Origin of the sequence: Flavobacterium sp. CSZ (assembly GCF_015350725.1) — a bacterium.
Classification (GTDB): Bacteria; Bacteroidota; Bacteroidia; order Flavobacteriales; family Flavobacteriaceae; genus Flavobacterium.
Genome location: NZ_JADKPQ010000003.1, coordinates 57,672 through 115,342 on the forward strand (window position 1 = coordinate 57,672; position 57,671 = coordinate 115,342).

A 57,671-nucleotide genomic window follows, 5' to 3' on the forward strand; every position below is an offset into this window, starting at 1 on the left:
AAACTGCGAGAAAATAACGGATAAACTCTGGTATAAGAAAACCATCCACATTGGGCTTCCTACAATGAGAACGCCCAGGGTAGTAAATATAAAACGAATTATACTTTCTCCCGGATGATGCCTGTTGGCGGTTGTGGTGTCGATCCAGGTATCTGTATGATGAACGATATGAAAACGCCATAGAAATTTTATTTTGTGCTGTACAAGATGGGCCAGATAAGCGCCAATTAAATCTAAGAGTAATAATCCGATGATGGTATAAAGCCAAATAGGAATTTGAGGCAGCCATTGCAGTATTCCAAAATGATTTTCTGTGGTACAGTTTGCCGTTTTGATGAGAATAAAAGCCAATACGAAGTTGACGATAATGGTAGTGAATGTCAAAAAGAAATTGATTCCTGCGTGCTGCCATTTTCGGTATTTCATTTGAAATAGTGGAAAAGTATTTTCGATGAGCCAAAAGATAGTAATTCCTCCCACCAGAATTAAACTTCGATGGGTAGACGGAATGGTGCTGAAATATGCTATAATATCATTCATAAGTAAAATTTAGATTGATAAAAAGTGTAATCTGTTTTCTATGAAGAGATTAATGTGAAATATAGGCGTATAAAAAAAGAGAAAACCGAATATAAATATATCTGATTTTCTCTTTAAAAGTACGTTATAAGGTATTTTTTTTTATGCTTTTTTAATCAGGCTGATTAAAAACAATAATACCCAGGCTCCTGCAACAGCAATTAAAATTTGCCAAAGAATTCCGCCTCCGCCAATGCCAAGATTTCCGGCAATCCAGCCGCCAATAATCCCGCCTATAATTCCGACGATGATATTGCCCAATAATCCAAAACCTGCGCCTTTCCAGATTTGGCCAGCAAGCCATCCGGAAATTGCACCTATAAGTAAAAAATATAAGAATGCCATATGATGTTTTTTTTAGTTTAATTGAATTTGATTAAGCTGCGTCGTGATTTTGTAATAATGTTTTGTATAAAAACCCGGCTACAATTGCGCCTAAAATTGGTGCAACCCAAAATAACCAAACTTGTGATAATGGCTCACCTCCCGTAAAAATTGCCTGAGATAAAGATCTTGCAGGGTTTACAGAAGTATTGGTAATTGGAATACTGATTAAGTGAATTAAAGTTAATGCCAAACCAATTGCTATACCGGCAAATCTTCCGTTTGCAAATTTATCTGTAGCGCCAAGGATTACTAATAAGAAAAATAATGTAAGCACAAATTCAGCGATAAATGCTGATGCTAACGAATATCCGTCAGGTGAGAATGCTCCGTAACCGTTTGAAGCAAAAGCTCCGGCTTGTGTGTTATGGATTGCATTTCCTGCTTTTCCTGACCAGATGATGAATAATGTTCCTGCCGCAGCTAGTGCGCCAACACATTGTGAAATGATGTAAGGCGCAAGGTCTTTTGCCGGAAATCTTCCGCCGGCCCATAAACCAAATGACACTGCCGGATTAAAATGTCCACCAGAAATATGCCCTACAGCATATGCCATTGTTAGTACTGTTAAACCGAAAGCTAATGCAACTCCAGCGAATCCAATTCCTAAATTAGGAATTCCAGCAGCAAAGAGTGCGCTTCCACAACCTCCAAAAACTAGCCAATACGTTCCAAAGAACTCTGCAAATAATTTTTTCATAATAAAAATAATTTTAATTAATAGTTGATTGTTAAAGGGTATATTGGTATGCCCAAAAAATCAAAACAAATTGTAAGGGCAAGCGTATAAATAAAATCCAATTTGGTAAACCAAAACTTGCTTTTTTATTTTGATACATGAAAAGATTTGCAGGAAAGACTGCAATTAGTAATGCAATAATTCCCCAGGCAGCAAAATTTGTTGTGCAATTAACCATTAGGAGTATGCCAAGAACAACTTCGGCACCTCCGCTTAAAATATTTATTAATTTGGGGTTGGAGAAAAAGGGTGGAATGATTCTGATATACATTCCGGGATTTCTAAAATGATTTAATCCGGCAATAATATAGAGCGCAGCCATTAAATATAAATGCCAAGGTAAATTCATGATAATTAAATGTTTGTCACGAATTTATGAAAAAATTAACAATTATTACATTACAAGTCTCTTTTTTTTAGATACTTGTAAAATAAGTTAATTTTTACGCTTAAAATTGACGTTCATAATAATTATGGCAAGGATGATCAGGACAATTCCAATCCATTGAGAAAGAATTACTTGTTCATCTAATAATACATAAGCCATCATTACAGAAACAGGAAGTTCAAGTGCAGAAACAATGCTTCCTAGACCAATTCCGGTTAAAGGAAAACCTGCAGTCATAAGCATAGGAGGAATAATAGTTCCGAAAAGAGCTAAGATAATTCCCCATTTCATGAAGATCTCAAAGTTAAAAGGAGTAACCTGAGTAGCAATTGCGAATGAAAATACAATTACAGCTCCTCCTAAAAGCATATATAAACTACGTTGTGCCGATGAAATTTCGGTAGCAACGCTATTTGCCGTAAACATTGTTGTAGTAAAGGATGCGGCTGCCAAAACTCCCCAGGCAAGACCACGCCAGTCAAGATCTACATCATTGTGAATGATATTGGTAGCCAGAACAGTACCAATAAGTACAATAATCACAGCAATTACTTTTTGTTTTGATGGTAATTTTTTTTCTAAAAACATTTCCAGTAAAACTCCCATCCAAACGGTTTGCATTAATAAAACAATACCAATAGAAACCGGAATGTATTTTACTGCCAGATAGTAGAATAAACTTGTCATACCTAATGATGTACCGGCAAGCATTAAACTGAATATATTTTTTTTGGTCGCTTTTACAACCTTATCTTTGTGTTTTGCTTTTTGAAAAGCGTTTATCAATAAAATACCAATGATTCCTAATATAAATTGAGATGTGGTTACCTCGGCAGTTGTATATCCTTCTGAATAGGCCATTTTTACGAAAGTAGCTAACATTCCGTAAGTTGTAGCACCTATTGCTACTAAAAATACTCCCTTTAATACGTTGTTTTGTGACATCTTAATTGATATTGATTAAAAAAATAAAGCCGGCAAAGGTAAGCTATTTTGTTTAGGATTTAATAGAAAACAGGGAGAAACATTATAATGAGTTTGGTTTACGGCCTAATTCACACTCTAATATTGTGAATTTGACAGAATTGGATAAAATAAAAAACCCATCAAAATTTTATATTTTGATGGGTTTAAATTATATTCTGATACAATAAATCTTATTTTGCTGCAGGCTGATTTTGGTAGGTTTCAATTTCGAAAACCAAAGTTGAGTTGGGTGGAATAACTCCTCCGGCACCTTTTTCTCCGTAAGCTAAATTTGAAGGAAGAAAGAAGATTGCTTTTTCTCCATCAGTCATCATATCTAATGCTTCGATGAAACCAGGGATCATTCCGTCTTTTTTACCCACTGTAAAAGGAAACGCCTGATATCCTTTTTGGGCATCGCGGTTTGCATCGTATTTGCCATAAGCTTTTGCTACGCTTGCAATGCTACTGTCAAAAAGATTTCCATTTTCAAAATACCCTGCATAGTGGAAATAAATATTAGAACCTTCGGCTCCTTTTACGCCAGTTCCTTTTTTTGTAACTACATATTTTAAACCTGATGCAGTTGTAGTCGCTTTTGCTTTAGTAGCGGCAAAATAAGCTGCTTTTTCAGTTACGACTTTTTGAGATTCGGCGTTTTTAGCTTCTTGTTTTTTTGCATCATCAGCTAAAACTTTTACAGCATTAAACTTTTTAGCAGCATCACCTTTGCGGGTAATGGTAATTTTTGTCATGATATCATCCTGAACAATTTTGTTCACATTATCCATTCCTGAAACTACATGACCAAAAATCGTATGTTTTCCGTTTAACCACGGAGTTTCTTTGTGCGTGATAAAAAACTGGCTTCCGTTTGTAGCAGGGCCAGAATTTGCCATAGCAAGAACACCGCCTTTTTCAAATTTTAGATCTTCAACAAATTCATCTTTAAAAGAATATCCAGGGCCTCCAGAACCGTTTCCGTCCGGATCTCCACCCTGAATCATAAAGTCATTGATTACTCTGTGAAATTTTAATCCGTCGTAAAAAGGTTTTCCTTTCAGTCTTTCCACTTTTACATTAGGATTGGTTCCTTCTGCCAGCGAAATAAAATTAGCTACCGTTACCGGTGCCTTTACATATTCTAATGAAAGTACAATATCTCCTTTTGTAGTTGATATTGTAGCAAAAATTCCATCGTTTGGATTGGTTGGCGGAGCCACTTTTGTCGCTGCTTTTGTCGCTGCTTTTGTTGCAGGCGCTTTTGGTTTTGCTACGGGTTTCTTTGTCTGAGCCTGAATATTTAATACTGCCAGGCAAAATAAAAATAGAAATTTAAACTTCATGTGTTCCAAATTTAAGTCTACGTTAATCTTTTATATATAATTATTGTGGCTTTTCTAATAATTGAATTTCAAAAATAATGTTAGCGTTTGGCGGAATAACTCCTCCTGCACCAGTTGCTCCGTAAGCTAAGTGAGACGGAATAAAAAGTATCGCTTTATCTCCAAATGAAAGTTGCTCGATTCCTTCAATAAACCCAGGAATCATACCATCTTTACGTCCTGCCTGAAACGGGATTGGCTGATAGCCGTGTTGTTCTGCTCTTGCTGCATCAAATTTCCCAAAAGCTTTATTAACTTCTTCTACGCTTGAATCAAACAAAGTTCCGTCTTCTAAGAAACCTGAATAGTTAATGTACAATTGAGTTCCTGCAGTTGGTTTTTTTCCTGTTCCTTTTTCAGTAATTAAATATTCTAAACCTGAACTTGTTTTAGTAGTTTTTGGTTTAACAGAAGCAAAATAAGCTACTTTTTCTTTTTGAACTCCGGCGTATTTGCCTTTTTCTTTAGCAATTTCAGAGAAATAATCGTGAAATACTTTTACAGCATCAAACTTTTTAGCCGCTTCACCATTTCTGATAATAGTTACGGCAACAATAGTATCGCCTTGTTTTACCTGATTTACTACTTCCTGACCTTTGTCTACAACATGTCCAAAAATAGTATGTTTTCCGTCTAACCATGGAGTTTCAACGTGCGTGATAAAAAACTGACTGCTGTTTGTTCCGGGGCCGTTATTGGCCATTGCCAAAACTCCTGCTTTGTCAAATTTTAAATCCGTGATTTCATCTTTAAATTTATATCCAGTATCTCCTGAACCAGTTCCTTCAGGATCTCCAGTCTGAATCATGAAATTTTCAATAACTCTATGAAATTTTAATCCATTAAAAAAAGGTTTATTTTTTAGATAGTCTTTTGTTACAAACTCGTTTTTACCTTCGGCTAAAGTGACAAAGTTAGCGACAGTAACAGGTGCTTTTGTATAATCTAATTCAACAATAATATGCCCTTTATTGGTTTCAATATCTGCATATAGACCATCAGGTAGGTTGCTGTGCTCGTCTTTACAAGAATATAATGAGCTAACGGTAACAGCAAGTAATAATAGAATACTCTTTTTCATTTTTAAAATGTTGTTTTATGGGTTTATTGTATCTTTTTTAGTTGGAGCTGCAGGTTTTGGCGCTACAGTTTTTGGAGCAGCTGGAGTTGGAGTCTGACCCGCTGCAGGCGTTGGTTTAGCTGCTGGATCCGGTACAAAATTACGAAGTGTAACAGTACAAATTAAGGATTGATTGGTTCCTATTTTTTTGTTGTCTCCATGATATCCATAGGCAATGTGCGAAGGAAACAGGAAAGTTACGGTTTCATTTTTATGCATCATTTTGATACCATCGCGCAATCCCATCATGATTTCCTGTTTGTCTACATAATAAGTTTGTGGACCAAGATCAGCTTCAGAATAAATAATTTTGCCTTCTATGTCTTTTACTTCCAGATTAAAATAGGCAATATCTCCTTTTTTAGGTGTCGAAAGATCTGTTGTGTTTTTTTCATCGTAATACAGCCAATATCCTTTTCTGGTAGCGTAATATTTTATTTTTGGATTACTCTTGATTATTTTTTTTATAACATCTTCTTCGTTGGCCACTAACTTCTTGTTTCTGTCCACCGATTTTTTCATGAAAGTACCGGAAGCCTGAGATATAGGTCTTCTGGCTTCTTCGTGTTGTTTACAACTTACCCATAAAACAGCAAAAAGTAGGGTGTAAATGCTTAGTTTTAAGTAGTTCATATAAGGTTATATTTTTAGTTTATTTACTAAATCTTCAAATTTTTTCAAGGTTTCTGCCATCGAAACGTCAGATCTTCCGCCGGCCGCATTGCTATGTCCCCCACCATTAAAGTGATCTCTGGCAAATTGGTTCACGTCGAATCCTCCTTGTGAACGAAACGAAATCTTGATGATTTTCTCGTCTTTATTTTCGATAAAAATAGCAGTAAAAACAATACCTTTTATACTTAATCCGTAATTAACGATTCCTTCAGTATCACCTTTTACATAATCAAAGGAATCCAGTTCTGCCTGAGTAAGTGAAGTATAAGAAGTTTTATGTTCTGTAAGCACTTTCATATTTTGTAAAGCGCGACCTAATAATTGCAAACGGCTGTATGAACTATTATCAAATAATAAAACAGGAATCTGAGTGTTTTCGACTCCCAGATCAATTAACTCGGCAATGATTCTGTGCGTGTTTCCTGTTGTTCCCGGAAAACGGAAAGAACCGGAGTCGGTTAATATTCCGGTATAGATGCAAGTAGCAATGGTTTTGTCTAAATCTTCTTTTTTTCCTAAGAAAGAAATGAAGTTATAGATCATTTCACAAGTTGATCCAAAAGAAGTATCAGAATAGGTATAAGCGGCATAATCATCCGGTTTTTGGTGGTGGTCGATCATGATAAACGGAGCCGTTAGTTTTGCTAAAGTATGTTCCATTTCGCCTGTACGGTGAAAAGCATTAAAGTCTAATGTAAAAATCAGCTCAGCTTCTTCTAATATTTTGGTGCAGTTTTCAGTATCTTTTTCAAAGATTTTTACGGTTTCAGAACCTGGTAACCAGGCTAAAAAATCAGGAAAATCATTGGGAGCAATCACAGTTGGCTGGTGATTGTTTTTTAATAAAAAATGGTATAAACCTAAGGTTGAACCCATAGCATCACCGTCAGGACCTCTATGCGGAATTATGGCGATTTTCTTTGGGGTGGCGAGTAACAATTGTATCGCTTGAATATCTTGTATTTTCATAGTGTGCGAATTTACATTTTTTTAATGTAATGTTGAAATCATTTTACAGATTAACACACTTTTATTAGTTGACAGTTTTCGGTCGCTTCCGATAGCTATCGGGATCAGTCTCAGTTTTTCAGTTTTCTGAAATAGAGTTGATTGTACAAATGCGATAATTGTGCGCAGATGAAACGGATTCGCTAAAGCAAAAACGCGGATTTTAAACGGATTTTTTCTTTTTGGAATTTAAATTTATACGCAGATAAAACGGATTCGCTAAAGCGAAAACGCAGATTCAAACGGATTTTTTCTTTTTGAAAATTGAAATTCTTGCTAGTACTTGAATTTAGAATTTTAATTTGAAATTTAAAAATTAGAATTTAATCTCTGATACAGCTTATATTTTGCTCCTTTGACAATTTGCGATTTATAAATCCCCACAGAACCTGATGAAAAGTACGCTATTGTACATGCAATGGCGATAAATATTCCGGGTTGAATGCCAAAAAGTTCCATACCCATAATGGTACAGGCGATAGGAGTGTGGGTTGCGCCTGAAAATACAGCTACAAACCCCAAACCTGCCAGAAGCGCTATTGGTAGCGGAATTATTAGCGATAAAGCACTTCCTAAAGTGGCGCCTACAAAAAATAATGGAGTTACTTCGCCGCCTTTAAAACCTGCCCCTAAGGTAAATCCTGTGAATAGAATTTTAAGTAAAAAATCATACCACGCATTGGCATTCGAAAAGGAATCTACAATTACCGGAACACCTAATCCTGCAAATTTTGTAAACCCAAAACCTGCAATGGCGATCGCCAGAACTACTCCTCCTGTAAAAGGGCGTAGTGGCGGATATTTTATTTTAGCAAAAAGAGATCCCCAAAAATGAGTGCTTCTGGAAAATAATAAAGCTGCAAGACCGGATAAAATGCCAATAAAAATTGCATAAAATAAATTCGTAAGAGTAATTTCTGGAACAACAGGAATGTTGTAATGTGTATGTTTTACCTGCCAGAATTCTACCGTAAAATAAGCAGCGTAAGCCACTAAAAAGGATAGAATAATACTTTTAAAATTGATTTTACTGAAATATAAAACCTCCAAAGCAAAAATTGCCCCAGCCAACGGAGTTCCAAAAACCGATGCGAACCCGGCACTGATTCCGAGGATAATTAGAATCTTTCTTTGGGAATGATCTAAATTAAAAATCTTGGTGAATTGATCTGCAATGGCGCCTCCCATTTGAACGGCTGTACCTTCGCGACCCGCAGAACCTCCAAATAAATGGGTTAGTAAAGTTCCTAAAAGTACCAAAGGAGCCATCTTAAACGGAATAACCTTCTTGGGATTTTCGTATTCTTCCAGTAATAAATTATTGCCCTTTATGACAGATTCTCCCCAATAATAGTAACTCAGTCCGACTAATAATCCTCCAAAAGGCAATAGCCAAATAATACAGTGGTGGTGAATTCTAAATTGTGTAACCCACTCTAAAGCAACCAAGAAAAAAGCCGAAGCAGATCCGGACAAAATACCTATCAAAACACAAATGAGAATCCATTTGAAAATCGTAAAAAGTATTTGTTTTGGGTTTTGAAAGCTCATTAAATTTAGTTTTTTGCCACGAATTTCACGAATTATCACGAATTTTAAATTTTAAAATTTGTGATCAAAAATAATCTTTTAAATCTTTCTAATCTGTGGCAAAAAAATAATTTGCGAAAATTAGTGAAATTCGTGGCTAAAAAAATATTACTGCACAACAGCTGTAAATTCAATTTCAACTAAATATTCTGGTGCAACGAGTTTACTGATTTCATAAAAACCTGTTGTAGGTTTTACATCTTTAAAAAATGAAGCGTGAGCTCTTGCTACTTCTTCAAAAGTAGAAATGTCAGTAGTGAAAATACGCGTTCTAATTACATCTTTCATTCCAACATTCAAATCTTTCAAAACTTTTTCAACACGTTCCAGGATGTTATAGGTTTGAGCATAAGCATCATCGGCTTTTACTTTTTCACCATCAACAATAGCCACAGTTCCTGAAACTTCAATAATATTACCAATTCGTACTGCACGGCAATATCCCATTTTGTCCTCCCAAGGTGATCCTGTTAAGATGTTTTCTCTTTTCATTTCTTCTAATTTTATTGAATTTGTTTTTTCGATTTAAAATCAAATTCCGGTTAGTTAATTTCGTTGCAATTTATAAAATATGCAGATGAAAAAGAGTATTATGGAGTTGAAATCATTTCTTATATCTTTCTTTTTTTGTGATATTTTGAGGAGTAGATCTTCTTTTTCTTTTGCCACAGATTTCACGGATTAAAATGATTAATGCTGTAGATATTTTTTTGTCATGAATTTTATAAATTAAGTGAATTAAAATTAGTGAGAATTAGTGTAATTCGTGGCAGTAATTAAATAATCATTACAATCATTTTAATCTGTGGCAAAAAAAAACTTACTCAATTTGATGCTGTTCGTAAAGGCGAAGTTTATTTTGAGTTACAGTAAGATTTTGCTGCAATACTTCGATTTTGTCCAAAAGATTTGCAATGACATCAATACCCTCTAAATTGATTTTTAGATCATAATGCAGACGAATCATTTTTTCTACGGCGGGTAATTGTTCCGGTTGTAAATATTCGTCTTCTTCCAGAAAAATAATTTTCACCAAACCATAATTATGAAGCTCCGTTATAAAAGTGTTTTCAATTTCGTGATACATACAAAATTGTTTTATTTGAATTAAGTTTTTACTATTCATGATTTCTTAATTTAGCTAATTCTTCGAATAATTCTTTTTCTTTTGCCGATAATTTGGTCGGAAGTTTTAAAGTATAGGTAATGTATAAATCACCAAACTGATTGTCTTTTTTATACACCGGAAAGCCTTTTCCTTTTAGTTTTACTTTTGTTCCGGGTTGTGTTTCCGGAGCTACTTTTATTTTTACTTTTCCGTCAAAAGTGTTTACATAGATTTCTCCACCTAAAATGGCTGTGTATAAATCAAGGTCAACATCGGCATATAAGTTATTGCCTTCGCGTTTAAAATCTGAATTATTATCAATTAAAAAAGTAATATACAAATCACCATTTGGTCCATCATTTGCTCCGGGAGCGCCATGATTAGGGATTTTTATAATTTGTCCGTTTTCGACTCCGGCCGGAATTGTAATTCGGATATTTTTGCCATTTACCGTCAGATTTTGTTTGTGCGTGGTATAAGCAGAAGCTAAGTCAAGCTGTAATTCGGCATTAAAATCCTGTCCTCTGTATTTGGCTTGCCCTCTGGAGCTTCTTCCACCTGAACCGTACATAGAATTGAAGAAATCAGAAAAATCACTTCCCGAGAAATCTCCTCCGCCAAAATCAGAATAGCTTTGATTGCCGCTTTGCTGTTGTCTGGAATATTGTTGTTGGTTAGGATCGTAACCGGCTTTTTCAAATTCATCAGCATGTTTCCAGTCTTTCCCGTACTTGTCGTATTTTTTACGGTTTTCAGAATTGCTTAAAACTTCGTTTGCCTCATTGATTTCCTTGAATTTTTTTTCAGCCTCTTTATCATTCGGATTCAAATCAGGATGATATTTTCGGGCTAATTTTCGATAAGCCTTCTTAATTTCGGCTTCAGTGGCCGATTTTGTGATATCTAATACTTTATAATAGTCAATGTAGTCCATTTGCTTGTATTTTTATAAAGGTAAATTAAAATCTTGAAGTTAGTCATAACTTATTAATTGTCCAAAGTAAAAAGATCAATTTTATCTTAATAATAGTATTTTAAGAAATGTGAAAGAAAATTTAATTTATTTAATTTAAATCTTACTATTAAATAGGGTTTTTGTAAATACTTTCTATATAATTGAAAAAATAAACTCACAAATATGTATAAGAACTAACCTTTTAATCTTTGAATTATGAAGAAATTATCTTTTTTAAAATCAACCTTTAGCTTTGCGCTTTTGATCTTTATGTCAATTTCAGTAATAAGTTGTATTTCAGGTAGTTATAATGATAATGCATCATCAGGTACTGCATTTAATCCAGTAAATTTTTCACTAACCATTACAAAGAAAGAAGTGGCTGCAACTGTTGGTTTAATGATTACATACGACTTAAAAAATATTTCAAAAGATGCATATAATGATTATACGCAAGGTTCTTTTTCTGTAAAGTTTACTGTTAAAGGTACCGATGGAGAGACATTTCAGGATATTGTGAGTATGGATTATATTGACGCAGGAATTACTTTCTGTGGATTAACTTTTCTTGATTATAGTGAAGTAAAAACTTTAGATCTTTCAACATTGACTGCTGTTATTATTAAAAATAAATAGCATTAAAATGAAAATAATTTATTCTAACAGTGTTTTGACCGATTTTTTTTTAAACAAATCGGTTTTTTACAGTTTTGGCAGGTTTTTTGCTTTCCAAAAATTAGCCTAATATATTGTTATAATAGTCTTAAAGTTGTAGTGCCTAACTAAATTATACTATTTTTGTGATGCTATGCTTTGATCTTATAAAATTTTTAAAAGCCGATTCGATAATACTTTCTCAATGAAGCACATCTTATTTTTCATATTATTTTTTACCGCTGTCACTGTTTCAGCCCAGACTGAATTTGGTACAAAATACAGACCTATTGCAGCACCTAAATTTGGTGCAAAGCCAAAGAAGACTCCATTGCCAGAGGTTAAAGATCCTCAGGCTAATCCTATGGATATACCAAGTATTAAAACGCCAAACGTTTTTGATAATACCAGTATTACACCAAAATCGCAATTGCAGGTAGGTGCAGAAAAAAGTAAATTTACGATGTCTACCGAAACTGATTTTGCCAATCCGGGAGATCGTTATGTGCCTAAAATGGAAAAAGATCTGGATAAAGCTTTAAGAGATGCCGGACTAAAAGAAGGCCGCGGGCAACTAGTGAGAAAGAATATTTCGCTGGGAGATTTTAGGACAAAATCGAAATATTTTATTGTAAAACTGAGAGATTTTGGTGCGATCGATGGCGACCTGGTAAAAGTATCTTCTAATGATCAGGTGATTAAAGATCAGATATTTTTAGAGGGTAATTTTAAAGATGTAAAAATTGATCTTGTCAATGGTTTTAATAAGCTTGATTTTGAAGCGTTAAACATTGGTAGTTTAGGAGGAAATACAGCTGAAATTCGTGTTTATGATGATAAAGGTCAATTGGTTACGAATGACTACTGGGATAATCTTGCAGCAGGCTTTAAAGCTTCGATAGTAGTTACAAAGGAAGAATAAGACACAACGATAGTTTTGCAGCATCTTATTCTGTTTTCTTTATTTTTATATTTGATTCTTTTGTAGTTCGGCATTATTAAAGGTTTTTCCCTCACCAGTTTCTTTTAATAGAAAGCTAACCAGAATTGCTATAGAAATTCCAACTATCCAGAATAAACCTGCTTGTTGAAAATGTATCATTTTATCATTAGCGTCATTTAGCGTTTGCCCAAATAAACGACTGAATAATGGACTTAAAAGCGTTGTTACTCCAAAAGTTATAAAATTAATGGCTCCTGTAGCACTTCCTTTTACATTGTCAGGATTCGCTTCTTTAATTATAGAATACGGAATCATGGCAGCACCAGAACCAACGCCCAGCAAAAACATACTGATTTTCGCAGGAAGTAAATCGGGGAAATACAATAACTGAATCAGGCTCAAAATCATAAATAACGCTCCAAATATTAAAACGGGTTTGCGCTTATTTATTTTATCTGTAATAAATCCTAATAACGGACAGCCAAATACCCAGCCAAAAGCAACCATCGCACTCGAAATTGTTGCACTATGAAAGTCGAAAGCACGATCTTTCTGAAAAAAATCAACTGCCCAAGTCATAGCAAATATCGTAGTAGGAGCAAATAATAATCCTGAAACGATTCCGCATAACCAAGATTGAGGATTGCTAAAAACAATTTTATAAGGATCAAGTAAGCTTTGTTTTTTTACGATAGTTTCGGCCTTTTTCTCAACTATGTGTGCCGGAGTTATAAACCAAAGTCCAAAAGCAACGATTATAGTAAAAATTCCGATAGAAAGCCAAAGTGTATTAATGTCCATTCCTTTTTCTATTAGCGGACCTACAACAAATTGTCCTGCCGAACCGCCAAGCATTCCTAAACATTGAGTAAAACCAATGGCAGTTGCCAATGATTTTGCTGAGAATCCTTTACTGGCCAAATACACACAACCCGGAAAAGCGAAGGCACATCCGGCACCCTGAAACAATCGGCCAACCACTCCGCTAAACTGACTCGAGATCATAAATAACAAACAGCCAATTCCTAAAATAAGAGCTCCGGTAAAGAGCGAATATTTTGCTCCAAATCGATCCAGGGCAATTCCTGCGATTAAACTGCAGGTAGAATAAGTATAGTAATAAGTTCCTATAATTGTCACCAATCGAATCTCTTTTACAGAAAAACTCTGTGCAAGTTCCGGAAGCATTACAGCCGGAGAGGAGCGTATAACATAATCTAAAAAATAGAAAAGCAAACCAAATACCCATGCAATAATGTAATATTTAGTATATGATTTATTTGTATTGATGTCCATAAAATGTATTTCTTTTATTCGAGCTTAAGCTGTATGAACACGAATTGCACGAATTGGCACAAATTTTTAATGAGTAATTTAATTTGCGAAATTAATTTTACAAAGTGCATTAGTGCAAATAAGTGCAATTGGTGTTTTATTATGTTTAAAATCAGTTTAGATGCCTTCTTTTAGGTGTTTGTAATTGGATTTTATAGTATCTAAAACTTCATCCATTTTACCGCCCAGCATTAATCGGGTCATCGATTTTGCCATACCTACAACTTGTTCCCATTCTACTTTTGGGGGCATTGCCAAAGCATTTGGGTTGGTGAAGATGTTCAGTAAAACAGGGCCATTGTGTCGGAATGCGTTTTCAATTGCTCCCTCAACTTCTTCGGGTTTATGTACATTTACACCCTGAAAACCCATTGCCTGAGCAATTAGTCCAAAGTCCGGATTGACCATATCGGTTTCATTATCGGGTAAGCCGGTCACTTCCATTTCGAGTTTTACCATTCCCAAAGCACGATTATTGAAAACTATAATTTTTATAGGAATATCATATTGTTTAATGGTTGCCAAATCGCCCAACAGCATTGAGATACCACCATCGCCACACATGGCAATAACTTGTCTTTCAGGATGCGCCAGAGCTGCTCCAATTGCCATTGGCATGGCATTGGCCATTGATCCATGATTGAAAGAACCCAGCATTTTTCGTTCTCCGGTTCCTTTTATAAAACGGGCTCCCCAAACACAGGTCATACCGGTATCTACGGTAAAAATAGCATCTTTAGTAGCCAGTTTATCAATGATATGTGCTACATATTCCGGCTGAATTGTATCTTCTCCGCCATTATCATTAATATAGGTATTCATGTTTTCTTTTACGCTGGCATATAATTTAAGCTGCGCTTGTAAAAAACTATCGTCCGTTTTGGTTTCTAATAAAGGTAATAAGGCTTCTATAGTATCAGCAACATCACCGCACAATCCCATATACAGATTGGCTCTTCGTCCTAAACGTTCCGTGCTGGTATCGATTTGGATGATTTTATTATCACCCGGCATGAATTTATCATATGGAAAATCAGTTCCTAGCAGCAATACCAAATGCGATTCGTGCATGCTATGATAAGCAGAAGGCTGGCCAAGTAAACCCGTCATTCCTATTTCATTAGGATTATTAGGCTGAATACTCATTTTTCCGCGGAAAGAATATCCTACGGGAGCTTTAATATGTTGCGATAATTGCACCACCTGATCGTGTGCTTTTTCAGCACCAATTCCGCAGAATAAGGTGATTTTGGTACTCTCATTGATCGCTTGTGCTAAATGCTGTAATTCAGTATCAGAAGGTCTGATGACAGGATTGCAATGAAAAAACTGAGTAGATATATTGCTTTCAACTGCTTTTAATTCCGAAACATCTCCGGGTAAACCAATAACGGCAACACCTTTTTTGCCCAAAGCATGTTGTATGGCAGTTTGTATGATTCGGGGAGCTTGTTCAGCTGTCATAATCATCTGATTGTAATAACTGCAATCGTCGAAAAGTTTGATGGTGTTGGTTTCCTGGAAATAATCCATTCCCATTTCGCTCGTATTTATTGTCGATGCAATGGCTAATAAAGGAACATGCGATCGGTGCGCATCATACAAACCGTTGATTAAATGAACGTGTCCGGGTCCGCAACTTCCGGCGCACACGGCAAAACCATCCAATTCGGCTTCGGCTGCTGCTGCATAGGCGCCAACTTCTTCATGACGAACATGAATCCATTTTATTTTTCCGTTTCTGCGTATCGCATCATTAAAATGATTTAAACTATCGCCGGTAACTGCGTAAACGCGTTTTACTCCAGCCTCTACCAACATGTCAACTAATTGTTCTGCAACTATTTTACTCATGGATTATATTTTTAAAATTAATATTCAGACAGTACAAACATTGGTTATGGTTTACTTTCTTAATGATTAGATTTTAAGATACACTTGGTTATGATGTAAAAGTGATTTGGTATGTTTTTATAAATTTAGGGAAATTTTTTAAAGAAACTAAGTTACTAAGGTTCTAAGTTGCTAAGTTTTTTTTGAAGGTACAAAGCGACAAAGGTTCAAAGGAACAAGTTTTTGATCTCGTTTACCTTTGAACCTTTTTTTAAATCTAAGATTCTATTTTTTTTTAACTTAGCAACTTTTAGAAAGGATCCGCCGTCACTCTAAACTTCATATCAGCTTTAACGGTTACATCTTTCGTAAGGGTTTCTTTTAAGGTAACTTTTGTTCTGATTTTATATTTATCGGCTTTAATGTATTGGTCCAGCCTGGCATCGGTACAAATTAAATCGATAGTATTGCTGGTGGAGTTGATATTGTCCTGATACGCCAATTCTATTTCATCAGAATCAGTTGTTGAGATGTACAAATGAATTGACTTTAAAAATGTAAAAGTTTTATCTGAAGGATCAGAAATCGTCAGTTTAAGGGATCTAATTTTTACATCCTTAACTAAATCGGCTTTGGTTTTGTTGTTTTTAAATTCGGCTGAAGAATTTGTAGTAACATCAGGCGTGATGATTTCTGATGGCAAATTAATAGGCAAATTGCTTTGAATTTTTATCGAAGCAGAATTCGAGATATTAAAACTCAACAAATCATCTACAGTATCGCATGAACTTAAAAATACAGCTAAAAAAAGAGAAAGGGCAACTAGTTTTGATTTCATAAATATGGTTTTATCTAAATACGATGTTTTTTGAAGGTTGGATTTTTTTGGAAAGCTTCTAAGATGCTAAGTTTCTGAGTAACTAAGTTTTTCTATTTCAAATGCTTTAAAAAAAACTCAGAAACTTTTTTAGAAAAAAATCAAAATTCCATTTTTCAAATTCGAATATAAAAAGTATTTTTGCGCATGCAACACAACGTACTTATTTTAGATTTCGGATCGCAATATACACAGCTTATTGCGCGTAGAGTTCGCGAATTAAATATATTCTGCGAAATTTTCCCTTACAATCACTTTCCTAGTGATTTATCACCTTATAAAGCCGTAATTTTAGGAGGAAGCCCATTTTCTGTTCGTGCAGAAGACGCTCCGCATCCTGATTTATCTCAAATTCGAGGCAAACTACCTATGTTGGCAGTTTGTTACGGAGCACAGTATTTAGCCCACTTTAGTGGAGGTGAAGTTGCTGCTTCGAACACTAGAGAATACGGTAGAGCAAATTTATCTTATATTAAAGAAGGGGAAACTTTCTTTAACGGAGTTTCAGAAAACAGCCAGGTTTGGATGAGTCATAGTGATAGTATCAAGGCTTTACCAACAAATGCTGTAAAGCTTGCAAGTACACACGACGTAGAATATGCGGCTTACAAAATTGAAGGAGAAACTACTTATGCTATTCAGTATCACCCGGAAGTTTTCCATTCTACTGATGGATCAAAGATGCTAAAAAACTTTTTAGTAGATATTGCTGATGTTCCTCAAAACTTTACACCAAATGCTTTCGTAGAAGAAATGGTGGGAGAATTGAAAGAGAAATTAGGAAATGATAAAGTTGTTTTAGGATTGTCAGGCGGAGTAGATTCTACTGTAGCAGCAGTTTTATTGCACCAGGCTATTGGTAAAAACTTATATTGTATTTTCGTAAATAACGGTTTACTTCGTAAAAACGAATTCCAAAATGTATTAGATCAATACAAAGGAATGGGATTGAATGTAAAAGGAGTAGATGCCGGAGATCGTTTCTTAAGCGAATTGGCCGGAATTAGTGATCCTGAAACCAAACGTAAAACTATTGGTCGTGTATTTATCGAAGTTTTTGATGATGAATCACACTTAATCGAAGACGTAAAATGGCTGGCACAAGGAACTATTTATCCTGACGTAATCGAATCGGTATCTGTAAAAGGGCCATCGGCAACGATTAAATCACACCATAATGTAGGTGGATTGCCGGATTATATGAAATTAAAAATTGTAGAGCCACTTAGAATGTTGTTTAAAGACGAAGTTCGTAGAGTTGGAGCTACTTTAGGAATAGATCCTGAATTGTTAGGAAGACACCCTTTCCCTGGACCAGGATTATCAATCAGAATTTTAGGAGATATTACTCCGGAGAAAGTTCAAATTCTTCAAGATGTTGATGCGGTTTTTATCGACGGATTAAAATCTTGGGGACTATATGACAAAGTTTGGCAGGCTGGAGCAATTTTGCTTCCGGTAAACAGTGTTGGTGTGATGGGCGATGAGCGTACGTACGAAAAAGTAGTAGCGCTTAGAGCTGTAGAATCAACAGATGGTATGACGGCTGACTGGGTTCATTTACCTTACGAATTCCTAATGAAAGTGTCGAATGACATTATAAATAAAGTAAAAGGTGTGAACCGCGTGGTTTACGATATTAGCTCAAAACCACCAGCAACAATTGAGTGGGAATAGTATTGTTTTTCAAATTAAGGCGTTACATTTGTAATGCCTTAATTTTTTAAACCTACTATTTATGAGAGAATTTTTAACGATTTCTCTTGTCTTTATTTTGTCTTTTAACAAAATAACTGCGCAAGATTCAATTATTGAACACAAAATTCAAAAAGGAGAAACTGCCTATTTTATTGCCCAAAAATACAAGGTTTCTGTAGATGAAATTTACAAACTCAACCCCGAGTCGCAGAGTGGAATCAAAGACAATCAAATTATTAAGATTCCGGTTCACTCGGCAGAAAAAGAAAATTCAAACCAGCAAATTACTCATATTGTTGATGCCAAAGAAACCCTTTTTGGCTTATCAAAACAATACAATATTACTGTAGAAGCTATCCAAAATGCAAATCCCATTCTTGCCAACGGATTACAGATTGGTCAGGAATTAATTATTCCCAATCCTTCAAGTCTCCCTAAAACTGAAAGTACAACTTCTTCAAAAGTTACACATCAGGTTGTTGCCAAAGAATCCCTGTTTAGTATTGCAAGAGCATATAATGTATCGGTTAATGATTTAGAAAATCTGAACAAAGATATTCTTATCAACGGATTGCAAATTGGACAAATGATTTCAATTCCAAACAAAAGAAAAACTTTAGACGGAAGAGTTCGTGTGATCAATCAGGAAACGGTTTTTCATGTTGTTGAACCAAAGGAAACTAAATTTTCGATTGCGAAAAAATACAATATTTCGATCGATCAGTTAGAATCTCAAAACCCTGAGATCGTAAACGGGTTAGTTGTTGGGAATAAATTAGCTATAAATACTAAGGAAGTAAAACCAACCAACGAAAGCGAAGAATTGATGCTAGCTCTTGCCGAAAAGCAAGTGGTGGTCGAAAAAGGAAAAGCCAAAACGGTTGAACTGGAAGATTTAAAAGACAGATTGGTGGTTCAGAAAGAAATGAATCAGAAGATTATAAAGATTAATGATCTTAAAGTCAATCTGAATGATATGAACGGTTCTAAAGAAAATTCGGTCGAAAAATTGCGTTTGGTTTTGGAAGCGAATAAAAATGTGCAGGATATTTTAATGGCAAAATTAGATTCGTTGGTAAACACGATGAATAATGATTTGGTCGATTTAAAAAGAATGGATATTTTGAATATGGATGAATCAAAAAGATTAGAAAAACGATCGTATGAAAGCATCGGGAAAACCAGTGAATTATCTTCTCAACTTAAAAAAGAATTAGCCGAAAACCGAAAAGCTTATGCCGGTTTAATGAATAAAGTAGAAAAAATTGCTGTTGAAGAAAATCAGGAATACAAGAAGAAAATCCGCGAAAGCGAAAAAAATACAAATGTTACTTCTTTACAGCAGCGACTTTCGTTAGAAGAAATAAAACGATATAAAATAGAACAGGAGCAGGGCGATGCACAAAATCAGCTTTTGATTGCTAAGATTGATTCGCTCGATACGCAGAAAAAAATCGAAGTAAAACGACATATCAGCAAAGCGACTTATTATAGTATGGAAGCCCGAAAGTTTGATGATAAACTGGCTTTGATCAAACTGAAAAAGTATCAGGATGAAGCGATTAAGAAACAGGATAAATCGAGTACGGCTCAAACTTCAAAAACAATTTCGCTGGAAGAAATGAAACGTGAACTTAAGGAAAATCCGCTTAGAACAGACAAAACAGTAAAAGTTGAAGTTTATGATAATCTTAAAGAAGTTTCAAACGGCTATTACTTAGTTTTAGGTATATTTACAGACGCAACGCTAAGAGATAAGCTCATTATGAAACTCATTGATTCTGGCGATTTTAACGCTAGTTTCTTCTTTAATATCAACAGTCTTTCGTACTATGTTTACTCAGATAAGTATCAAAATATGGAAGAAGTGCTGTATAAATGCAAGAAAAACGAAGAAGATGAGTTATATAAAGAGGTTGTTATTGCTAAGATAGAAATTGATCTTAGACAATAATTAGCGGCAAAATAACAAGTGGCAAGAATCTTGCTTTAAAGAGAACTTAGTTACTTGTTCTGAATTAAAAATTAAATTGTTTTAAGTCTATTATGAAATATTATTCAACATTATTGTTCCTTGTTTTTTTTGTAACGTTTTCTGCTTTTTCACAAGAAAAGGTCATTAAATATACGGTTGCGAATGGGGAAACTATTAACCAGATTGCCGTAAAATTTAAGGTTACTCCTTATGATATTTATGCATTAAACCCGGATGCTAGAAGTGGTATAAAACCCAATACAGTTTTACTGATCCCAACCAATACTGCAAAATCGGCAGCGGTTAAAACAGAAACAGCTGCGGCAAAAACGGGCGGTAATACAAAAGAAATAATTCATGAGGTACAGCCTAAAGAGACTTTTTATAGTATCGAAAAAAAATACGGTATCTCTGATGAAGCTTTGAAAGCTGCAAATCCTACTTTGGCAAAAACTGGAGTTCAGATTGGACAAAAACTGGTGATTCCTGCAAAAGGATCAGCGGTAAAATCGGCTGTAAAATCTTCGGTAACCGCTGAAAAACCAGCGAAAGAAAAAACTCAGGAAAAATATGTATATCACGATGTTATGGCAAAAGAAACTAAGTTTTCGATCGCTAAGCAATACGGAATTACCATTGAAGAATTAGAAAAACGCAATCCTGAAATTGTATCGAATTTGCCTGTTGGATACCGATTAACCATAAAAGGAAAAGCGCCTAAAACAGATGCTGTAAGTTCTGCTGTTACAACTACTACCAAACCAGTTGAAACTGCTAAAAAAGTGACCACCTATATGGAGTATCAGGTAAAACCAAAAGAAACTTTTTATAGTTTAGGAAGAACTTTTCATATTTCTCAGGAAGAATTAACGGCGTTGAATCCGTCACTTTCTGAAGGTGTAAAAGAAGGAATGGTTTTAAAAGTTCCTGCAGGATATTTAGCTCCGGCTCCAATTATTCCGCAACAGCAACCTGTTGAAAAAGCAATAGAAAATCCAAATAGCGGAGGTTCTATACAAATTGTAGATAAGGTAAAATCTGAAACCGTTACTGTTAATCCTGAAGTTGTAGAACTAACAAAGAAAAGAGGACAAAACGATCGTAAAAAACTAGTTTTATTGTTGCCATTTAATTTGAATAAAATGCAGAATGATACAACAAGCACAGCTAACCGTATCAAAAATGATAAATTCTTAAACATGACTCTTGATTTTTATGCAGGAGCAATGATGGCAATCGACTCGGCTAAAACCTTGAAACTGCCAATTGATGTGGCAATTTATGATTCGCAGGAAACAAAAACAACATCAAATGTTTCGACTTTGATCGCTCAGAATAAATTGCAGGATGCCCATGCAGTAATTGGACCATTTTATCAAAATAATGCTGAGGCTACAGCCAACACTTTACGTATGTATAATGTTCCTGTGATTTCTCCTTTATCAAAAGATAAGGCAAACCCAATTGATAATTTATATCAGACAATTCCCTCTAATGATGTGGTGAGAAATGCTATGTTTGATTTTATGCGTGCGAAAAACGGAAACATTGTTGCCGTTGTCGATAAAAAGAAAGAATCAGTTATTAGTTATATCAAACAAAACCAAAAAGCTGTTGTTTTCGCAGCTTTAACAGAGACAGGAGGTTTGGATGTAGCCAATTTAAAAAGTTTGTTATTGCCAAACAGAATGAATTATGTGGTGATGGAAACCGGAAATACGGCTATGGTAAAAACTACCATAAAAGCCTTGCTTGATGCGCAAAAAACATGTCAGGTACAATTGGTTATTTTAGAACCAAACAGCACTTTGGATACTGACGAAATTAGTTTTGATAATTTAGTAAAATTGAAATTAATGTATCCCTCTGTAACTCGTGAAAGCGATGAACCGGGAGTTTTAATCTTCGATAAAGAATACAGATTGAAGAATAAGATAAATCCAAATACCTATGCAACACGAGGATTTGATGTCACTTTTGATACCATGATGCGTTTGGTACAAGGAAAAACATATCAGGAAACAGCCGATTTAATGACAACAGAACAAGTTGACAATAAATTTCAATTTTATAAAAAAGAAGATGGTGGACACGCCAATAAAGGAGTGTACATCTTATATTACGATTCAGACTTAACTTTAAAAGTAGCCAATTAATGACATCAAAAGTAACCTATTTAGGAGATTTAAGAACAAAATCAATTCATGTGCAATCAGGAAGCGAAATCATCTCTGATGCACCACTAGACAATAACGGAAAAGGAGAAGCATTTTCTCCAACAGATACAGTTGCCAATGCTTTAGCAAGTTGCATGATGACCATTATGGGAATCAAAGCGCGTGATTTAGGCGTAGATTTCGTAGGTTCAACTGCGGAAGTAACTAAGATAATGAACGCTGAACCAAGAAGAATTGGGGCAATTGAAATTGTTTTTGATATGCAGGGTGTTGAAGAGGAAAAAAGCAGAACAATTTTGGAACGTGCCGGAATGACTTGTCCGGTATTTTTGAGTTTAAGCAGTGAAATCGAAAAGAACATTACTTTTAACTGGAAGTAATTTTAGAAATATTAAAGTAAAAAAGAAGCCATTCAATCACGAATGGCTTTTTTTTATAAACCTTTTTCAGGTTTTAAATCTTCCAGAATTGGAGTTAGAATAGTCTTTACCTCTTTTTGAATAGTTTCATTTTTTTGTTCGAAAATGATAATGCTGTTTTTGCCTTTTTTAAGCCAGCATCCGGGTAAGTATAGGGTTTGCTGCGGGCCAACACTCCAATAACGTCCAATATTGATTCCGTTTACAAATACAATTCCTTTGCCCCAATCGCGCATGTCCAGAAAGGTATCTCCGGTTTTAGTGAGATTAAAAGTTCCCTGATATAAAGTAGGGCGGTTTATTTTGCCTGAGTTTTTATACGCTGTTACATCAGGTACAGAGGTCATTGGTAATTTGTACATTTCCCAATCGCCGGTAATGGTTTCGCCGTTAATAATTACGGGGCTTATAATACCTTTATTGTTGGCATTAATTTGAGAACCATAATTAATACGTCCCATGTTTTCGACCAGTATATCTAAAGTGGCATTAAAAGGAACTTCGATTTCGCAATCGTATTTTTTATAATATCGGTTCAGTTCAGCCACTTTTTTGCCGTTAACATAAACGATGGCATAATCACGTAATCCTTCTAGTTCTAATTTTCCACTAATGGGCTGAGTAAATTTTTTACTGTACCAAACATAACCATTACCTTGATTTAATTGCTCAAAAGTCAACGGATTATCCTCTATAACTGGAGATATTTTGGATTTTAAATCGGCAAGATCAACCACTTTATTTAATGTAATATTCGGGATTGCGATGACAGGCATTTTTTCCGGAACTGCAGGAGTTTCGCTTGTTTTTAGTAATTCTCTTAGTACATTGTATTTTGGAGTTGCCCAGCCTGCTTCACTAATAGGAGCGTCATAATCATAAGAAGTCATATCAGGCTGAATATCGTGTTCTTTATCGTAATTGGCGCCTGAGGTAAATCCGAAATTGGTTCCGCCATGCACCATATAATAATTGAAAGAAACCTGATTGTCCAGATATTTTTTTGTCTGACGAACGGTTTGTTCTGGTTTTTGTGTCGGGAAAGGTTCTGCCCAATGATCCAGCCAGCCCGGATAAAATTCGGCTACCATATAAGGCCCTTGGTTATTATTAAACTGATTGACAACTGCTTTTAGCTTTGCAATATCGCTTTCGCCATTGGCAGTTGGTAAAGCACCCGGTAAAGCTCCGCCTTCAAACAGCCAGCTTCCGTCTGATGTAAAAAACGGAACATCAAAACCAACATCTTTTAATTGCTGAAAAACTGCTGCGCTGTATTTTTTGTGCTCTTCTAAAGAGATGTCTTTACGTTGAGCAACATAAGAACCAAATTCATTTTCGCCCTGAACCATAATAATTGGTCCGCCTTTGGTAATTTGTAAATTTTTAACCTGACCGTATAATTCGGTAAAATAAGCTTTGGTTGCAGCTAAATATGAGGTGTTATTGCCACGAATTACCATATTGGGAACATTTTGTAAAAACCATGGATAACCGCCAAATTCCCATTCGGCACATACATACGGACCTGGTCTAAGAATGACAAATAAACCTTCTTCCTGCGCCGTTTTAATGTATTCTGCTAAGTTTTTATTACCGGTTTTAAAGTCCCAAACTCCGGGAGTAATTTCATGATAGTTCCAGAAAACGTAGGTTGCCACAGCATTTAAACCCATTGCTTTCATCATTTTTAAGCGATGACGCCAGTACGGTTGCGGAATTCTGGAATAATGCATTTCGCCTGAATGAATCTGAATTGGTTTTCCATTCAACAAAAAATTCCCGTCACTTATGGTAAAAGTTTGTTTTTCTTGTGCTGTTAATGCTGAAAGGATAAAGAAATTAAATAGGAGGATAAAATAAACTTTTTTCATTTTTATTTGAAATTGATGATGTTTATAAAAAGCAAGAGAGCACCATGAATTGCGCTCTCTTGCCTGACCTAACTAACCAATGAATATATTACTCTGAAAATTCTAATTTTTGTAATTTTTTCCATCCTCCACGAGTGAAATCAGGAATTTCTACAGGAGCAGAACCGTTATCAAGTGAGATTTCTGTTAACGGACCTAAACAAGACCATTCTGCCAAATCATATACATCCATGTCTAACGGAAGACCTTTTTGCAGACAGTGAATCAATCTGTAATCCATTACGAAATCCATTCCGCCGTGACCACCCACTTTTTTAGCTTTCTCTTCGATATCTTTTACAATTGGATGTTTGTATTTTGCCATCAATGCTTTTTTAACATCTTCAGGAACAAATGAATGGGCACTTAATTTTTCGTGATTTGGTTTTACATCATCCCCTAATGCTGCACCATCTAAAGCATAACCTTCTAACGGATATTTGTTGGCAAAACCTTTAGTTCCGCTCAATTGGTACATTCTGCTGTACGGACGAGGAGAAGTAACGTCGTGCTGAATCTGGATTGTTTTTCCGTTTTCAGTACGAATCATAGTCATGGTATGATCTCCGTTTCTAAAATCTTTAATCTCCTGACCTGATTTTTCTTTGATGTAAGCAGGATTTCCTACTGCTTTTGTATCCATAGAAACTAAGAAATTCATTTTATCCCCACGGTGAATATTCAAAGCCTGACAAGCTGGTCCCATACCGTGAGTGGCGTAAATATCACCACGGTGTTTGATGTTATAATCCATTCTCCAGTTGTTCCAGTATTCACCCCAAAAAGGCTGAAGACCGTGAATGTAAGAACCTTCTGCATGAAGGATTTCTCCAAAGACACCTTGCTGTGCCATGTTTAATGTCGTTAATTCGAAGAAATCGTAAACGCAATTTTCAAGTTGCATACAATGTTTTCTTGTTTTTTCGGAAGTATCGATAAGATCCCAGATTTCTTTCATGGTCATAGCACCCGGAACTTCGATTGCTACGTGTTTTCCGTCTTTCATTGCCTGAACACCAATTAATGCATGGTGTTTCCAATCTGTTGCGATATACACCAAATCAACATTTGGTAAAGCAGTAACTTTTCTCCAGGCATTTTCATCTCCAAAAAATTCCTGTGCTTTAGGAAGACCAGCTTTTGTTAAAATTTCATTGGCCGATTGTGTGTTTTTTTCTGTCATATCGCAAAGCGCTACGATTTCTACCCCGGGAATATGCGTCATACGCTCAACAGCTCCGGGACCACGCATTCCTAAACCAATAAAAGCAACACGAACAGTTGGAATTGGATCAGTAGCCAAACGCAAAACATCTTGCTGACCTTTTGGGCGGGTTGGTGTTTTGGTCTTGATCATTTGTGCCGATGCGATTGCTCCTCCAAACAACAGACAGGCCACTAACATTAATTTTAAAATACTAGTTTTCATAATTGAATTAATTTGATTTGAAATGATGATAATCTAAGCTGATTATCGGGAATTATTGTTTTTTGTAAATTGTTTATTTTTAAAACGTCTTTTTAAGGTAATGTATCAAAATTTATTTCTGGTTTTTTATTGTTTAAAGGTCGTGTAAAGATCGTTTTTGGTGTTGTATAATTGTTGAAAAAACCGCCGTCTTTTAGATAAAAGGAACTATTATCAAGTCCGCCTGCAAAATCCATTCGGTATTCTTTTGCTCCCGTATTATCTGTTGTAAAGCGAGCCGAATTGATCTCTGACCAAACTCCTTTATCGTCGCAAACCCATTGATTATTGAATAATACTTTACGGGATAAATCGCCTTGCTCCGGAATAAAATTTTCTAAAAACGAATGAAATCTTTTTAAATACGTATTCGTTTCGGGACGATTAAAACTAGCGATTAATAGCCATTTTTGCAATTCAGGCGCATAAAAATACGCGGTATATGTTGTTGTGTTATTGTTTTGAGGGAATCCTTGTAATAAAAATTTATAAGTGGTTCCTGCTTTCCAGTTGTATTTGAGATAGCTTTGACCGCCTGAACCTTCATTTCCAAATTCGCCTGTGTGAACATTTTCGCCTTTTTTGAGCATTTTAATTTTATGTGATTCAGGAATACTGGCCGGATCATCGGTATTAAACGGACTCCATACAGAAAATAAAACTCTTCTTTCTGAAGCCGAATTGACCTGGATACCAAAATAGCCTTCTCCAAAACCATTTGCCATAAAATAAGAACCAATTTTATCTTCGTTTTCCGGAACGGTAAGTTCGTTATAATACCATTTTGCATTGATGTTTTCCGGAACCTGATAATTTAAATGTACAGATGGTCCGCGGCGTCCCCAATGATAAAAGTTACCTTCATTATTTGGGACATAGGATATTTTTGCATCATAATCATTACTCGAAATCGTTAAACGATTTATAGCAGGAAAACGATCTCCTGTTTTGCTGATTCCTTTTATCTTAACAGCAACATAACCTTCCTGATTAATTTTCCAGGTACCAATGGTTACGGCTTTTGAAGTATCAAATTTTACTTTTTTAGCTTCATTATTAATCGAAAATTCTAATTCTGATTTTCCAGATACTTCTACCGATTCTTCAACAGTTAACTGAAAACTTCCGGCTTTGGAAATCCTGAAATAAATGGTGAAAAATTCTTCGGCACTAGTCCAGTTTTCTATTCCGTTATCAGTAATAGTGTTGCTTTCTAAATGTTTAGAGCTGTAAGCATTTCCGGCCAACGGAAGCGAAATACTGGTTTTTGGATTCTGTAAAGGATCTTTTTCAGTGGTTTCGTTATTCTCTGTACAGGAAAAAGATACGAGTAATGAAGCAAAAAATAAGTAAAATAAGTTTTTCATGGTATCTATAGTTCGTTTATTTCTTTTAAAATTACCTCTCTAATCTACCAAATTAGAGAGGCTTCAAAAACAAAACAATTCTAAAAATTATGGATTTTGCGTTAAAGTTCCCGGATAGGCATTAATTTCTGACTGCGGAATATATTGCACTACTCTTAAACTTGTTGCAGGCCAGTCTGTCATTGGTAAGTGAGGACCAGGATAGTGACGTGTCATGGTTTGACCATTTCTGTAAACATCATAACCTCTATGTGCTTCAAACGCTAACTCTAACTGACGTTCTTCGTCTACTCGCTGTACAGCATTTGTACTGTTTAATGAGGTATAACCGCCACCAACAATCGATCTTTCGCGAATTATGTTTAAGTTGGTTAAAGCACTATTATAATCACCCTTTTTGACATATGCTTCTGCCATGTTCAAATACATCTCGGCCAATCTTGAAATGGTAGGGGAATGAAGGTGCGAATCATTGTTTTGAAGAGAACATTTCGTGATATAATACATTGGATAAACACGGTTCAGCAACATCATATAATCTTTTTCGCCTGTATAAGTTTTGCCTTCATATACAATCGAATATTGATTTTCGGCTGCATTTACAACTGTCAGATTATAATTTGTAGTTCCTATTGTTATATAAAATGAGTTATCAGGATTACGTTTTATAGGCTGCTGAATATAGTTGTAACCTGTTTGCGTGCCACCAGTATTGTAAACATCATAAACAAAACGGAAAGCTTCGGTTTTATTTCCTGCATCATCTGTGGTATATTGAGGATCGATAAATGCCCAACGAGCGTCTTTCTTCAAACCGGCTTTTCTTAGCAAATCAAGATATTTGGCACTGGCGTACATTTCACCCCAGCCTTGTCCCTGAATATTAGCATACATTCCGCCAATTCCGTAATAATGATCGTAACCTGAAAATTCTGATGCTACTTGTTTTACAGCAAAAATAGTTTCGGTTTGCTCATCAGAATCTGGAGCGTAAGTATTAAATTTCATGAAGCTGTCTCTGCTTAATAAATGATATCTTCCGCTGGCAATTACTTTGTTTGCATATTCTATCGAAAGCGTTGCATATTCCTGATTAGGTGTTTCATATGTTCCACTCATATACAAATAAACTCTTGAAAGCATCGCCTGAGCTGCTTCTTTTGTTGCATACGCCGCTTTTCTTTCAACTGTCATTAAAGCTTCGGCTTTTTTCAAATCGCTGATAGCCTGAGCATAAGTGTCTTTTACTGTTGATCTGTCCGGAAGGTTAAGATTATTTAAATCTGCCGGTAAACCATTTACGATTGGTACGCCTAAATTAGTCTCCGGTGATTGCGAATAAGGTCTTCCGTAAGTACGACACAAATAGAAATAAATCATACCTCTTAAATAGTAAGCTTCACCTAATTGCTGATCCATTGCAGGACTTTCTCCTTCGGCAATCATTTTCATTAAATCACTTGATTGCGAAATAATTTTGTAGCTATTATTCCAAAAAACAGATAAACGACCATTGTCAGGAATATGCTGATATGAGATAAAAGAATAAAAAGAATCTGTAGAGGTACCTCTAATCATGATATTGTCACCCGGATATTCTCCAACCCTGTGCATAACATCAGACCAGCCTTTTAATTGTGCGTAACATCCGTTTAGTAAAACTTCGATCGAAGCTTCTTTATCTTGTTCAATTTTGTCTTTTGTATAGGAATCAAAAGGCTCTCTGTCTAAATCACATGAGGACAGGAAACTAATTGCCATACATAATATAAATATCTTTTTCATGATTTTGTTTTTATAGAGTTAAGTTAAGTCCTAATACAATTTTGCGCGTTTGAGGATATACTTGTGTCGCAACACCAGTAATAATGCCATTTGCAGGAGGTATTTCAGGATCAACTCCGGAATAATGAGTAATCGTAAATAAGTTTTCACCGGCGATGTACAATCTTAGGTTGGCGATATGCAAACGTTCGATAGGTACATTATAGCCTAAAGTGATACTTCTCATTTTTAGGTAAGTTCCGGTTTCTAAGAAACGTGATGATGCTTTATTAGAGTTACTAGAATTATTATAAAGAGCTTGCGGATGCGTTGCGATATCACCCGGTTTTTCCCAACGGCTCCATCCGCTATGAAGGTTCATTTGGTTTCTATCAGTATAAGCACCATCAGAATCGAATTCTGCTCTGGCATAATTATAAATTTCGCCTCCTACAGAATAACTAAAAATAGCAGCAAAATCAAAGTTCTTGTAATTTACAGTGGTAGAAAATCCTCCAAAAAAGTCGGGAGTATAGGCACCAATTACTTTTTGGTGTTTAGACGCATCACCATAATTAGAAGTTTTTACACGTTCTCCTGCAGCATTTGTCGTAAACCATTGTGGTTTTCCGTTTTCAGGATTTACACCAGCCCATTCTGTCAAATACCAGCTATCAACATCTTTTCCGGGAGTTAATAATTTTGATGCAGATCCTGCAATACCACTACCATCTCCAACAATAATTTCCTGCTTGTTTCCGTAAAGACTCGTTACTTTATTTTTATTGGTACCAATGTTGGCATCTACAGACCAGTGTAAATTTTCATTTTTAATGATATCAACATTCAAAGATGCCTCAAAACCTCTATTGTTTACGGCTCCTACGTTTCTCCAGATACTTGTAACACCAATTACTCCAGGCAATGGCACTCTGTATAATAAATCTGAAGTGTTTTTGTTGTAATAATCCAACGTAATATTTACCCGGTTAAAGAAACTAACATCAACACCTACGCCGCCAGTATATGTTTTTTCCCAGCTTAAATCGGGATTAGCCAATTGCGAAAGCAATGCTCCCGGATTTTCATTATAACTTTGAGAGAAAGAATACAAAGGAAGGTGAGGGTACAAACTGTTTGGACGATTTCCTACCGAACCATAACTTGCTCTTAGCTTAAGATTATTGATATAATCGGCATGAAAAAAGGCTTCGTTATGAAGGTTCCATCCACCACTTACAGAGAAAAAGTTACCATATTGCGCATTTGATCCAAAGTTAGAAGCTCCGTCACGACGAAAAGAAACTTGTGCTAAATAACGATTGTCATACGAATAGTTCACATTCGATAACAAAGACTGCACAGCCCATTGCGATCTGTTACCGCCCACTTTTTCAGGCACCGCAGCAGCATCAGTAACTATAATTCCAGGAGGAATTCCAGTGGCAACGCCAGTACTTGTTTTAGAGTTGTATTCGTTCCATTCATAACCTGCAAGAGCATTAAAGTCATGTTTTCCAAACGATTTATTAAATTTTAATAATTGGTTGGTATAAATTCTGTTATAAGTAGAAAAGTAATCTTCAATTCTTCCTTTTACCGCTTCTCCCGCAGAAGATCTTGGATCTGAATAATAAGTTGAATTATAATTACCAAAAATGTAATTGTTTACAGAAGAATATGTTAGCCAGCTGGTAAATTTAATATCAAAATCAAGATTTGCCCTAACCGTATAAGATTCAGATTCACCATAATTCCATTGCAAATCGTATAAATAGTTAGATCCGGTTGTATTCACCCAGGTTGGGTTTGGCGCGTTTCCTACCAAAGTTCCGTCTGCCAGATACGGACTGTCCCAAGGCATATTTCCGTAAAGTGCACCAACTGAATGTTGCTGGTCATCTGTTGTTTCTCTGGTTAAATTTACCTGTGGTCTCAGCGTAAACCAACTATTTGGTTTGTACTCAAATTTCATCAAACCGTTGTACTTTTTGTACTCGTAACCTTTTATAGCACCGGTTTCATCATATAGGCCAATAGAAACGTAGCTTTTAAAGTTATCTCCGCCACCGCTAATCGATAAATTATAATCCTCTGCAAGTCCGGTTTGTGTACCATTATTCCACCAGTCAAAATTTTGGTTTCTTAATTCTGGTTTCCACCACCAGACATTTTCAAAATCTTGTTTGTTGGCAAACGAATCGTACAAATCATACAATTGCGATCCGTTCATAATTTTAAAATTTCCGTTATTGATAGTAGTTAAGGCTGTTTTAGCAGAAAAACTAATTTTAGATTTCCCCGCTTTTCCGCTTTTTGTAGTAACCACAATAACACCATTGGCACCTTGTGAACCGTAAACCGCCGTAGACGCTGCATCTTTAAGAACCGTTAACGTTTCGATATCAGATGGATTCATGTTTGCCGAACTATTCCCCACAATAACTCCGTCAATTACCCATAAAGGATCTGTACTTCCGTTAACGGTTGTTCTGCCTCGAATGATTATTTTCCCTACTGCTCCCGGTTGTCCGCCACCAGTATTTACATATACTCCCGTAGCTTTTCCTGCCAGCATATTTTCTACAGAAGGAGTCGTTACATCTACAATTTTTTTGTTGTCTAAAGTTTGAAGTGATCCGGTTAAACTCTCTTTTTTAACTTTAGCATATCCTACAACCACCACCTCGTCCATTTGTTCACCCGCTTCTTTCATCACTACGTTGATAGAACCGTTTCCTGCAGCAACTTCCTGATCCTGCATTCCTAAAAAAGAAAAAACTAAAATCGTATTTGCATTGGGTACATCTATGGCAAAACTTCCATCCATATCAGTTTGCACTCCTTTTGATGTGCCTTTTATGATCACATTTACTCCGGGAATCGGAATTCCCTTTTCATCGACAACCTTACCCTTCGTTATTTTTTGAAATGCCAGTAAATTGGTTTTGTTTACCGGAATTTCTTTTGAAGGTGCTGCATTGGTAACTTGAAAACTTAAAGACAACAATGAAAGTAACGTTGCTTTTAAACTTTTTTCAAGTACAGTATGCAACCTTGAGTTTCCAGGTTTTTTTGAGAATACTTTTTTCATACTCTTTGTTTGGTTTTGGTTAATGAATGTGTTTTTGTTTAGTTGTTTTTTTATTTTTTTTAAAATTTCACCACTCATTTTTTCGCTTTTTTGGTGTAATAAAATAGGCCTGAAAAGCGGTGAAAAAGGGTAAAAAAAGCCATGTTATTTTTTTATTCTTCGACGAAACTATAGATTATATTTTTATTAACCAAGAAAAAACACAAAAAATGTGCTCGAACACACAAAAAAAGTGTTCTCGAGCACATAAAATTGTGCGATACGTTTTTTTTAATATAAATTGATGCGATTATTCTAAAAAAAAGCACAAAAAGCACATCGCTTTATTTTAGGCGTATTCGCAACTATGGTATTTTATTTTTAAGGAATAAAAACTACTTGTTTGTATTTATACGAATATCGCAATCATCAATTAATTTGTTTAATAATAAATCAAACTTTTAAAGATTTTAAATTGATCCGTTTTTTCTTATTTTTTACTTTTTAAATAAAAAAGCAATAAAAAAAAGCGATTAGGTTTTAAATAAAAGTTTGACTTATATTAGCATTTTGATAAGAAGATTTTTTAAGGTGATTTTGTCTCCTTTGAAATGATTACAATGCTTCAGAATTTTATTTTTATTAAATTAAATTTTTCCAAAAAATATGCACGAAATTTTAAAAGAATATCAGGTAGTTTTAATCGATAAAAAACAAAAAAATGATGACGCTATTTTGACTTCTTCTTTCTGGGAAAAAGCAAATTGTTTAACTGATTTTTGTTCTCCCTGGAAAAGCGATTCATTTTCTAAAATTGAATTTAGGGCACTTCATGATCTCGAAAATTTCTATTTTAATTTTAGGGTTTTTGATACTGATATTAACATTGATCAAAAAGACAATAGTTTCCTGAGTATAGGAAATTCAGACAGGGTAGAATTGTTTTTCAGGACCAATGAATCCCTAAATCCTTATTACTGCCTTGAAATAGATATATCAGGTCGAATAATGGATTTTAAGGCACTTCCTGAAAAGGATTTTGATTTTAAGTGGAAATGGCCTAAAAATAATATAGAAGTAAAAACGTCAAAGGATGAAATCTCATTTAGGGTTGAAGGCAGGATTAGTATTCAATCCCTAAAAGATTTAAACTTAATTCAGAACAATACAATCGAAGCCGGAGTTTTCAGGGCAAAATTCTCTCTGGTTGAAAATCTGCAATACGAACCCACCTGGATTTCATGGGTAAACCCAAATACCGAAACTCCTAATTTTCATATCGCTTCTTCGTTTGGGAAGTTTGTATTAATGAGTTAAAAAGGTGTAAAGGTTCAAAGTAACAAAGGTTCAAAGGTATTGCCTACAGATTTGACGGATTAAACGGGGTTTCGCTGGTTTTTGTACAAAATTTAATGAAAAAAATCTGCTCAATCTGCCAGATCTGCCAGGCAATTTTATTTTTTGCTCACATCCTTTAACGATTTTAATTGGTTTTCGCTTTTTTTTATGACAAAAATTAATCTCGCAAACCGCAAAGGTTTTAATTTATGGTAGAGGCACACAGCAGTAAGTCTTTGGTATTTGAAATTCTAAAAAAAAATCTGTGTAAATCAGTTTAAACCCGTGGGCTATCATTACGATACGTAAAACGAAGCATTCTCCACATTAATAATATCAATAGGCAGTAAAATCGTTTCCGGAATATCTTTGCGGAATAAAAAATGCTCTACTAAGGTACTAACGCCTAAATAAGCCTGTCTTTTTTGATTTTGATGAATTAAAAAATGAACCAATCCCTGATTTAGGAAGTTGACATTCTTCTCTACTAAATCGTAACCAATAATGGCAATTTTTTTATTTTTTAAAGGAGCTAAAATAGAAGCGATCTGATACGCTTTCGAAGTGGTGATAAAAATTCCTTTCAGGTTTGGATTTTCCTCTAAAAAGGCCGAAAATTTACTTTCAACGTTTGGATGTTTTAATTTTAAGGTAGTTAAAGAAAAATCGGCAATTTTCTTCTCGTCGAAATAATTTCTAAAACCCTTTTCTTTTTCCTGCATGTGAACTGCATTTTTTACGCTTTCATCAATATGTATAATCGCAATCTGACCATCGCTTAAAATTAAATTCATTAAACTGGCTGCCACGCGACCACTTTTATACAAATCCTGACCCACAAAACTTTTGATGGATTCACCTTCAATCTGGTTATTAAAAGTATTCACTATTATTTCGAGTTCGTCGTATTGTTTTACAATTTCGAGCGTTTCCTTATGAAATAAAGGTGCAATTAAAACAGCATCAGGCGATTGTTTAAGAATCGTTTCATGTGCGTTCAAAAAAGATTTTTTGCTTTCAGGATTAAAGTAATGCGTTTCTATAATAACACCATAGGCTTTAAACTCTGTTTTGGCTTCCTGAATTCCGTTTACACACGGCAACCAATACGGATCTATTTCCGGATCCGGAAGCAAAACACAAATACGGTAAACTTTGGTGTTTTTTAAATTACGGGCAATTAAGTTAGGCTCATAATTAATGACGTTCAAAACTTCATTGATTTTATCCAGCGCCGTTGGAGAAACTTTTCCTCTGTTATGCAAAACGCGGTCTACAGTTCCTTTCGAAACTCCGGCCATTTTTGCTATATCCTTAATAGTGTACTTTTTGTCCATATAAGCAAATATAGAAACTTTGGTTTAATTATTTGAAAAAATATTGTTGGAATCATTTAGTGTGCTCGAGAACATTAGTTTAGTGTGTTCGAGCACATTTTTAGTTTTTTTCTTGGTTTATAAAAATATAATCTATAGTTTCGTAGAATCAAAACCAAAAAAACAGAGTAAATTCTTAACCTATTAATGTTGTAATTATTTGTATTACAATGTTTTATTATAAAATTTATAAGTGAAAAAAATTACTTCATTAGCTCCCGGCCGAACGTGCCTCTTTGGGGATCATCAGGATTATTTAGGATTGCCGGTTATAGCCTGTGCAATCGATCGAAATATAAAACTAACTGCCAAGCAAAATGCGTCCAATACCTTTGTGCTGAACATGATCGATATTGGCGAAATCAGGGTCATTAATATCGATGCTACTTTCGACACATTAGAACCTCGTGATTATTTTGCGTCTTCGTTGCGGGTTTTGCGACGATACGGTTGTGTGCCCAATGTAGGTTACACTATTACAATTACAGGAGATATTCCAATTAATTCGGGAACATCAAGTTCATCAGCCTTATTGATGGCCTGGATTCGGTTTTTGATTGATGCCTTTGGAGTTGATCACCAAGTTACTCCTGAGTTTATAGCCAAAGTTGGATATGAATCTGAGGTTTTAGAACACGGTGAGCCAGGCGGAATGATGGATCATTTTAGCATTGGGGTAGGGAATGTGGTGTACATTAATACAAAAGAACCTTTCTCGTTTAAAGTAATCAGATCAGATCTTAAAGGTTTAATCACAGGAGTTTCGGGTGTTCCCAAAGAAACGATTGGATTAATTGGCGAAATAAAAGGAAATGCCTTAATGTCTATTGGTATTGTAAAACAAAACTTCCCTGATTTTGATTTGAATACTTCTGAAATTGAAGATATAGATCGTTACCGAAATTGTTTACCGGATCGATTGATTCCGTTTTTCGAAGCTGCACTGAAAAATTACCATTATACCAAAGAAGCCCTAAAAGAATTCGAAAAGCCTGTTTTAGACCTCAAAAAAATTGGAGCATTAATGAATCAGCATCACGAGGTTTTGCGCGATTTATTGAAAATTACGGTGCCAAGAATCGATGATATGATCAATGCAGCTTTGCGTGCAGGAGCATATGGGGCCAAAATTGTAGGCTCTGGCGGTGGCGGAAGTATTGTGGTGATTGCCGATCCTGAAAAGGAAGCTGCCGTAATCGAAGCTATTTTAAAAGCTGGGGCAGAAGAAGCTTATGCAGTTGCTGTAGATCCGGGCGTGAGAATTATAGAAAATATTGAATTTTAAAAAATAAATATGCACAACAATTTAGTTATTCTGGCTGGTGGAGCATCATCCCGAATGAAAAAAGAAGCCGTTCTTGATAATTTATCAGCAGAAGAAATCGCTCAGGCAAACGAAAGAAGCAAAGGTTTAATTGGCGTTGGCGCAAGCGGGAGACCTTTACTGGATTACCTTTTATTGAATGCCAAAAAAGCAGGATACAAAAATATCTATATCATTATAGGTGAACAAGGCGAGTTGTTTAAGGAATTTTACGGAAGCCAAAATCTTAATAATGATTTTCACGGACTCAACATTTCCTTTGCCGTACAATATATTCCCGAAGGAAGGCTAAAACCTTTTGGCACGGCCGATGCTTTGTTTCAGGCCGTAGAGCAATTTCCGGAATTAAACTCGCAGCAATACTCCGTGTGCAATAGCGACAATTTATATTCGGCGAAAGCCTTATTGGCACTTAGAGAAACGACTAGTCCTAATGCTTTTATCGCTTATGATCGTGATGCATTAGAATTTCCGTCTGAAAGGATTTCGCGTTTTGCCATTGCAAAATTAGATCAAAATAATCAATTATTAGACATTCTCGAGAAACCGTCTGCCGATGTTTTAGCTGATTATAAAGATGTTGAAGGCAGAATCAGAGTGAGTATGAACGCTTTTAAATTCAACGGAAGTACGTTATACACCCATCTTAAAAATTGTCCTGTTCATACGGAAAGAGACGAAAAAGAACTGCCAACAGTACTTTTAAATTCAGTAAAAGAACATCCAAATACCACTTTGGGAATTCCTTTTTCTGAGCATGTTCCGGACTTAACCGCAAAAGAAGATATTGCCGATGTCAAAGCATATTTAAAGCAGTATTATCCGGTTCTAGACTGGCAAGCCTAGAAAAAATTAACAAAAAATTGATATCTAATTTACGAATAAGTACAACTTATTAGAGTACTTTTGTTTTAAATTTGCAAAAAAAATGCATTAAATTGTATTTTAATTGCAATATATTTGCAAAAGTGTTGATGCTATTTTAGATAGAAAGAATAACTAATCTATTAATAATCAACCAAAAAATTATGTCAAACATTGAAAGCGCATTACAAATAGAAAAACGGAGTACCATTATTCCGATGGTCATTTTAACCGCATTATTTTTTATTCTCGGTTTTGTAACCTGGCTCAATGGTCCATTAATTCCATTTTTTCAATTAGCGTGCGAGTTAACTTCTTCTCAGGCTTATTTTGTAACTTTTGCTTTTTACATAGCTTATTTTGTAATGGCAATTCCGTCATCATGGGTCATCGAAAAAGTAGGGTATAAAAATGGTATTTCGTTAGGATTATTGATCATTGCTGCGGGCGCATTTATGTTTTATCCCGCTGCCGAAAGCCGAACTTTTTTACTGTTTTTAATTGCATTATTTGTAATGGGAACTGGTTTGGCAATTTTGCAGACAGCATCAAATCCGTATGTGGTCGTAATTGGCCCGAGGGAAAGTGCCGCAGCCAGAATTAGTGTGTTGGGAATTGCAAATAAACTAGCCGGATTTGTGGCCCCATTGATATTAACTGCTTTGGTTTTGTCTAATATGCAGGAGTTTACAGCAGATAAAATAGCATTGCTGGATTCGGTTTCAAAATCAAATGCTTTAAATTCTCTTGCATTGCAATTGCAAAGACCTTACCTTTATATGGGATTAATTATAATGGTTTTGGCGCTTTTGGTAAAGCTATCGCCGCTTCCTGAAATTGATTTGGATGAAGAAGGAAATGTGACACATTTGAGTATTTTTAAACAAATGAGAAATGCGTTCAAACGCCCTCAATTGGTTTTAGGAGTAATCACTTTAATGTTGTATTTGTCTGCCGAAGTTTTAGCCGGAGATTCTATAGGAGCTTTCGGAAAAGAATTAGGAGTATATGGAACAGAAGGAAATTTTTATTTAAAATTAACTTCTTTCACAATGTCAGCAATGGTGGTGGGGTATATATTAGGAATCACATTAATACCTAAATATCTTTCGCAGGTAACCGCTTTAAAGGCATCCGGAGTTTTAGGTGTAATTTTGGTTTTGGCAATTGTTTTTATTTCGCCAAAAATAATGTTTCAGTTGCCTGGAATTCCAAACTTACCGGTTGTGATACTTTTAGTAGCATTATTGGGTTTGGCAAATGCATTGTGCTGGCCCGCAATCTGGCCAATGGCGTTGGAAGATTTAGGAGGATACACTAAAATTGGAAGTGCAATTTTGATCATGGGTATTATAGGAGGAGCAGTTTTTCCTTTGTTTTACGGATTGATCACAGAAAATATAAACGCATCGAATATTGCAAGCGGAACTGCTGAAATTTCAAAAAGCGGCAATCAGATTGCCTATTTAATATTATTACCATCTTATTTGATGATTCTTTTTTACGCTATAAAAGGTCATAAATATCGTAGTTGGAAAATGTAACGAGAGGAATTAAAAAAAACTATATCATGTTAAAAAGTAAAATAGACAAAGCGACAGGATTCGAGAAACGATTTGAAAACATCAATACGGTGGTTTTCGAAAATTCTGGCGAAGCATCAAAAGCAGTAGCGCAGGAAATTGCAGCTTTAATTCAATCCAAACAAAAAGAAGGTAAACCTTGCATTTTAGGGCTTGCAACTGGTTCTTCTCCAAAAGGATTGTATGCTGAATTGGTTCGCTTGTATAAAGAAGAAGGTTTGAGTTTTAAAAACGTAATTAGTTTTAACCTGGATGAATATTATCCGATGGAACCAAACTCAATCAATAGTTATGTTCGTTTTATGAAAGAATTGCTGTTTGATCACGTTGATATTTTACCTGAAAATGCTCATGTACCCGACGGACTTTTAACAAAAGAACAAATCGCAGATTATTGCCACGAATACGAAGCTAAAATTGAAGCTTTAGGCGGAATTGATCTTCAGATTCTGGGAATTGGTGGTAACGGACATATAGGTTTTAATGAATCGGGTTCGCTACAGAACTCTAAAACACGTTTGGTTGCTTTAGATCATATCACAAGAGTTGCTGCAAGTAAAGATTTCTTCGGGTTGAGTAATACACCAAGAACTGCCATCACACTTGGAGTGAAAAAAATCATGGAAGCTAAAAGAGTGATCTTATTGGCTTGGGGAGAAGGAAAAGCAAATGTGGTAAAAAGATCTGTAGAAGATGAAGTTACGAATCGAGTACCAGCTTCATTTTTGCAAGAGCACAACAATGCTGTTTTTATTTTAGATAAAGAAGCTTCTTCAAAACTAACAAGAATCAACAAACCCTGGTTGGTAGAAAAAGTAGAATGGACAGATAAACTGACTCGTAAAGCGGTTTTAGGATTAGCGCTTCAGCTTAAAAAACCAATTTTAATGTTGACTGATGCTGATTATATCGAGCACGGAATGAGCGATTTATTAGCTGATTCAGGTCCGGCGTATGATATCAATATTAAGATTTTCAATAAATTACAAAATACAATCACGGGTTGGCCAGGCGGAAAGCCAAATGCAGACGATTCTAACCGTCCTGAAAGAGCAGAACCGGCCAGAAAACGTGTATTAATTTTTAGCCCGCATCCTGATGATGATATCATCAGTATGGGAGGAACTTTTATGCGTTTGCAAGAGCAAGGACATGAAGTGCACGTGGCATACCAAACCTCAGGAAATATAGCTGTAGCAGATGATGAAGCATTGCGTTTTGCAAGATTCGTAATTGATTACAATGAAAAATTCGGAATCAAAAGTGCTGAGGCAGACAATATTTACCAAAAAGCACAAACCTTTTTAGAGAATAAAAAGAACAGTGAAATTGATATTCCTGAAGTTCGTTATATCAAAGGATTAATAAGAAAAGGTGAGGCGAGAGCAACAAGTCATTTTGTTGGTTTAACAGATGATCAGATTCATTTTATGGAATTGCCTTTCTACGAAACCGGAACAATCGAGAAAAAACCAATCGGACAGGAAGACATTCAACTAACGATGGATTTAATCGAAAAAATCAAACCACACCAAATATACGCGGCTGGAGATTTAGCAGATCCACACGGAACGCACAAAGTTTGTCTTGATGCTATTTTTGAAGCGGTAAAAGCTTTAAAACCAAAATCGTTTATGAATGATTGCTGGTTATGGTTGTACCGTGGAGCTTGGCAGGAATGGGGAATCGACGAAGTTGAAATGGCGGTACCAATGAGTCCTGATCAGGTTTTTGCAAAACGTCACGGAATCTTCAAACACCAATCGCAAAAAGATGGTGTTGTTTTTCAGGGAACTGATGCCCGGGAATTCTGGCAAAGAGCCGAAGACAGAAATGCCGAAACTGCCGCTTTGTACCAGGAATTAGGTCTGGCAACGTACGCGGCTATGGAAGCTTTTGTGAGATGGCATTACTAAGTCTCAGTTTTCAGTGCCAGTAAACAGTCAGTTGTAAACTGAAAACTGTGACTGAGACTGAAAACTTTGTTTTAATCTGTGGCAAAAGAATAAAAATAATAATAGCTTTGCATTCAATAGAAGCAAGAAGAAAGAATGAGTCTATATTCTTTCCTCTTGCTTCTTTTTTTCTTTAAAAAAATGGAATCAGACAAAAAACTTCTCATAAAATTAGCCCACACCAAAATGCCTTTCGGGAAATACGAAGGACGATTTTTAATCGATTTACCGGAATATTATGTTGTTTGGTATCATAATAAAGGGTTTCCTAATGGTGAGTTAGGGCAACAGCTGGCACTTGTTTACGAATTGAAATTGAATGGGCTGGAGGAATTGATTCGAAACATTAAAAAGCAGTATCCTAAGCCTTTAAAATAAAATAGTAAGAAAAACCTTTTGGTATTTCGATTTTTTTATTTAAGTTTGATATATAAAAATATTACAATTTTTAAAAACTAATTGATACCACAGAATTCAAGACTGAATTTACAAATGTGTACAAGTCAATATTTTGAAATTATAATATTTACTAAATAAAAAAATATTATAATTTTTAAAAACAAATTGGCACCACAGAATTCAAGACTGAATTTTTAAATGTGTACAAGCCGATGTTTTAAAATTATAATATTTTTTTTATGTCAAAAATTACTTCAATTGCAAGTATTCAGCAAGTTTTTATGCCTAATGTTCCAATCTTTTAAATAACTGGAAATCCTTTTTGATTTTTTTGTTAGTAATTTTCAAGTATTCTCTATTACTCCTCTGAGTGTTTTTCTATTTTTGTAAAAATTAACATGAAGAACTAAATTGAAAACAGTTTTAAAACCTCAAACTCAGGTGAAAATTTTAGTATTGCGGCTTTAGTTTTAGGAATAATTTCTATTATAGTAGCTTTCATTCCTTGTATAAATGTGGTGGCGCTAGTTACTTCACTTCTAACTGTAATTTTTGCGGCAGTTGGTTTGTTTAGGGCAAAAAATGCAAATTGTCCAACTTTATTAGCTAAAATAAGTTTGATTTTGGGAATCGTTGCATTGGTGTTCTCAGTAATTCTCGTATTAGTTTATGGTCTTATTATTGGAGCTTTGTCATTTTGGGATTAGTAAAAAGACTTTGATTATTAAAAATAACAAGAAATCCCTTTTTAATTTATTTGTTAATAACTTTGAAGTATTGTTCGTTGTTCGCATAAGTGTTTTTCTATTTTTGTAATAATTAACATAAAACACTATATGGAAGATTATAAACAACCGTCAAATGCAGGTCAGGGCATGGGTATTGCAGCCTTAGTTTTAGGAATCGTAGGTCTTATTGCAGCATTTATTCCTTGCTTTGGTTTTATTGCCGTAATTTTTGGAGTACTTGCAATAATTTTTGGAGCAATTGGTCTGTCTCAGGCAAAAAGGGAACAAGCTTCAACTACAATGCCATTAGCAGGTTTGATTTTAGGGTGCGCAGCAACAGTTTTTGTTATTATATGGGTATTAGTTGTAGTAGGTTCTATAGGATCTGCTGTAATGTCTCATAAAGATGAAATTACTAATGCCATCGATTCTGCAACTATAGAGTCTGTAAAAATACAAGATTCACTAAATGATGTAGAAATAGCAACTGATACTATAAAAGTAGAAGAAACAAAATAACAAATCTCTTTTGTGGAAATAAAATCTTCTTACGAAATTGATTCTTATAAAAAGATAAACATGATTTTTATTGTAATAATCATGTTTATCTTTTTTTATTGCTTTACAATGCCATTTCTAAACTTTGGTTTCCATTCCACCTGCGAAGGAATGCCGTTGGCTTATTGTAAAAGCCGCGGTTTAACAAGAGCCTTTGCTCAAATATTAAGATTGAACTTTAATGAGGCAATCCCTTACAATCCTTATAGTATAAAAATCTTTTCATTTTTTCTGATTCAGTTAGTTATGCGTTTTATTATCAATAAGATAATACGTTTGTCTAATTGTAAAAGAATACTGATTGGTGATATTTTCTTGAGTATTATGATGTTTATCTTTTCATTTTATAATCTTGTCATCATCTGAAAACTTAAAATTAACAGGGTAATATTCAAAAAAACATCCAATTCAAAGTTAAAATTATCGATTACGAAATCATCTAATCGTTCTAATTAAAATTTTGCAAATTATCTCATTCTCTAATTGGCAAAATATCTAATTAAATTTGTACTTTTGCCAAGTTTTTTACACAACTACATACAAACAACAACAGAATGAATCAAACAAAATATATTTTTGTTACAGGCGGTGTGACTTCTTCACTAGGAAAAGGAATTATCGCGGCATCTTTAGCAAAATTGTTACAAGGCAGAGGGTATCGTACAACTATTCAAAAATTTGATCCGTATATCAATGTGGATCCGGGTACGTTGAATCCGTACGAACACGGAGAATGTTATGTAACAGATGATGGTGCAGAAACAGATTTAGATTTAGGACACTACGAGCGTTTCCTGAATGTTCCTACTTCTCAGGCGAATAACGTTACTACAGGAAGAGTTTATCTTTCGGTAATTGAAAAAGAAAGAAGAGGAGAATTTTTAGGAAAAACGGTTCAGGTTGTTCCTCATATTACAAACGAAATCAAAGACAGAATGCAATTGTTGGGTAAATCCGGCGATTATGATATTGTAATTACTGAAATTGGTGGAACTGTAGGTGATATTGAATCTCTACCTTATATAGAGTCTGTTCGTCAGTTGGTTTGGGAATTAGGAGAAAATAACGGAATTGTTATTCATTTAACTTTAGTTCCTTATTTGGCTGCTGCAGGTGAGTTAAAAACAAAACCTACGCAACACTCTGTAAAAACATTGATGGAAAGCGGAATCAAAGCTGATATCTTGGTTTGTAGAACTGAGCATGAGCTTTCTGATGAATTGCGTAATAAATTAGCGTTGTTTTGCAACGTAAAAAGAGAAGCGGTGATTCAGTCTATTGATGCTTCAACAATATATGAAGTTCCAAATTTAATGCTTGAAGAAGGATTAGATGTTGTGGCTTTAAAGAAATTAGATTTACCTAAAAAAGCAGCGCCGGATTTGAAAAACTGGAATACTTTTTTACGCAGATTGAAAAATCCAAAACATACCGTAAATATTGGTTTGATTGGGAAATATGTAGAAATGCAGGATTGTTACAAATCTATTTTAGAAGCGTTTATTCATGCCGGAGCTTCAAACGAAACCAAAGTAAACGTAATTTCTATACATTCAGAGCATATTAACAGTGATAATGTTGAAGAGAAATTAGGACCTCTTGACGGAGTTTTAGTAGCACCTGGTTTTGGAGAAAGAGGAATCGAAGGAAAAATCGAGGCAGTTCGTTTTGCACGTGAAAACAATATTCCGTTTTTCGGAATTTGTTTAGGAATGCAAATGTCAGTTATCGAATATTCCAGAAATATCTTAGGTTATGCTGATGCCAATTCTACAGAGATGAACGAGAAAACTCCTCATCCGGTGGTTAATTTAATGGAAGAGCAAAAAACAGTTACAGATAAAGGTGGAACAATGCGTCTTGGTGCTTGGAAATGTGATATTAAACCAAACACTTTAGCGCACAAAATATACGGACAAACGACTATTTCAGAGCGTCACCGTCACCGTTATGAGTACAATAATAAATATGCCGATGAATTGCAAAAAGCTGGATTAAAGGCTTCAGGAGTGAATCCGGATACAGGTTTGGTAGAAATTGTAGAACTTGAAAATCACCCGTTTTTTATTGGTGTACAATACCATCCTGAATATAAAAGTACAGTTGCAAACCCACATCCAATTTTTGTAAATTTTGTGGCTGCTGCGGTAAATGCGCATAAAAAATAATAATTAATATTCTAAAGGCTGTAACTTTTGAGTTTAACTCATTACTAATAGCTTTAACGAATAACCTTTTTTAAATTATAATGGAAGAAAAAAAATTTGATCTTAATTCAATCATTGGTTTTGTATTGATATTTGGAATTTTGGTTTGGATTATGTACCAAAACCAGCCTTCTGATAAAGAAATTGCTGCCGAAAAAGCCAAGAAAGAATTAGTTGCCAAACAAGAGGCACAAGCAAAAGGTAATAAAACTAAAACAGCTGTTTTGCCAGTTGCTGCAACAACTCCCGGAGACACGGTTCAATTAGCGCAATTGCAAAAAACATTAGGTGGTTTTGCTTATTCAGCTACACTTCCTTCTGCTAAAGAAGGCTTTACAACTATCGAAAACGATAAGATAAAACTAAAAATTGCTAACAAAGGTGGTTATATAGTTGAAGCTACTTTGAAAGAATTTAAGAGATTTGAGAAAAATTCCGGACAATTAGTAGAATTAATCAAAGACAATAATTCTAATTTAAACATTCAGTTACAAACGACAGATAACAGAACTTTAAATTCTAAAGATCTGTATTTTGAGCCAACGCTTACTAAAAACGGTACAGATCAGATATTGACTATGCGTTTGAAAGCTGGTGCTAACGAATTTTTAGAATATAAGTATGTATTAAAATCGAATGAATATTTGGTTGGTTTTGATATTCGTTCTCAAGGATTGAATAAAGTTTTGAATTCTTCTAAACCATTAGATTTACAATGGGATTTAAGAACTTTCAGAAATGAGAAAAGTATCTCTTATGAGAATCGTTATGCTGAAATTTATTACAGCTATCAGGATGGGAAAGAAAGTTATGTAGGTCAAGGTGCTCTTAAAGAAGAAACTCCTGAAAAAGTAGATTATGTTGCTTTTAAACAACATTTTTTCACTACAATTTTACAAACTAATACTTCTTTTGAAAAAGCACATTTGGTTTCTGAGAACTTAGTAAAAGATGAAAAAATTGATACTATTTTTACGAAACAATTTAAAGCAAATGTTCCTTTAGCATTTACTAATGGGGAAGTTGACTATAAAATGAGTTGGTATTTTGGACCTGCTGATTATAAAGTATTAAAATCATACGATAAAAATTTCGAAAAAATTATTCCATTAGGTTGGGGAATTTTCGGATGGATCAACAAATGGATCTTTATTCCTTTGTTTGGATTTTTAGCTTCATTTATTCCTTACGGAATTGCGATTATCATCTTTACGATTATCATCAAAATTGCTATGTCGCCAATTACGTATAAATCATTCCTGTCTCAGGCAAAAATGAAAGTTTTACGTCCGGAGATTACAGAGTTGGGAGAAAAATTCAAAAAAGACCCGATGAAGAAACAGCAGGAAACGATGAAATTGTACAACAAAGCAGGGGTAAACCCAATGGCAGGATGTATTCCGGCATTGATTCAGCTTCCGTTTATGTATGCGTCATTCCAGTTCTTCCCGTCGGCTTTTGAGTTAAGACAAAAAAGTTTCCTTTGGGCAGACGATTTATCTTCTTTTGATGCTGTTGTAAAATTACCATTCCACATTCCTTTGTATGGAGATCACATCAGTTTGTTCCCAATTTTGGCAGCAATAGCAATTTTCTTCTATATGAAAATGACTTCGGGAGATCAGCAAATGGCAGCGCCTCAACAAGAAGGTATGCCGGATATGGCAAAAATGATGAAAATCATGATTTATGTTTCGCCATTGATGATGTTAATTTTCTTTAATAGTTACGGTGCAGGTTTGAGTTTGTATAACTTTATTTCCAACTTAATCACAATCGGAATTATGTTTGTAATCAAAAATTATATTGTTGATACAGATAAAATTCACGCTCAGATTCAGGAGAATAAATTAAAAGAGCCTAAAAAGCAAAGTAAGTTTCAGCAACGTCTTCAGGAAGTGATGGAACAACAGGAAGCTGCAAAAAAACAGAATAAAAAATAATAAGTTATTTATAAAAAAAAATCTCGATTCGTCGGGATTTTTTTATTTTTGAAATATACTTTATTAAAGTGAATTTCGTTAAAGCTTAAAATTGAATTACAATGATTTATAAAAAAATAATAGTCGGACTACTTTTTTTAAACGCGGTTCTGGTATCTGCACAGGATTTTAATAAAACAGATGCTAACGGAAAAAAAGATGGTGTTTGGAAAGGTACTTACGAAGTTTCTAAACGTCCGCGTTATGAAGGAACTTTCGATCACGGAAAAGAAACCGGTGTATTCAAGTTTTTTGATGATACTAAAAAAGGTGATGTTGTAGCAACACGCGATTTTACTGCTAATGACGGAAGTTCGTATACTATTTTTTATGATCAGAATAAAAATAAAGTAAGCGAAGGAAAAGAAATTGGTAAATCCCGTGAAGGAGAGTGGAAGTACTATCATAAAGCTTCAAAAGCGCTTATGACACTTGAAAACTATAAAAACGGCAAATTACAAGGTTTAAGAACCGTGTATTATCCGAACTCGAAAATTGCCGAAGAAACAAACTACGTAAATGGTTCGAAAGAAGGAATCTATAAAAAATACGGACAAAATGGAACTCTTTTAGAACAAACGACCTATAAAAATAATGAATACAACGGCGAAGCTGTTTTTTACGACGCAGATGGAGTTGTAGCATCAAAAGGAAAATTTGTAAACGGAAAAAAAGCAAACATGTGGCAGTTTTACTTAAAAGGTAAATTAACCAAAGAAGTCAACATGAGCGATCCAAAAAGTAGTTATCAGGTAGATTCTAAACCTAAAATGAATTAGATTTTTTATTTATAAACTTATTTTTTAATTTAAATACTTAAGTTTATGGCCTAAATATTAAAATCTATGAAACTTAAAACTTTACTATTATTTTTATTTATCTCAAGTGCTTATGCACAAAATCAGTCTGATGCAGAAAAACTAATAAATGAAGGTGTTGTCCTTCATGATAAAGGGGACTACAGCGCGGCAATTGATAAATATAGTAAAGCTTTAGAAGTAGATAAAGACAATTTGCTCGCATTATCTGAAAAAGCCATGTCACTAAACTCGGCAGGTAAGTATGTTGAATGTATAGAGGTTTCTAAACATGCTATTTTAACCCATTCGAACGAAGATCTTAAGAATGTATATGTTAGTTATGCTAATGCATTAGATCATCTTAAAAAGACTGATGAGGCACTAGCTATTTATCAGGAAGGAATTCAGAAATATCCAAATTATTATCAATTACAGTTTAATAAAGGAATCTGCTATACTAATAGTAATAGATATAATGAAGCAATTCTTTGTTTTCAAAAATCTCTTCTTATTAATCCCAGACATGCGGGTTCTTTAAATGCTATTGGAATTCTGGAAATGAAAGATAATAGAATTCCTGCAATCCTGGCTTTTTCAAGATTTTTAATAGTGGAACCTCAAACATCGCGATCTACGAAGAACCTTGAAAATATAAAAAAATTATTGGCACAGGGAATTCAACAAACTGGTAAAAAATCGATCACAATAAATATTAATTCTAATGTGCTATCTGATTCTACCAGTTCAAAGAAAGAAAATGATTTTTCACAAGCAGATTTGATTCTGTCAATGGCTTCAGGTTTAGATTTTGATAAAAAAAATGCTAAAAAAACTGAAGTTGAAAATTTTATCAGAAAGTTTGAAGTTATTTGTTCTTCACTTCAAGAGACAAAAAATGATAATTTTGGTTTTTACTGGGAAAATTTTGCGCCCTATTTTATAGAAATGAAAAATAAAAAATTCATTGAGGCCTTTGCTTATATCGCATATGTTGATTCAGGTAGTGAAGATGTTGCGAAATGGCATAAAAAAAATCAATCTGAATTAGATAAGTTTTATAATTGGTCTAAAGATTATAATTGGAAAAATTAATAGATAATATATTTTAGGTTAAAAAAAAGCTGGCAAGATCAATTGGTGAAAATTCGTGCAATTCGTGGTAAACTTTTTTCTAAATTTGATTGACTAATATTTTGATTCAATGGATTTAAGCGAACTTTCAGGAAGATTTCTTTTATTGTTTTTCTCAATTCTGGTTTTGTATTTTTTTTCTAACAGAAAAGATAACGAAACCATAAATCCGTTGATGGTTATTGTTGGTCTTTGCACGTTTTCGCTTTGTTATTTATTTACCAAAATTGAAATAGGAGTGGGGATTGGATTTGGATTATTTGCGATTTTCTCCATATTAAGATTTAGGACACAATCATTTACTGTAAATGCTATCATTTTTCTCTTCGCAACGATTACACTTTCGATTTTAGATATCATGTATCCGTATGAAAAGATTGAAGTATTATTGTTTTTTCAATTAATTATTATCGGATTTTATATTGCTGCTTCTATTTTGGTCAGTAAAAAAATATCTAAATATTTGAATGTGGTTGATGTGAAGATTCCTTTAGAAGGCGACTTTTCTTTAAACAATCAAAATATTAGAAAAACTATTCAGCAAAAAATAAACGTAGAAGATTTTGATTTTAAAATTGTTCTGATCAATACAGTTTCTAATGAAATTGATCTTTTAGTTTACTACTAATTATTCGTTGAAAGGTCTAGCCTGCTTGATGTATAAATCCCTGTTTTCGCCTACAATTTTAAATTCAATATCAACGGGATGAAAGCGGTTTTTTTTCCAGTAACGATACATCTTAGCTTCGATTTTTTGGCTTACAAGAAAAAGCCGGCTCATTTCTTTACGGCTCAATAGAGGTTCGTTATTATTTAAATTAGAATTCGAAGTATAGTCGACATCAAAATCGTCATCATCAGTTCCCATATTAAAATGATACGCCACAAATTGCTCGCAGACTTCTCCTTTTTCTGGTTTTACAACTGAGTTTTCTCCTTTTTGAATGTTCACCGTAATACCCGGAAAGTTTTTACGGAAAATATTTTTCGTAATTATCACACCATTAGCAAGCTCATCGGGAAAAGAACGATGTACTAAAACTCCCATAGCAATATTTTTTTGATCAATACCAAAAAGTTCTCTTTCCCCATAAGAAGCATCATTCCAAACACTGGCCCAGACTTGTTTAATCGCTTTTTCGAAGGTTTTTATACTATCACCTACAATTCCGGTTTTTGAATCGTATAAACCGGCTCCATTAAAATCATCTAAATCTTCGGCATTGGTCGAGGAGCGAAATCTGAAGTTTTTAAAGGACGCATTTTTAAAAGTCTCATTTAGTTTTGCAATTAATTGAGGATTAATAGGTTCTTTTTTTATCGCATCCCTGATTTTTTTCAATTGTTGTTTTACCCATACAGCAGAATCTTTATGCGTATTCGCTAAAAGTTCATTAATCAAAGGCGAAATCGATTTGCTTTGAACATGTTTTATATAAAAATAAAAAGGAATTGCATGCGCATTTTCCGGTGTTTTGAATTGGATATCTTTAGAAATTGCAATTAAATACGCTAGGTTTTGTGCTTTTGAACCAATATAATTAATTCCGTTTTTAGGTATTTTACTTAAATCGACAATAGTAGTTATAGTGGTATCAATAGTGAGCTTTTTCTTTTTTGTATTAGTTTTTTGCGTTATTTTTTTATTGGTTTCTTTGACGAAAAAGGTATCAATTTCAATTTTTAGTTCAACTTTTTTACCCATTAATTTTTTAAGGTTATTGTCTTTTAAAGCATTGGTATAAGCCATAATCGGAATCTTTCTGTTTTTGCCCAAAAGCACCAGATGGCTTAACGGAGTCTGAAGTTCGTTTACAATTATCCCTCTTACGTTAGGCAAAATATCAGGCGTTCCGTCTACAATTATAATTTCGTCAGAATTTGGTTTTGTACTTTCGAGATCTTTCAGTTTGTATTGTTTCAGGATTCCGACATTATTTCCGGAAACGACTTCCTGATAGGTTATTTCATTAAAAATAAAATCAGATTTCACGCACGGAATTTTAAATTTATTCTGTTGAAACCATTCCATTTTTTCAGGATTATTCAAATAGAATTTCAAATTAGGACCTATAAAAGTCGATTGCACGATTAAATTATAAAATCGTTCAATCAGAGCAATTGGCATATGATCTGAAGCGGCCAATTCGAAAATCCATTTGTCGGTTCCTTTAATATGGTTTAGGTTACCTAATAAAAAGGTTCTGTTTTTATCTGTGTCACTGTAATTCTCATTATTGAAAATTTCGACATCCTGACTGTAGCTTAAGTAGTTGGTGACAAAATCATAATGTAGCGGAATCAAAGTACTATCGAAGTAGTACATTTTTTGTTTTTTTAGATCATAGACAATTTTTACCGATTCGATATTCGAAAATTTATCTGATAACGGTTTGCCTCTAAAGGCTTTATAAGCTTCATAATTAGACAAAGTAGCGCTATATCTTTGTGCGCTCAAAGAAGTTATGATAAATAAGAAAATAAAGCTACAGAGGTATCTTTGCATAAAATTTTTATTGATCATTAAAAGTAATTAAAAAAAGCAATAAGTTTTATCTACCACGTCATTATATAAACTAATCAAAACTACCGCTATTATCAAAAATAGGACTTATCTTTGCACCCTTGTAAAAATATAAACGATTTAGAATGAAACGTGTAGTTGTTGGACTTTCCGGTGGAGTAGATTCGAGTGTTGCTGCTTATTTATTGCAACAGCAAGGATACGAAGTTATTGGCCTTTTTATGAAAAACTGGCATGATGATTCGGTTACTATTTCTAATGAATGTCCTTGGTTAGAAGATAGTAATGATGCTTTATTAGTAGCTGAAAAACTCGGAATACCGTTTCAAACTGTCGATTTAAGCGAAGAGTACAAAGAAAAAATCGTTGATTATATGTTCAACGAATACGAAAAAGGGAGAACTCCAAATCCTGATGTACTTTGTAATCGCGAGATCAAATTTGATGTTTTCATGAAAATTGCTTTAAGTCTTGGTGCAGATTATGTAGCGACAGGACATTATTGTCAAAAAAATGAAATTGAAGTTGACGGTAAACCAGTTTATCAATTGATTGCCGGTGCTGACAACAACAAAGATCAATCGTATTTTTTATGTCAATTGTCGCAAGATCAGTTGGCGAAATCTTTATTCCCAATTGGAGCTTTAACAAAACCTGAAGTGCGTGAAATCGCTGCTGAAATGGACTTGGTAACTGCCGAAAAGAAAGATTCACAAGGACTATGTTTCATCGGGAAAGTTCGTTTACCGGAATTCCTGCAACAAAAATTGCAGCCAAAAGAGGGTAAAATTGTTCAGATCGATAAAAATGATCCTATTTATGCTATCGAAAAACCTGACGGATTATCATTGCAGGAAGAATTAAAATTAGAAGCCAGAAAGCGCGATTATCTGCCAACAATGGGTAAAGTTGTTGGTAAGCACCAAGGCGCACATTATTTTACGGTAGGACAACGAAAAGGTTTGAATGTGGGTGGAACAACTGATCCGTTATTTATTATCGCTACAGACGTTGAAACCAATACTATTTATACAGGTCTAACAAGTCAACATCCAGGTTTGTTTAAAAAAGCGTTGTTTATCGAAAGATCTGAAGTACACTGGATTCGTACTGATCTGGCTTTACAAGTTGGTGAAACTATGGAAGTAATGGCAAGAATTCGTTACCGTCAGCCTTTGCAAAAAGCAACCTTACACCAATTCGAAGACGGAATGTACGTTCAATTTGAGGAGCCACAATCAGCAATTACTGAAGGTCAGTTTGCGGCTTGGTATTTCGATAATGAATTAGTTGGTTCGGGAGTAATTTCATAGCTTTATACTTTTTTACGAAGGTTTTGCCTTTTAAAAAAGTAAATTATGAAATACTATTTTACGTTTCTTTTATTGTTGGTTTCTTCTGTGATGTTTTCGCAAGAAGATGCGTGGATATATTTTAAGGACAAGCCAAGTGCGCAAACGTATTTAGATAATCCATTAACGATGCTTACGCAACGTGCGCTGGATCGAAGAACCAATCAAAATATTCCTTTAAATCTTACCGATGTTCCTTTAGAATTATCCTATATAAATCAGGTAAAAATAAATGCAGGAATTACTGTAATGGCACAATCGAAATGGTTGAATGCGCTGCATATTCGCGGAACTCAAACCAATATTTTGTCGCTAGAAGCATTATCATTTGTAGATAAAGTAGTCTTTGCGAATAAAAACCTCAATACGACATCTAAAAAAGTTTCAGAAAACCAGGTTGCTCAATCAAAAGAGAAGCTCAAAACAACGATTAACTATAACTACGGATCTTCTGCAAACCAGATTCAAATGCTCAATGGTCAGATTCTGCACCAGCAAAATTATGCAGGTTCAGGAAAAATAATAGCTGTTTTGGATGCTGGTTTTCCGGGTGTAAATACTGCCCAGCCTTTCAAAAAACTTATTGATAATAATCAAATTTTAGGTGGTTATGATTTTGTGAATAGAAGTGTTAATTTCTACACAGGTGATGATCATGGCACAATGGTGCTTTCGACTATGGGAGGTTATCAGGAAAATGCATTAATAGGCACTGCTCCTGATGCGTCTTATTACTTATTTATTACAGAATATGATCCTGCAGAAAATCCGGTAGAAGAATCATATTGGGTCGAAGCGGCCGAAGAAGCCGATCGTTTGGGAGTAGATATTATTACCACTTCATTAGGGTATTTTGAGTTTGATAATCCAAATTATAGCCATACATATAGCGATATGAATGGGACTACGAATTTTATTTCGCGTGGTGCAGAAATTGCCTTTAGCAAAGGAATAGTAGTAGTGGCTTCGGCAGGAAATGAAGGAAATGCTTCAGAGCCTCATATTGGAGGTCCGGCCGATGCGGTTTCTGTAATTACTGTTGGATCGGTTACAGCTTCAAAAACAAAATCTACTTTTAGTTCTATAGGGCCAAGTTATGACGGAAGAATTAAACCAGATGTTATGGCGCAGGGAACTGGTGCTGTTGTTTCAGGTACTACGGGAAATATTACTACTACAAATGGCACCTCATTTTCTTGCCCGATCCTAGCAGGAATGATAGCTTGTTTGTGGCAGGCTTATCCATCAAAAACAAATAAACAAATTAGGGAAATGGTGCTGCAATCTTCAGATCGATATACCACTCCTGATAATAATTATGGTTACGGAATTCCAAATTTCGGATCGACATTAGGTGTAGAAAATTACCAAACTTCACTTTCTGTTTTTTCTGTATTTCCTAATCCGGCGCAAACTATAGTTTCGTTTTTGTTTGAAAGCAGTATGGCTTCCGTTTCAGTTTACTCTGTTTTAGGGCAGAAAATAATTGAGAAACAAATTACCGATCAAAATCCTATTCTTTCTGTAGAAGCCTTAAAAAGCGGACTCTATTTTTATACTTTTGATGCTGATGGCTTACATAGAACAGGAAAAATAATCAAACAATAATAGCATTTTTTAATGAATAAAATTATACAGCTTTTCAATATAAAATATCCAATTATTCAAGGCGGAATGATTTGGAATAGTGGTTACAAATTAGCTTCGGCAGTGAGTAATGCTGGAGGTTTAGGATTAATTGGCGCCGGATCAATGTATCCGGAAGTGTTAAGGGAACATATCCAAAAATGTAAAAAAGCGACTGATAAACCGTTTGGGGTTAACATTCCGATGTTATATCCCAATATCGAAGAGATCATGAATATTGTGGTCGAAGAAGGGGTGAAAATTGTTTTTACTTCGGCAGGAAATCCTAAAACCTGGACTTCTTTTTTAAAGGAAAAAGGAATTACAGTTATACACGTGGTGAGTAGTAGCGTTTTTGCTTTAAAAGCACAAGAAGCCGGAGTTGACGCCATTGTTGCAGAAGGTTTTGAAGCAGGCGGGCACAATGGTCGTGATGAAACCACAACGCTGACTTTAATTCCGATGGTGAAAGAAAAAATCCAGATCCCGATTATTGCTGCCGGCGGAATTGCAACCGGACGCGGAATGCTTGCTACGATGATTTTAGGAGCAGATGGTGTTCAGGTAGGAAGCCGTTTTGCGGCATCGATAGAATCTTCATCACACAATAATTTCAAAGAAACGATAGTTAAGATAAAAGAAGGTGATACACAATTGACATTGAAAGAATTAGCTCCGGTTCGTTTGATTAAAAATAAGTTCTACAATGATATTCAGGAATTGTATGAAAAATGCCCATCCAAAGAAGATTTAGTACAGCTTTTAGGCAGAGCAAGAGCAAAAAAAGGAATGTTTGAAGGCGATCTTGAAGAAGGTGAACTCGAAATTGGACAAATTGCAGGATTAATTCATGAAATATTGCCTGTAGAAAAAATTATTCAACAAATGATCAACGAATTCGAAATTGCTCGTCAGGAAAAGGCTAAATTTGAGTTTTAATTATCTGCATCAAATACAATATGAATTCTATCCGCACCTATATATTACTATTATTTTTAGGACTTTGTTTGCAACAAGCTTACGGTCAGACTTATCAATTTAAAACTTCGGGATTTAGTGTTTTAGAAAAAAATGAAAGGGGAAAATGGGGCGAATGGTCAAATCTTGATCTGGTCAATTTATCAGTAGTTCTGGATACCAATAAACATAGAATTGTAGTATACTCGCAGGAAATACAGCTTTTTAAAATTCTGGATTACATCGAACGCGAAGAAAATGATACTGATATTGTGTATTCTTTTATGTGTAAAGATAATGACGGCAAAGAATGCAAACTTTCAATCATTACCCGCAAAAAGCAAGATTACCGTAAACAGCTTTATATAAACTATGATAATCATATTATTTTGTATAATATTTTTAGTGTTTAGCTAATCATTATTGCTGACTTTTTGTAAACTATGAAGATAAAAAACTACACTACACTTTTATTATTTTTTATTGTATCGTCTGTTTTGTCTCAACAATGGAAACAAAACTTCAAAGTTGTAGAGCCGATTAGGGCAGTAGATAACGGTTTTGGACTTTCGGTAGGAACTTATGATGGATATGCCGCTTACGGTGCTAATCAAGTTGATATTGGCGGTGTTGAAAATGCTGGTAAAGTATACGTAGCAAAACAAGACTGCGATGGATGGACGATGTATCAAGAGCTTTCACATCCTGATGCTAGGAATTATTGCGGCTTTGGATCCAGATTATCTATGAAAGATAAAATTCTAGCAATTGCAGGTTGTGATCCTGCTGTTTCTGACGGGAATGCAATCTATATGTATGAGAGAGATAGCAATGATCAATATATTTTCACCCAAAAAATACCAAGAATTGGAAATTCTTTAAATGACAATTTTGGATCTGAAATTGCTATTTCAGGAAATTTTATGGTAGTAGGGGCGTACTATAATAGTACTGATAGTAATTCTAATAATTATTTAGAATATTCCGGAGCGGCTTACATTTTTTTTAAAGGTGATGATGGTGTTTGGAGATTAGTGCAAAAAATTACAGCTAGTGACCGAAAAACAGGAGATAATTTTGGCAATTCTGTTGCTATTTATGAAAACACAATTGTTATTGGAGCCAATAGAGAAGGCTCTAATTGGGCAGGAGCAGCTTACGTATTTGAAAAAAATACAAATGCTAATACGTGGCGGGAAATTAAAAAAATAACAGCATACGATTTTAGAGGATTGCAGGACAGGTTTGGAGAGATTGTAAGAATTAATGAAAACGGAATTATGATCGCAGCCCCGGGTGACGATGATTATGATTCAATTTTAAGTGGAGACGGGGGCGGACCTTTAACGATGCTGGGTTCTGTATATATTTTCAGGAAAAATACAAACGCAGAATGGACAGGTCATCAGAAAATAAGAGCCGCAGATGGTTCTGCTAAAATTTTTAATTTTGGTAACAGAATGGAAATTTATAACGATCAGATAGCTGTGAGAACTACTGAATATGAGTATGATATCAACGGGAATTTATCAAAATCTTTTGGGCGTGTGTATATGTTTAAAAAAGATGCAGACAATGTCTGGGATGAGTATCAAACTGTGCAATCGAATATCAAACGTAATAGTGATTGGTTTGCTTGCTCAATTTCTTTATATAAAGATGATTTATTTATAGGAGCATTTTGGGATGCTTTAGATTCAAATGGTGAAAATTATGTGGGTTATGCTGGAGCGACATATATTTTTAACCCCTATGATTATTTAAATACACAAAAGCCAATATTAAATATTATTCCGGCTTTAACATCTTGTGCTGATTTAGGAAATGGTTTTTCTTCGGGTTTTGATGTGTCGGGAATTGAGAATGACTTAGTTCAAAATCCTAATAATTTTGTCTTCTCTTATAAGGATCAGTTAGGAAATCTTCTTCCGTCTCCTTTGCCAGCTAATTATGCGAATAAATATCCTTTTAATGAAATAATTAATGTTAAGGTTGAAAATAAAAATAATCCGGGTTGCTACGAAGAAACTAGTATTGAATTGAAAACTAAACTTGGATTTAGTTTGAATACAATTCCGGATTTTAATGAATGTGATTCTGATGGTACAGGTTATGCTACCTTCAATTTGTCGAAGATTAGTTCTTTTTTAGTTGTGAATCCATCCCTTTATAGTTTTGTATATTTTGATAAGAATGGAAATGATATTACTTATAAAATAAATGAAACCTATACGAATTCAACTAGAAATCATGAAGAAATAAGGGTTAGAGTTACAGATGTTAATACGTTATGTACAGTTAATTCTATGATACATTTGAATGTTTCTAATAATAGTTTAGATTGCGAATTAAAAGAAGATTATGTTATACCAAAGTTTTTTACGCCAAATGGAGATGGATACAATGACACTTGGGAAATTACGGGATTAGAAGACCAAAACTATAGCATCCATATTTTTGATAGATACGGTAAACTTGTGAAAATATTAGGAAAAAATGGCAGTTGGGATGGAAATTATAATCAAAAACCGTTGCCTTCTTCAGATTACTGGTTTCAATTGATATTAGAAAATG

46 protein-coding genes (2 of these 46 cut by a window edge) are annotated in these 57,671 nt (G+C 34.6%); 23 read left to right on the top strand and 23 right to left on the bottom strand.

What is annotated here, in order from left to right; all coding sequences use genetic code 11:
* The 13 genes from IRZ78_RS04260 to IRZ78_RS04320 form a co-directional block, all read right to left on the bottom strand.
* On the bottom strand, window positions 1-540 hold the 5' portion of the coding sequence (locus tag IRZ78_RS04260) for a sterol desaturase family protein (RefSeq protein WP_194615336.1). 288 nt of this gene lie to the left of the window's left edge; the window shows 540 of its 828 coding nt (coding positions 1-540); its start codon is at window positions 538-540; its stop codon lies beyond the left edge, outside the window.
* Window positions 541-681: 141 nt separating this feature from the next.
* On the bottom strand, window positions 682-924 hold the full coding sequence (locus IRZ78_RS04265; RefSeq protein ID WP_194615337.1) for a GlsB/YeaQ/YmgE family stress response membrane protein: 243 nt from the start codon (window positions 922-924) through the stop codon (window positions 682-684).
* A gap of 31 nt (window positions 925-955) precedes the next feature.
* Window positions 956-1,663, bottom strand: a complete 708-nt coding sequence (gene aqpZ / locus IRZ78_RS04270) for an aquaporin Z (RefSeq protein WP_194615338.1) — start codon at window positions 1,661-1,663, stop codon at window positions 956-958.
* Between the two features lie 31 nt (window positions 1,664-1,694).
* The gene (locus IRZ78_RS04275) at window positions 1,695-2,051 is read right to left on the bottom strand and encodes a DoxX family membrane protein (protein WP_194615339.1); all 357 of its coding nucleotides are present in this window, start codon (window positions 2,049-2,051) and stop codon (window positions 1,695-1,697) included.
* Window positions 2,052-2,138: 87 nt separating this feature from the next.
* Window positions 2,139-3,035: a DMT family transporter gene (locus IRZ78_RS04280; RefSeq protein ID WP_194615340.1), complete on the bottom strand. Its 897-nt coding sequence runs from the start codon at window positions 3,033-3,035 to the stop codon at window positions 2,139-2,141.
* Between the two features lie 212 nt (window positions 3,036-3,247).
* A complete protein-coding gene (locus IRZ78_RS04285) occupies window positions 3,248-4,402 on the bottom strand; it encodes a peptidylprolyl isomerase (RefSeq protein WP_194615341.1) in 1,155 nt (384 codons plus the stop codon).
* A gap of 40 nt (window positions 4,403-4,442) precedes the next feature.
* Window positions 4,443-5,522, bottom strand: coding sequence for a peptidylprolyl isomerase (locus tag IRZ78_RS04290; RefSeq protein ID WP_194615342.1), 1,080 nt, complete (start codon window positions 5,520-5,522; stop codon window positions 4,443-4,445).
* 15 nt (window positions 5,523-5,537) lie between these two features.
* Window positions 5,538-6,194 (bottom strand): gliding motility-associated peptidyl-prolyl isomerase GldI, encoded by a 657-nt coding sequence (gldI, locus tag IRZ78_RS04295; RefSeq protein WP_194615343.1) that lies wholly within the window; start codon window positions 6,192-6,194, stop codon window positions 5,538-5,540.
* A 6-nt stretch (window positions 6,195-6,200) separates the two neighbouring features.
* Window positions 6,201-7,205 carry a bifunctional oligoribonuclease/PAP phosphatase NrnA gene (locus IRZ78_RS04300; protein WP_194615344.1) on the bottom strand — a complete coding sequence of 335 codons (1,005 nt, stop codon included), beginning with the start codon at window positions 7,203-7,205 and terminating at the stop codon, window positions 6,201-6,203.
* A gap of 348 nt (window positions 7,206-7,553) precedes the next feature.
* Window positions 7,554-8,795: a voltage-gated chloride channel family protein gene (locus IRZ78_RS04305; RefSeq protein ID WP_194615345.1), complete on the bottom strand. Its 1,242-nt coding sequence runs from the start codon at window positions 8,793-8,795 to the stop codon at window positions 7,554-7,556.
* 147 nt (window positions 8,796-8,942) lie between these two features.
* Window positions 8,943-9,326 carry a RidA family protein gene (locus tag IRZ78_RS04310; RefSeq protein WP_194615346.1) on the bottom strand — a complete coding sequence of 128 codons (384 nt, stop codon included), beginning with the start codon at window positions 9,324-9,326 and terminating at the stop codon, window positions 8,943-8,945.
* A gap of 328 nt (window positions 9,327-9,654) precedes the next feature.
* On the bottom strand, window positions 9,655-9,960 hold the full coding sequence (locus tag IRZ78_RS04315) for a chaperone modulator CbpM (RefSeq protein WP_194615347.1): 306 nt from the start codon (window positions 9,958-9,960) through the stop codon (window positions 9,655-9,657).
* Window positions 9,953-10,876 (bottom strand): J domain-containing protein, encoded by a 924-nt coding sequence (locus IRZ78_RS04320; RefSeq protein ID WP_194615348.1) that lies wholly within the window; start codon window positions 10,874-10,876, stop codon window positions 9,953-9,955. The genes IRZ78_RS04315 and IRZ78_RS04320 overlap by 8 nt, the downstream gene beginning before the upstream one ends.
* A gap of 237 nt (window positions 10,877-11,113) precedes the next feature.
* Here IRZ78_RS04320 and IRZ78_RS04325 point away from each other — a divergent pair, with 237 nt between their 5' ends.
* Window positions 11,114-11,533 (top strand): hypothetical protein, encoded by a 420-nt coding sequence (locus IRZ78_RS04325; protein ID WP_194615349.1) that lies wholly within the window; start codon window positions 11,114-11,116, stop codon window positions 11,531-11,533.
* A gap of 223 nt (window positions 11,534-11,756) precedes the next feature.
* Complete coding sequence (locus IRZ78_RS04330; protein ID WP_194615350.1) at window positions 11,757-12,473, top strand: hypothetical protein; 717 nt, start codon at window positions 11,757-11,759, stop codon at window positions 12,471-12,473.
* Between the two features lie 45 nt (window positions 12,474-12,518).
* Here the strand turns inward: IRZ78_RS04330 and IRZ78_RS04335 are convergent, their stop codons facing one another.
* From IRZ78_RS04335 to IRZ78_RS04345, 3 genes are all read right to left on the bottom strand, one after another.
* Window positions 12,519-13,790 carry an MFS transporter gene (locus IRZ78_RS04335; RefSeq protein ID WP_194615351.1) on the bottom strand — a complete coding sequence of 424 codons (1,272 nt, stop codon included), beginning with the start codon at window positions 13,788-13,790 and terminating at the stop codon, window positions 12,519-12,521.
* Between the two features lie 156 nt (window positions 13,791-13,946).
* Window positions 13,947-15,683, bottom strand: a complete 1,737-nt coding sequence (locus tag IRZ78_RS04340) for a thiamine pyrophosphate-dependent enzyme (RefSeq protein WP_194615352.1) — start codon at window positions 15,681-15,683, stop codon at window positions 13,947-13,949.
* A 289-nt stretch (window positions 15,684-15,972) separates the two neighbouring features.
* Entirely contained in the window at window positions 15,973-16,500 is a 528-nt protein-coding gene (locus tag IRZ78_RS04345; RefSeq protein WP_194615353.1) for a hypothetical protein, read from the bottom strand.
* A 186-nt stretch (window positions 16,501-16,686) separates the two neighbouring features.
* Here IRZ78_RS04345 and guaA point away from each other — a divergent pair, with 186 nt between their 5' ends.
* From guaA to IRZ78_RS04365, 4 genes are all read left to right on the top strand, one after another.
* Window positions 16,687-18,216: a glutamine-hydrolyzing GMP synthase gene (guaA, locus tag IRZ78_RS04350; protein ID WP_194615354.1), complete on the top strand. Its 1,530-nt coding sequence runs from the start codon at window positions 16,687-16,689 to the stop codon at window positions 18,214-18,216.
* 61 nt (window positions 18,217-18,277) lie between these two features.
* Window positions 18,278-20,191 (top strand): LysM peptidoglycan-binding domain-containing protein, encoded by a 1,914-nt coding sequence (locus IRZ78_RS04355; protein WP_194615355.1) that lies wholly within the window; start codon window positions 18,278-18,280, stop codon window positions 20,189-20,191.
* A gap of 92 nt (window positions 20,192-20,283) precedes the next feature.
* Window positions 20,284-22,368, top strand: coding sequence for a LysM peptidoglycan-binding domain-containing protein (locus IRZ78_RS04360; protein ID WP_194615356.1), 2,085 nt, complete (start codon window positions 20,284-20,286; stop codon window positions 22,366-22,368).
* Window positions 22,368-22,769, top strand: coding sequence for an OsmC family protein (locus IRZ78_RS04365; RefSeq protein ID WP_194615357.1), 402 nt, complete (start codon window positions 22,368-22,370; stop codon window positions 22,767-22,769). The genes IRZ78_RS04360 and IRZ78_RS04365 overlap by 1 nt, the downstream gene beginning before the upstream one ends.
* A gap of 53 nt (window positions 22,770-22,822) precedes the next feature.
* Here the strand turns inward: IRZ78_RS04365 and IRZ78_RS04370 are convergent, their stop codons facing one another.
* From IRZ78_RS04370 to IRZ78_RS04390, 5 genes are all read right to left on the bottom strand, one after another.
* Complete coding sequence (locus IRZ78_RS04370; RefSeq protein ID WP_194615358.1) at window positions 22,823-24,682, bottom strand: beta-galactosidase family protein; 1,860 nt, start codon at window positions 24,680-24,682, stop codon at window positions 22,823-22,825.
* 88 nt (window positions 24,683-24,770) lie between these two features.
* Entirely contained in the window at window positions 24,771-26,126 is a 1,356-nt protein-coding gene (locus IRZ78_RS04375) for a Gfo/Idh/MocA family oxidoreductase (protein WP_228520375.1), read from the bottom strand.
* A 116-nt stretch (window positions 26,127-26,242) separates the two neighbouring features.
* The gene (locus IRZ78_RS04380) at window positions 26,243-27,556 is read right to left on the bottom strand and encodes a DUF3472 domain-containing protein (protein WP_194615360.1); all 1,314 of its coding nucleotides are present in this window, start codon (window positions 27,554-27,556) and stop codon (window positions 26,243-26,245) included.
* Window positions 27,557-27,643: 87 nt separating this feature from the next.
* Complete coding sequence (locus tag IRZ78_RS04385) at window positions 27,644-29,341, bottom strand: RagB/SusD family nutrient uptake outer membrane protein (protein ID WP_194615361.1); 1,698 nt, start codon at window positions 29,339-29,341, stop codon at window positions 27,644-27,646.
* 10 nt (window positions 29,342-29,351) lie between these two features.
* Window positions 29,352-32,414 (bottom strand): TonB-dependent receptor, encoded by a 3,063-nt coding sequence (locus IRZ78_RS04390; RefSeq protein ID WP_194615362.1) that lies wholly within the window; start codon window positions 32,412-32,414, stop codon window positions 29,352-29,354.
* Window positions 32,415-33,059: 645 nt separating this feature from the next.
* Here IRZ78_RS04390 and IRZ78_RS04395 point away from each other — a divergent pair.
* Complete coding sequence (locus IRZ78_RS04395) at window positions 33,060-33,710, top strand: sugar-binding protein (protein WP_194615363.1); 651 nt, start codon at window positions 33,060-33,062, stop codon at window positions 33,708-33,710.
* Between the two features lie 317 nt (window positions 33,711-34,027).
* Here IRZ78_RS04395 and IRZ78_RS04400 read toward each other — a convergent pair whose 3' ends face one another.
* Window positions 34,028-35,068 carry a LacI family DNA-binding transcriptional regulator gene (locus IRZ78_RS04400; protein ID WP_194615364.1) on the bottom strand — a complete coding sequence of 347 codons (1,041 nt, stop codon included), beginning with the start codon at window positions 35,066-35,068 and terminating at the stop codon, window positions 34,028-34,030.
* Window positions 35,069-35,300: 232 nt separating this feature from the next.
* Between IRZ78_RS04400 and IRZ78_RS26400 the strand changes: the two genes are divergently transcribed.
* From IRZ78_RS26400 to IRZ78_RS04460, 11 genes are all read left to right on the top strand, one after another.
* Window positions 35,301-36,392, top strand: a complete 1,092-nt coding sequence (locus IRZ78_RS26400; protein WP_194615365.1) for a galactokinase family protein — start codon at window positions 35,301-35,303, stop codon at window positions 36,390-36,392.
* A gap of 9 nt (window positions 36,393-36,401) precedes the next feature.
* Entirely contained in the window at window positions 36,402-37,277 is an 876-nt protein-coding gene (locus IRZ78_RS04410) for a sugar phosphate nucleotidyltransferase (protein WP_194615366.1), read from the top strand.
* A 182-nt stretch (window positions 37,278-37,459) separates the two neighbouring features.
* Complete coding sequence (locus IRZ78_RS04415) at window positions 37,460-38,839, top strand: sugar MFS transporter (protein ID WP_194615367.1); 1,380 nt, start codon at window positions 37,460-37,462, stop codon at window positions 38,837-38,839.
* Between the two features lie 26 nt (window positions 38,840-38,865).
* Entirely contained in the window at window positions 38,866-40,794 is a 1,929-nt protein-coding gene (gene nagB, locus IRZ78_RS04420; protein ID WP_194615368.1) for a glucosamine-6-phosphate deaminase, read from the top strand.
* 180 nt (window positions 40,795-40,974) lie between these two features.
* On the top strand, window positions 40,975-41,211 hold the full coding sequence (locus tag IRZ78_RS04425; protein ID WP_194615369.1) for a DUF3820 family protein: 237 nt from the start codon (window positions 40,975-40,977) through the stop codon (window positions 41,209-41,211).
* An 857-nt stretch (window positions 41,212-42,068) separates the two neighbouring features.
* Window positions 42,069-42,479 carry a DUF4190 domain-containing protein gene (locus IRZ78_RS04430; RefSeq protein ID WP_194615370.1) on the top strand — a complete coding sequence of 137 codons (411 nt, stop codon included), beginning with the start codon at window positions 42,069-42,071 and terminating at the stop codon, window positions 42,477-42,479.
* Window positions 42,480-43,072: 593 nt separating this feature from the next.
* Window positions 43,073-44,686 (top strand): CTP synthase, encoded by a 1,614-nt coding sequence (locus tag IRZ78_RS04440; protein WP_194615372.1) that lies wholly within the window; start codon window positions 43,073-43,075, stop codon window positions 44,684-44,686.
* A gap of 80 nt (window positions 44,687-44,766) precedes the next feature.
* Complete coding sequence (yidC, locus tag IRZ78_RS04445; RefSeq protein WP_194615373.1) at window positions 44,767-46,668, top strand: membrane protein insertase YidC; 1,902 nt, start codon at window positions 44,767-44,769, stop codon at window positions 46,666-46,668.
* A 101-nt stretch (window positions 46,669-46,769) separates the two neighbouring features.
* Window positions 46,770-47,486 (top strand): hypothetical protein, encoded by a 717-nt coding sequence (locus tag IRZ78_RS04450; protein ID WP_194615374.1) that lies wholly within the window; start codon window positions 46,770-46,772, stop codon window positions 47,484-47,486.
* Window positions 47,487-47,552: 66 nt separating this feature from the next.
* Window positions 47,553-48,599 (top strand): tetratricopeptide repeat protein, encoded by a 1,047-nt coding sequence (locus IRZ78_RS04455; protein ID WP_194615375.1) that lies wholly within the window; start codon window positions 47,553-47,555, stop codon window positions 48,597-48,599.
* A gap of 109 nt (window positions 48,600-48,708) precedes the next feature.
* Window positions 48,709-49,266, top strand: a complete 558-nt coding sequence (locus IRZ78_RS04460) for a DUF4956 domain-containing protein (RefSeq protein ID WP_194615376.1) — start codon at window positions 48,709-48,711, stop codon at window positions 49,264-49,266.
* On the opposite strand, the gene IRZ78_RS04465 is transcribed toward IRZ78_RS04460, so the two are convergent.
* Window positions 49,267-51,144, bottom strand: a complete 1,878-nt coding sequence (locus IRZ78_RS04465) for a PEP/pyruvate-binding domain-containing protein (protein ID WP_194615377.1) — start codon at window positions 51,142-51,144, stop codon at window positions 49,267-49,269.
* Window positions 51,145-51,287: 143 nt separating this feature from the next.
* On the opposite strand from IRZ78_RS04465, the gene mnmA reads away from it, so the two are divergent.
* The 5 genes in view from mnmA to IRZ78_RS04490 are tightly spaced (at most 45 nt apart) and all read left to right on the top strand, a layout consistent with a single transcriptional unit that may run on beyond the window.
* A complete protein-coding gene (gene mnmA, locus IRZ78_RS04470; RefSeq protein ID WP_194615378.1) occupies window positions 51,288-52,475 on the top strand; it encodes a tRNA 2-thiouridine(34) synthase MnmA in 1,188 nt (395 codons plus the stop codon).
* A 45-nt stretch (window positions 52,476-52,520) separates the two neighbouring features.
* The gene (locus IRZ78_RS04475) at window positions 52,521-54,122 is read left to right on the top strand and encodes a S8 family serine peptidase (RefSeq protein WP_194615379.1); all 1,602 of its coding nucleotides are present in this window, start codon (window positions 52,521-52,523) and stop codon (window positions 54,120-54,122) included.
* 12 nt (window positions 54,123-54,134) lie between these two features.
* A complete protein-coding gene (locus tag IRZ78_RS04480; protein ID WP_194615380.1) occupies window positions 54,135-55,079 on the top strand; it encodes a nitronate monooxygenase in 945 nt (314 codons plus the stop codon).
* Window positions 55,080-55,099: 20 nt separating this feature from the next.
* Window positions 55,100-55,510, top strand: coding sequence for a hypothetical protein (locus IRZ78_RS04485; RefSeq protein WP_194615381.1), 411 nt, complete (start codon window positions 55,100-55,102; stop codon window positions 55,508-55,510).
* Between the two features lie 30 nt (window positions 55,511-55,540).
* Window positions 55,541-57,671: the 5' portion of a T9SS type B sorting domain-containing protein gene (locus IRZ78_RS04490; protein WP_194615382.1), read on the top strand. It continues 38 nt past the right edge of the window; the window shows 2,131 of its 2,169 coding nt (coding positions 1-2,131); it begins with the start codon at window positions 55,541-55,543; the stop codon falls past the right edge of the window.

Bases quoted from the DNA above. Each gene is read 5' to 3' on its own strand.
- IRZ78_RS04265 (WP_194615337.1), bottom strand. From the start codon at position 924: ATGGCATTCTTATATTTTTTACTTATAGGTGCAATTTCCGGATGGCTT.
- aqpZ (WP_194615338.1), bottom strand. From the start codon at position 1,663: ATGAAAAAATTATTTGCAGAGTTCTTTGGAACGTATTGGCTAGTTTTT.
- IRZ78_RS04275 (WP_194615339.1), bottom strand. From the start codon at position 2,051: ATGAATTTACCTTGGCATTTATATTTAATGGCTGCGCTCTATATTATT.
- IRZ78_RS04280 (WP_194615340.1), bottom strand. From the start codon at position 3,035: ATGTCACAAAACAACGTATTAAAGGGAGTATTTTTAGTAGCAATAGGT.
- IRZ78_RS04285 (WP_194615341.1), bottom strand. From the start codon at position 4,402: ATGAAGTTTAAATTTCTATTTTTATTTTGCCTGGCAGTATTAAATATT.
- IRZ78_RS04290 (WP_194615342.1), bottom strand. From the start codon at position 5,522: ATGAAAAAGAGTATTCTATTATTACTTGCTGTTACCGTTAGCTCATTA.
- gldI (WP_194615343.1), bottom strand. From the start codon at position 6,194: ATGAACTACTTAAAACTAAGCATTTACACCCTACTTTTTGCTGTTTTA.
- IRZ78_RS04300 (WP_194615344.1), bottom strand. From the start codon at position 7,205: ATGAAAATACAAGATATTCAAGCGATACAATTGTTACTCGCCACCCCA.
- IRZ78_RS04305 (WP_194615345.1), bottom strand. From the start codon at position 8,795: ATGAGCTTTCAAAACCCAAAACAAATACTTTTTACGATTTTCAAATGG.
- IRZ78_RS04310 (WP_194615346.1), bottom strand. From the start codon at position 9,326: ATGAAAAGAGAAAACATCTTAACAGGATCACCTTGGGAGGACAAAATG.
- IRZ78_RS04315 (WP_194615347.1), bottom strand. From the start codon at position 9,960: ATGAATAGTAAAAACTTAATTCAAATAAAACAATTTTGTATGTATCAC.
- IRZ78_RS04320 (WP_194615348.1), bottom strand. From the start codon at position 10,876: ATGGACTACATTGACTATTATAAAGTATTAGATATCACAAAATCGGCC.
- IRZ78_RS04325 (WP_194615349.1), top strand. From the start codon at position 11,114: ATGAAGAAATTATCTTTTTTAAAATCAACCTTTAGCTTTGCGCTTTTG.
- IRZ78_RS04330 (WP_194615350.1), top strand. From the start codon at position 11,757: ATGAAGCACATCTTATTTTTCATATTATTTTTTACCGCTGTCACTGTT.
- IRZ78_RS04335 (WP_194615351.1), bottom strand. From the start codon at position 13,790: ATGGACATCAATACAAATAAATCATATACTAAATATTACATTATTGCA.
- IRZ78_RS04340 (WP_194615352.1), bottom strand. From the start codon at position 15,683: ATGAGTAAAATAGTTGCAGAACAATTAGTTGACATGTTGGTAGAGGCT.
- IRZ78_RS04345 (WP_194615353.1), bottom strand. From the start codon at position 16,500: ATGAAATCAAAACTAGTTGCCCTTTCTCTTTTTTTAGCTGTATTTTTA.
- guaA (WP_194615354.1), top strand. From the start codon at position 16,687: ATGCAACACAACGTACTTATTTTAGATTTCGGATCGCAATATACACAG.
- IRZ78_RS04355 (WP_194615355.1), top strand. From the start codon at position 18,278: ATGAGAGAATTTTTAACGATTTCTCTTGTCTTTATTTTGTCTTTTAAC.
- IRZ78_RS04360 (WP_194615356.1), top strand. From the start codon at position 20,284: ATGAAATATTATTCAACATTATTGTTCCTTGTTTTTTTTGTAACGTTT.
- IRZ78_RS04365 (WP_194615357.1), top strand. From the start codon at position 22,368: ATGACATCAAAAGTAACCTATTTAGGAGATTTAAGAACAAAATCAATT.
- IRZ78_RS04370 (WP_194615358.1), bottom strand. From the start codon at position 24,682: ATGAAAAAAGTTTATTTTATCCTCCTATTTAATTTCTTTATCCTTTCA.
- IRZ78_RS04375 (WP_228520375.1), bottom strand. From the start codon at position 26,126: ATGTTAGTGGCCTGTCTGTTGTTTGGAGGAGCAATCGCATCGGCACAA.
- IRZ78_RS04380 (WP_194615360.1), bottom strand. From the start codon at position 27,556: ATGAAAAACTTATTTTACTTATTTTTTGCTTCATTACTCGTATCTTTT.
- IRZ78_RS04385 (WP_194615361.1), bottom strand. From the start codon at position 29,341: ATGAAAAAGATATTTATATTATGTATGGCAATTAGTTTCCTGTCCTCA.
- IRZ78_RS04390 (WP_194615362.1), bottom strand. From the start codon at position 32,414: ATGAAAAAAGTATTCTCAAAAAAACCTGGAAACTCAAGGTTGCATACT.
- IRZ78_RS04395 (WP_194615363.1), top strand. From the start codon at position 33,060: ATGCACGAAATTTTAAAAGAATATCAGGTAGTTTTAATCGATAAAAAA.
- IRZ78_RS04400 (WP_194615364.1), bottom strand. From the start codon at position 35,068: ATGGACAAAAAGTACACTATTAAGGATATAGCAAAAATGGCCGGAGTT.
- IRZ78_RS04410 (WP_194615366.1), top strand. From the start codon at position 36,402: ATGCACAACAATTTAGTTATTCTGGCTGGTGGAGCATCATCCCGAATG.
- IRZ78_RS04415 (WP_194615367.1), top strand. From the start codon at position 37,460: ATGTCAAACATTGAAAGCGCATTACAAATAGAAAAACGGAGTACCATT.
- nagB (WP_194615368.1), top strand. From the start codon at position 38,866: ATGTTAAAAAGTAAAATAGACAAAGCGACAGGATTCGAGAAACGATTT.
- IRZ78_RS04425 (WP_194615369.1), top strand. From the start codon at position 40,975: ATGGAATCAGACAAAAAACTTCTCATAAAATTAGCCCACACCAAAATG.
- IRZ78_RS04430 (WP_194615370.1), top strand. From the start codon at position 42,069: ATGGAAGATTATAAACAACCGTCAAATGCAGGTCAGGGCATGGGTATT.
- IRZ78_RS04440 (WP_194615372.1), top strand. From the start codon at position 43,073: ATGAATCAAACAAAATATATTTTTGTTACAGGCGGTGTGACTTCTTCA.
- yidC (WP_194615373.1), top strand. From the start codon at position 44,767: ATGGAAGAAAAAAAATTTGATCTTAATTCAATCATTGGTTTTGTATTG.
- IRZ78_RS04450 (WP_194615374.1), top strand. From the start codon at position 46,770: ATGATTTATAAAAAAATAATAGTCGGACTACTTTTTTTAAACGCGGTT.
- IRZ78_RS04455 (WP_194615375.1), top strand. From the start codon at position 47,553: ATGAAACTTAAAACTTTACTATTATTTTTATTTATCTCAAGTGCTTAT.
- IRZ78_RS04460 (WP_194615376.1), top strand. From the start codon at position 48,709: ATGGATTTAAGCGAACTTTCAGGAAGATTTCTTTTATTGTTTTTCTCA.
- IRZ78_RS04465 (WP_194615377.1), bottom strand. From the start codon at position 51,144: ATGCAAAGATACCTCTGTAGCTTTATTTTCTTATTTATCATAACTTCT.
- mnmA (WP_194615378.1), top strand. From the start codon at position 51,288: ATGAAACGTGTAGTTGTTGGACTTTCCGGTGGAGTAGATTCGAGTGTT.
- IRZ78_RS04475 (WP_194615379.1), top strand. From the start codon at position 52,521: ATGAAATACTATTTTACGTTTCTTTTATTGTTGGTTTCTTCTGTGATG.
- IRZ78_RS04480 (WP_194615380.1), top strand. From the start codon at position 54,135: ATGAATAAAATTATACAGCTTTTCAATATAAAATATCCAATTATTCAA.
- IRZ78_RS04485 (WP_194615381.1), top strand. From the start codon at position 55,100: ATGAATTCTATCCGCACCTATATATTACTATTATTTTTAGGACTTTGT.